This window comes from Kitasatospora sp. NPDC087271, from assembly GCF_044744605.1.
GTDB lineage: Bacteria > Actinomycetota > Actinomycetes > Streptomycetales > Streptomycetaceae > Kitasatospora.
The window spans coordinates 1-57,671 of sequence record NZ_JBIUYQ010000013.1 but is presented as its reverse complement, the minus strand read 5'-3'; the positions used below and the strand labels follow the sequence as shown (position 1 = coordinate 57,671).

The window sequence follows — 57,671 nt, the reverse complement described above, 5'->3', positions numbered from 1 at the left end:
CCCCCACAGGAGATGGAGTCATGCCACCTGCCCGACACCGGCGCCCGCGCGCCGTCCACACCCTGCTCGCCGGGGCCTGCGCCGTCGCCCTCGGCCTGAGCGGACTCGCCCTCGCCACCGGCACCGGCGCCCAGGCCGCCGACCCCGACCTGATCACCAACGGCGGCTTCGAGACCGGCACCCTGTCCGGCTGGTCCTGCGGCAACGGCGCCGTCCAGAGCGCGACCGCGCACTCCGGCCGCTACGCCCTGCAGTCCACCCCGGGCTCGGGCGACACCGGCGAGTGCACCCAGACCGTCGCCGTACAGCCCTCCTCGACGTACACGCTGAGCTCCTGGGTCCAGGGCTCGTACGTCTACCTGGGCGCCCGCGGCACCGGCGGCACCGACCCCGGCACCTGGACGAACTCCACCGGCTGGGCCCAGCTGAGCACCGGCTTCACCACCGGCCCGGGCACCACCAGCGTCACCGTCTACCTGCACGGCTGGTACGGGCAGCCCGCCTTCCTCGCCGACGACGTCTCGCTGATCGGCCCGGGCGGCCCGCAGCCCTCCCAGAGCCCGACCTCCACCACGTCCCCGAGCCCCACCGGCAGCCCCTCCCCCACGGACACCGGCACCGCAAGCCCGACCGCCACCTCGACCGGCAAGCCTCCCGGCCTGCCCAAACACATCCTGACCGGCTACTGGCAGAACTTCGACAACGGCGCCACCGTCCAGCGGATCAGCGACGTCCCGGCCGCCTACGACATCATCGCGGTCTCCTTCGCCGACGCCACCACCACACCGGGCGGGCTGGGCTTCACCCTGGACCCCGCCCTCTCCTCCCGCCTCGGCGGCTACACCGACGCCCAGTTCAAGGCCGACATCGCGGCCAAGCGGGCGGCCGGCAAGAAGGTGGTGCTCTCGGTCGGCGGGCAGAACGGCACGGTGTCGGTGAGCGACCCGACCTCGGCGGCCAACTTCGCGAGCACCGCGTGGGCGCTGATGCAGGGCTACGGCTTCGACGGGATCGACATCGACCTGGAGAACGGCGTCAACGCCGCCTACCTGGGCCAGGCGCTGCACTCGCTGGCGGCGAAGAGCAGCAGCGGGTTCGTCCTCACCATGGCGCCGCAGACCATCGACATGCAGTCGACCGGCATGGAGTACTTCAAGCTGGCGCTGAACGTGAAGGACATCCTCACCATCGTCAACATGCAGTACTACAACTCCGGTGCGATGAACGGCTGCGACGGCAACGTCTACTCGCAGGGCACCGAGGACTTCCTCACCGGGCTGGCCTGCATCCAGCTCAAGGGCGGGCTGCGGCCCGACCAGGTGGGGCTCGGCGTGCCGGCCTCCACCAGCGCGGCGGGCGGCGGGTACGTCAGCCCGAGCGTGGTCGACAACGCGCTGGACTGCCTGGCCACCGGCACCAACTGCGGCAGCTACAAGCCCGACACCACCTGGCCGGGCATCGGCGGGGCGATGACCTGGTCGACCAACTGGGACGCCAAGGCGGGCAACCCGGTCGCGGGCACCATCGGCGCGCACCTGCACGCCATGCCGTGACGCCCCCTGCCCGGACCGGGGTTCAGACCCCGGCCCGGGCCTCCGGGACGTGTGCCGCGGGCCCGCCGTGCCGGCGGCGCAACTCGGCCGTGATCTCGGCCAGTTCGCCCTCGGGCAGCAGCGGCAGCATCATCGCGACGCCCTGGAGCAGACCGCCGAGCAGGAAGGTGGTGTCGGCGGTCGAGGCGACCAGGCCGCGCACCTCGGCCACCTCACCGGCGGCCACCGCCTCGATCAGCCGGGCGGCGTCCGCGCTCTCCTCGTCCACCGCGACCGCGCCGTTGTCGGCCGGGGCGCGCCGGGCCATCGCCCGCAGCACCCGGTCGCCGACCTCGGGCGCGTACGCCTTGCGGACGGCCTCGGCGGCGATCCAGGCGAGCAGGGTGGTCACCTCGCGCTCGGCGCGCTCGGCGAGGAGCAGGTCCAGCTCGTGGTCGAAGGCGAGCTGGTTGCCGTGGCGGAACGCCAGCAGCAGGGTCGCCGCCCTGGCCTTGGCCTCCTCCACCGCCTCGGCAGGAAGTTCGTCGGCCAATTCCTCGGTCACCACCACGCCATGCCCTCCCGTCCGTCGGCTCAGCAGGAACGCTCAGCAGAAACACCCGTCAGAAACTCCGTGCACACCGTACACATCCGACCTGCAAACTTCCGCGAACCCGCGCGGGCAAGACCGGAATGAATTCGGAAGGAATAGGACCTCACCCGGTCCAGGATGAATATTCGCCGGAAGGGAGCAATGTTGCTGGGCTATTAGGCGTAGCAAAAAGAACACCGCCGCCGTGCCCGGCCGAGCCGCCCGGAAACGCCGGAGGGGCCGCACCCCGCGCGTCGCGGAGTGCGGCCCCTCACGGACCGGTACGGGCTCAGCCCTGCGGCAGCGCCGCGAGCTGGGCGGTGATCCGGGCGATGTCGGCCTCGGCGGCCTCCTGGCGGCCCCGGATCTTGGCGACCACCTCGTCCGGCGCCTTGGCGAGGAACGCCTCGTTGCCGAGCTTGGCCGTGGTCTGCGCCTTCTCCTTCTCGGCGGCCGCGAGGTCCTTGGCGAGGCGCTTGCGCTCCGCCGCGACGTCGATGGTGCCGGAGAGGTCGAGCGCGACGGTGGCGCCGGCGACCGGGAGCGAGGCGGTGGCCGCGAAGCCCTCCTCGGGGACGGTCAGCCGCAGCAGCGAGCGGATCGCGTCCTCGTGGACGGCCAGCACGGTGCCGTCCAGCTCCAGCTCCGCCGGGACGCGCTGGCCCGGCTTGAGGCCCTGGTCCGAGCGGAACCGGCGGACCTCGGTGACCACCTGCTGCAGCGTGGCGATCTCGGCCTCGGCCTCGGCGTCGCGGTAACCGCTGTCCGTCGGCCAGTCGGCGATGACCAGCGACTCGGCGCCGGTGAGCGTGGTCCACAGGGTGTCGGTGACGAAGGGCACGATCGGGTGCAGCAGCCGCAGCGTGACGTCCAGGACCTCGCCGAGCACCCGGCGCGCGGCGTCGGCCTGCGGGCCGCCCTTGGCCAGGGTGGTCTTGGACAGCTCGACGTACCAGTCGAAGACCTCGTCCCAGGCGAAGTGGTACAGCGCCTCGGACAGCTTGGAGAACTGGTAGTCCTCGTACAGCGCGTCCACCTCGGCGACGGTGCTGTTCAGGCGCGACAGGATCCAGCGGTCGGTCGCGGTCAGCTCCTCCGGCGCGGGCAGCGGGCCCTCGACGGTGGCGCCGTTCATCAGCGCGAAGCGGGTGGCGTTCCAGATCTTGTTGGCGAAGTTGCGGGCCGCCTGGACCCAGTCCTCGCCGATCGGCACGTCGACGCCCGGGTTGGCACCGCGCGCCAGCGTGAAGCGCAGCGCGTCCGAACCGTACTTGTCCATCCAGTCCAGCGGGTTGACCACGTTGCCGAAGGACTTCGACATCTTCTTGCCGTTCTGGTCACGGACCATGCCGTGCAGCGCGATGGTGTGGAACGGCGGGGTGCCGTCCATCGCGTAGAGGCCGAACATCATCATCCGGGCGACCCAGAAGAACAGGATGTCGTAGCCGGTGACCAGGACGGAGTTCGGGTAGAACTTCGCCAGGCTCTCGGTCTGCTCCGGCCAGCCGAGCGTGGAGAACGGCCACAGTCCGGAGGAGAACCAGGTGTCCAGGACGTCGTTGTCCTGGTGCCAGCCCTCGCCGGTGGGCGGCTGCTCGTCCGGGCCGACGCACACGACCTCGCCGTTCGGGCCGTACCAGACCGGGATGCGGTGGCCCCACCACAGCTGGCGCGAGATGCACCAGTCGTGCAGGTTGTCGACCCAGTCGAAGTAGCGCTTCTCCATCTCCTGCGGGTGGATCTTGACCTTGCCGTCGCGGACCGCGTCGCCGGCGGCCTTCGCGAGCGGGCCGACCTTGACCCACCACTGCATGGACAGCCGCGGCTCGATGGTGGTCTTGCAGCGCGAGCAGTGGCCGACCGAGTGGACGTACGGGCGCTTCTCGGCGACGATCCGGCCGTCGGCGCGCAGCGCGGCGACGATCGCCGAGCGGGCCTCCAGCCGGTCCAGGCCGAGGAACGGACCGTGCACGGTGATGACCGCGTGCTCGTCCATGACGGCGACCGAGGGCAGGCCGTGCCGCTGGCCGATCTCGAAGTCGTTCGGGTCGTGCGCGGGCGTCACCTTGACGGCGCCGGTGCCGAACTCCGGGTCGACGTGGGCGTCGGCGACCACGGGGATCCGACGGCCGGTCAACGGCAGCTCGATCTCGGTGCCGACCAGGTGGCGGTAGCGCTCGTCGTCCGGGTGGACGGCGACCGCGGTATCGCCCAGCATCGTCTCGGCGCGGGTGGTGGCGACGACGATCGAGGCGTCGCCCTCGCCGTAGCGGATCGAGACCAGCTCGCCGTCGTCGTCCTGGTACTCCACCTCGATGTCCGAGATGGCGGTCAGGCAGCGCGGGCACCAGTTGATGATGCGCTCGGCCCGGTAGATCAGCTCGTCGTCGAAGAGCTTCTTGAAGATGGTCTGGACGGCCTGGGACAGGCCCTCGTCCATGGTGAATCGCTCGCGGGACCAGTCCACACCGTCGCCCAGGCGGCGCATCTGGCCGGAGATCTGGCCGCCGGACTCCGCCTTCCACTTCCAGACGCGCTCGACGAAGGCCTCCCGGCCCAGGTCGTGGCGGGACTTGCCCTCCTTGGCGAGCTCGCGCTCGACCACGTTCTGGGTGGCGATGCCGGCGTGGTCCATTCCGGGCTGCCACAGCGCCTCGTAGCCCTGCATCCGCTTGCGGCGGACCAGCGCGTCGATCAGCGTGTGCTCGAAGGCGTGGCCCAGGTGCAGGCTGCCGGTCACGTTCGGCGGGGGGATGACGATGGTGAACGGGGGCTTGTCGCTCTTGGCGTCCGCGGTGAAGTAGCCACGCTCTACCCAGCGCTCGTACAGCTCGCCCTCTACGTCCGCGGGGGTGTAGGTCGTCGGGAGAGTTGCTGCTTCGTCCCCGGCAAAGGTGCTCACGGGGTGCTGGTTCGTCGTGTCGGTCACGACGCACAGTTTACGTAACCGCGGGCACGTGTTACGAACCGCTTTCTCCGCGCGGACGCGACCCGCCCGATCGGCTCGGTGGCGGACACCGTACGGTACCGTTCCCGGGCACTCGTCCGGCGTCCGCACGGACCCCGGGACGACACGACGACAGGCCGCGGGTGCGGCGGGGGAGCACGGACGCAGATGTACGGCCAGGGCCAGCAGTATCCGCAGGGACAACCGCAGGGACAGCCTCAGCCGTACGGGGGCCAGCCCCCGTACGGCCCGCCGCAGCCACCGCCGCCCTACGGCGCCCCGCAGCAGCCGTCCCAGTACGGCTACCCGCCGCAGGACGGCCAGCCCTACGGCGCTCCCCAACCGCCCCACGGTGCCCCGCAGCAGCCGTACGGCGCCCCGCAGCCCCCGTACGGCTACCCGCCGCAGGCCCCGTACGGCCAGCCGGGCTACCCGCCGCCGCCGAAGAAGGGCCGGACCGGCCTGGTGGTCGGCCTGGTCGTGGGCGCGCTGGTGCTGGGCGGCGGCGGCTTCGCCGCGTGGAAGTTCCTCGGCGACGACCAGGGCGGCCAGTACAAGATCTCCGCGCCGCAGTCGCTGCCCGACGGCTACACCCAGAAGTCGGCCAAGGAGGAGGCCGTCGACCCGGCCAAGCCCGAGGCGGCGAAGTTCGGCAAGAACCTCACCGTGCTGGCGGCCAGCTACAGCAAGGGCTCCGACGCGCTCGACACGCTCTCCGTGGTCGGCGTCTACGGGGAGCTCAACGACCCCGGCCAGATCATCGACGACTCGAAGAAGGACACCGGCGGGCTGACCTGGACCACGCCGCTGACGGACTTCCCGGCGCAGGACGGTCACAGCTCCTCGGCGAAGCTCGCCTGCGGCGTGGCCGGCGTCATCGCGGGCAAGGCCGGGCCCACGGTCTGCGTGTGGGCGGACAAGTCCACCACCGGCCGGATCACCTTCAGCAAGATCAGCCTGACCGGCGGCGTCCAGGGCCTCACCCCGGCCCAGGCCGCGGACAGGACCCGGGCGATCCGCGACGCCATGGTCGTCGCCAAGTAACCCGGGCACCGCCCCGCCGCGCCACCACACGTCACCACCACGTCAGCACCACGTCCCCGCCGCCACCGGCCGCGCCGGGCGGCACCCGGGCATCGCCATCAGAGAGGCCTCGCGTGACCGAGCAGAACCCCTACGGCCCCCCGCCGCAGCCGGGACACGACGCACCGCCGCCCCCGCCGGCCCCGCCGGGCTACGGCGGCATCCCGCCGCAGAGCCCGCCGCCCGGCTACCCGCCGGTCGGCGAGCCGGGTGCCTACCCGGGGTACGGCGCCTACCCGCCGGTGCCGCCGCCGCGCAAGTCCCGCAAGACGCTCTGGACCGTGCTCGGCGTCGTCGGCGCCTTCGTCCTGCTGGGCGGCGGCACGCTCGCCTACTTCGTCTACGACGTCGCCAGCAACGCGGGCACCCAGAAGATCGTCCTGCCGGCCACGTTCAAGGACCTGCGCCAGAGCGACGACCCCCAGGTCGCCGACACCCTGGAGAAGGGGCTCACCTCCAGCTTCGGCAAGGGCGACGGCAACTGGAACCCCACCGGGGTGGGCGCCCTCTACCAGAACGCGCAGTCGGAGCCTCAGCTGGTCGTGTTCGGGGGCTACGGCAAGGTCCTGGCGCCGAAGCAGGAACTGGACCAGGCGTTCCAGGGCATGGCCTCCACCGGTCGCAAGCTCAGCGACCGGCACGTGGTGGACGCCGGCCCCAAGGGCGGCGCGATGGAGTGCGCCGCGGTCGTCGGCGGCGAGAGCGAGGCCGGGACCACGATGGGCATCTGCTCCTGGGCCGACAGCAGCGGCCTGGTGATGGTCATGACGGTGGCCGACCCGAGCGCCAAGCCGGACCTGGACAAGCTCGCCGCCGACACCCGCGACCTGCGCGCGGTCGCCGAGGTCCCCAAGTAGTCCACCGGGAACCGCCGGTGACCCTCCGGGCACCGGGAAACGCCGAAGGGCCCCGCACCGGTCGGTGCGGGGCCCTTTCGGACATGGCGGGCGCGGGTCAGGCGCTCTTCTCGCGCCGCTCGCGCTTGATCATGTCGCGCGGGACGAGGGTGGGGATGGCGTGCTTGGAGACCACGTCCCCGGTGACCACCACGCGGGCGACGTCCTGACGCGAGGGCACCTCGTACATCACGGACATCAGCACCTCCTCCATGATGGCCCGCAGGCCGCGCGCGCCGGTGCCGCGCAGGATCGCCTGGTCGGCGATCGCCTCCAGCGCGTCCCGGGAGAACTCCAGCTCCACGCCGTCCAGTTCGAAGAGCTTGCGGTACTGCTTGACCAGCGCGTTCTTCGGCTCGGTGAGGATCTGCAGGAGCGCCTCGCGGTCCAGGTTGTGCACGCTGGTGATCACCGGCAGCCGGCCGATGAACTCGGGGATCATGCCGAACTTCACCAGGTCCTCGGGCATCACCTGGCGGAAGTGGTCGCTGGCGTCCGACTCCCGCTTGGAGCGGATGTTGGCGCCGAAGCCGATGCCCTTGGCGCCGGCCCGGCCCTCGATGATCCGCTCCAGGCCGGCGAACGCGCCGCCGACGATGAACAGCACGTTGGTGGTGTCGATCTGGATGAACTCCTGGTGCGGGTGCTTGCGCCCGCCCTGCGGCGGCACCGAGGCGGTGGTGCCCTCCAGGATCTTCAGCAGCGCCTGCTGCACGCCCTCGCCGGAGACGTCCCGGGTGATCGACGGGTTCTCGCTCTTGCGCGCGACCTTGTCGATCTCGTCGATGTAGATGATCCCGGTCTCGGCCTTCTTGACGTCGTAGTCGGCCGCCTGGATCAGCTTGAGCAGGATGTTCTCGACGTCCTCGCCGACGTACCCGGCCTCGGTCAGCGCGGTGGCGTCCGCGATCGCGAACGGCACGTTGAGCATCCGGGCCAGGGTCTGCGCCAGCAGCGTCTTGCCGGAGCCGGTGGGACCCAGCAGCAGGATGTTGGACTTGGCCAGCTCGATGGCGTCCTCGCGGCCGTTGCCGCCGCTGCGGCCCGCCTCGCCGGCCTGGACGCGCTTGTAGTGGTTGTAGACCGCCACCGACAGCGCCTTCTTGGCGAGGTCCTGGCCGACCACGTACTGGTCCAGGAACTCGTAGATCTCCCGCGGCTTCGGCAGCTCCTCGAAGCGCACCTCGGAGGTCTCGGCGAGTTCCTCCTCGATGATCTCGTTGCACAGGTCGATGCACTCGTCGCAGATGTACACGCCTGGGCCGGCGATCAGCTTCTTCACCTGCTTCTGCGACTTGCCGCAGAACGAGCACTTGAGCAGGTCGCCACCGTCTCCGATGCGTGCCACGAGGTGCTTCCCCTTCGCCAGGGGCCCCGCAGGGGTTCCGGGGCCTGGTGCTGTGGACCGTCAACGCCGACGGCGATCGGTCTCGCTATCCGACGGTACTCTGCCGGGCCCCTGATTCCGTCCTCTTCGCCGGGTCTGCCCTACGCCCTGGGCGAATTGATACCGAACAGATGCCGTTGCGGAGGCCGCCGACGAACCGGAGCGGGGCGCGCACGCAGGATGCGCGCCCCGCCTCGGAGGGTGCCGGCCTCAGGAGGTCAGCGAGGTCTTGCGGGTGGAGATGATCTGGTCGACGAGGCCGTACTCCAGGGCCTCCTCGGCGGTGAGGATCTTGTCGCGCTCGATGTCCTCGCGCACCTGCTCCACCGGCTTGTTGGAGTGCTTGGAGAGCATCTGCTCCAGCTGCTCGCGCATCCGGAAGATCTCCTTGGCCTGGATCTCCAGGTCGGACACCTGGCCGCGGCCCGTCTCGGTGTACGGCTGGTGGATCAGGATGCGGGCGTTCGGCAGCGCCATCCGCTTGCCGGGGGTGCCGGCCGCGAGCAGCACGGCCGCGGCGGAGGCCGCCTGGCCCATGCAGACCGTGGTGATGTCCGGCTTCACGTACTGCATGGTGTCGTAGATGGCCGTCAGGGCCGTGAACGAGCCGCCGGGCGAGTTGATGTACATCTGGATCTCGCGGTCCGGGTCCATCGACTCCAGGCACAGCAGCTGCGCCATGATGTCGTTCGCCGAGACGTCGTCGACCTGCGAGCCGAGGAAGATGATGCGCTCCTCGAACAGCTTGGCGTACGGGTCGTACTCGCGGATGCCCTGCGTGGTGCGCTCGACGAAGCGCGGGACGATGTAGCGACCCTCGGCGCGCATGTCCTCGACGCGGGCCTGGGCGGCCGACAGGCTGGGGATGTTCATGGGGGTTCTTGTCCTCCGGGGCGTTGTGGCTGTGGTCTCGTGGGCCGGGCCGAGGCTCAGGCGCCCGTGCCGCCGCCGCCGGGGACGTCCGCGGCGCTGTGCATGATCGCGTCGATCAGGCCGTACTCCAGGGCCTCCTCCGGCGTGAACCAACGGTCGCGGTCGGAGTCCCTGGTGATCTGCTCGAAGGACTGGCCGCTGTGGAAGGCGATCAGCTCGGACATCCGCTTCTTGGTGCGCAGCAGCTGCTCGGCCTGGATGCGGATGTCGGTGGCGGAGCCGCCGAGGCCGGCGGAGGGCTGGTGCATCAGGATGTTGGCGTTCGGCAGCGAGAAGCGCTTGCCCTTGGCGCCGGCGGTCAGCAGGAACTGGCCCATCGAGGCCGCCATGCCCATCGCGATGGTGACGACGTCGTTCTTGATGTACTGCATGGTGTCGTAGATCGCCATGCCCGCCGAGATCGAACCGCCCGGGGAGTTGATGTAAAGGAAGATGTCCTTTTCCGGGTCCGCGGCCAGCAGCAGCAGCTGGGCGGTGATCTTGTTGGCGATGTCGTCGTCGACCTGCTGGCCGAGGAAGATGATCCGCTCGTTGAGCAGCCGGTTGTACACCTGGTCTCCCAGGCCGCCGAGCACGTCACCAGAGGCGGCGTGCGGCGCCATCGGGCCAGGCATCTGCATCTGCGGGAACGTCACTTAGCCACCTGCTCAGTCGATTTGGACGGTCGCTCCACGGCCGTCACGGTGTCGCACAGCTTCCGGGTATCACGGTGTGATTGGTGCTGTCCAAGGACCCTAACGCGCAGGCCGGGCCGCAGAATCCCTCACGCAGAACTGTTCGCTGTGAGCGCAGGGTCGGGCCCGCCCCGGGGGACGACGACGGGCCCGGACACCGTACGGCGTCCGGGCCCGTCGCAGACCTCAGGGGCTACCGGGGCACTCAGGCCTCGGTCTTCTCCTCGGCGGCGGCCTCCTCGGCGGCCGGGGCCTCGACGGTCTCGGCCGTCTCGTCCTCGTCGTCGAAGTTGACCTCGTTGCCCTCGGTGTCGACGACCTTGGCGGCCTCGACCACGGTGGCCAGCGCCTTGCCGCGGGCGACCTCGCCGACCAGCAGCGGCACCTGGCCACCCTGGACGACCTGCTGCGCGAACTGGTCCGGGGTGAGACCCGAGCCGGCGGCGCGGCGGATGAGGTGCTCGGTCAGCTCCTCCTGGTTAACACCCAGCTCTTCGTCGGCGACGATCTGGTCCAGGACGAACTGGGTCTTGATGCCCTTCTTCGCCTGCTCCTCGATCTCGGCGTCCCACTCCTCGCGGGTCTTGCCCTGGGTCTCCAGGTAGCTGTCGATGTCGAGGCCCATCGGCTGGAGCTGGTGGTGCTCCAGGTTGTGCTTGCGGGTCTCGACCTCGTCCTTGAGGAGCTTCTCCGGGAACTCGATCTCGACCAGGCCGAGCAGGGCGTCCAGCACCTTCTCCTGGGCCTGGGTGGCCTGGTCGTACTCCTTCATGCGCTCCAGGCGCTTGCGGGAGTCGTCGCGCAGGGCCTCCAGGGTGTCGAACTCGCTGGCCAGCTGGGCGAACTCGTCGTCCAGCTCGGGCAGCTCCTTCTCCTGGACGGCGGTGACGGTGACGGTGACCTCGGAGGTCTGGCCCGCCTGGGTGCCACCCTTGAGCTCGGTGGAGAAGGTGGCGGTGCCACCGGCCTCCAGGCCGGTCACGGCGTCGTCGATGCCGTCGATCAGGCGGCCCGAGCCGATCTCGTAGCTGACGCCGTTGGCGGTGCCGTCCTCCGGCACCTCGCCGTCGACCTTGGCGATCAGGTCCACGACCACGATGTCGCCGGCGGCCGCGGCGCGCTCGACGTCCTTGACCGAGGAGAAGCGCTCGCGCAGCTGCTCCAGGGACTTCTCGATGTCCTCGTCGGAGACGACGATCGGGTCGACGGTCACCTCGATGGAGGCGAAGTCCGGAAGGGTGATCTCCGGACGGATGTCCACCTCTGCGGTGAACTTCAGGTCACCGCCATCGGCGATCTTCTCGACACCCTCGATGTTGGTGATGTCGGGCTGGCCGAGGACCTCGATCTTGCCCTCGTCGACGGCCTGCGTGTAGAAGCGCGGCAGGGCGTCGTTGACGGCCTCCTCCAGCACGGCACCGCGGCCGAAACGCTGGTCGATGACGCGAGCCGGGATCTTGCCCTTGCGGAAGCCCGGAACCGTGACCTGCTGGTTGATCTTCTTGTACGCCGCGTCGAGGCTGGGCTTGAGCTCCTCGAAGGGCACCTCGACGGTGAGTCGAACCCGGGTCGGGTTCAGAGTCTCGACGGCGCTCTTCACGGTTAGGTCTCCTATGGGCTTGCGGTCAGGTTGCCTCCGCCGTTCCCGGCCGCCGGCCGAGGCCGTACGAGTGGGTCGGGCGAGACGGGCGATGAAGGGTTGGAGCTGCATCTCCCGTGGGGGGTGGACGGTGAGAGTGACTCCTCGCCCTCGTGCGGTTGACCTGGGTTGAGACCGCAGGGACTACCGCCAGCGCCCCATCCTACCGGTACCACGAAAGGCGGACGCCAGGCGCCACCATCGGGCCCGAACAGAACAGGGCCCCGCCACGGTGGACGAGACCCTGCCGCACTGTCGGGGTGACCGGATTCGAACCGACGGCCTTCCGCTCCCAAAGCGGACGCGCTACCAAACTGCGCCACACCCCGTGGTGCCGAGAGGAAGCGTACACGTCGGGCCCTGGCGGCTCGCCGACATATTCGGGGGCGGTCCGAGGGAGCGCGCGCAGAATCCGGTGTGCGCGGAAGCGCCCGGACCGGGTACGCTGTCCCCCGAACTTCCGGCCGGCAACGACCGGGGGATCACGCGGGCGTAGCTCAATGGTAGAGCCCTAGTCTTCCAAACTAGTCACGCGAGTTCGATTCTCGTCGCCCGCTCATCGGCCCGGCCCCGGTGCGTCTCCACGCACCGGGGCCGTTGGCGTTTCCGGGCGGCCCCGCGAGCCCGGCGTCCGGGGGCGGAGGCCGGGAGGGCCGGTTCAGAGTCCGAGCCGGGCGGCCCGGGCGGCGGCCCGGTCGAGCAGCCGGTGGACGTCGGCCTCCCGGGTGGCGGGGCGGTCGTTGTACTCGTCCGGGGAGCGCGCCGGGCGGCCGGTCGCGTGCAGCACCTCCATCAGCTGGACCCGGGCGGTGCGCACGGTGGCCGGGGTGCCGTAGCCGTGCGCGAGGACGGCGGCCTGGGCGCCGAGCAGGCAGACCCGTCCGCGCGCGTCCCACATCGCGCCCTGCAGCCAGCCGTGGGCGCCGATGTAGCGGGAGGCGAGCCGCAGGTGGTCGGCGGCGCTGACCGGCACCGGGCGGGCCGGGCGGCGCAGCGCCCGGTCGAGCAGGGTGGCCCGGGGCGCCGGGTGGCCGGCGCACCACGGCCGCACGGTGGTGCCGTGGGGGCAGACGTACGGCACCGGGTGGCGCGCGGGGGCGGGCAGCGAGGCGAGGTAGGCCTCGATCTCGGCGGCCAGGCCGGAGCCGTCCGGTCCCGCCAGAAGGGGCGGAAGGGGTGCCGGAGGGGCCGTCGGGAGCGACGACGGCCTCGTCGGGGCGGTGCGGGTCATGCGGGCTCTCCAGGCGGGCGGCAGGGCCCCGGCCGGCGGCCACAGGGCGGTTCCGCTTCCCAAAGTGGTGCATTCCGGACATTTCCGCGACCGGAGAACCGGGGAGGCCGGACGGTTTCCCGCCTGGCTGCCGGGCCGATAGCCTCGGCGGCGTTCGAGCGCAGTTCGAGCGGGAGCTCACCCGCCGCGCTCCGAGGTGGAGGAGTCCCGGTGCGTCCCCAGGAGCGGCTGGCCGTCATACAGCGCTGTGTCGTCCGGGAGATGGCACGCCTCGGGCAGGAGTTCACCGCCGACGGCGAGGTGGTGCGCGGCCCGGGGACGACGGCGGTGGCGGTGCGCGAGCACCCCGGGGACGACGGCGCCGGCCACGTCGACCTCGGCTACGTGCTGCACCTGGGCCGGGCGGACGCCCCGGTGGTGTGGGACTGCGCGGCCGGCCTCGGCAAGACCGAGGAGGAGAAGCTCGCCAACGCGGTGAAGATGTGGGCGACCACCACCGCCTCGGTGCTGGTCGAGCTGACGGACCGGCGCGGCGTGCACGCCGACCACGCGGACCACGCCGAACTCCAGGGCTGGCACGCCGTCCAGGGGCCGGCGGCGGTGTTCGGCTTCGGCAACGAGCACCTGGCGGGCTGGCTCGCCGAGCACCGGGTGCTGCCGGCGCTCGCGCCCGCGCTGCGGCCGCAGCTGGCCGGGCCGGGGCCGGTCGGGGTGAAGCTCTTCCTGGGCGGGAAGGCGGGCGACGACGTCGCCGAGGTCCGGGTCGACGGCGAGGTGTCGGAGGCCGCGTCGGCGGCGCTGCGCGCGATGGACTGGCCGCGGGGCGAACGGCTGTGCTGGGCGCGGCTGTTCGTGCTGTTGACGGCCGATTCGGCGGTGCCGGGGCAGGCCGCCGCGGCGGGTGCCGCGGCACCCGCGCCGATGCGCGCCCCCGCCCAGGCGGCGGCCCGCCCCCGGGGACTGTTCGCCCGCTGGCGGGAGGCCAGACGGGCCGGCCGGTGATCCCCTCGCGGGGGTCGCGGACGGCCCGGCCGGGTCAGCCGCCGGTGATGCCCGAGATGCTGTGGGCGAGGTTCGCCAGCAGGGAGTTGATCGAGCCCGCGACCGTGGTCTCGTGCAGCATGAAGCCGAACAGGGCGGCGATGATGCCGTGCGCGATCTTCAGCTGCTTGTTGCGGATGAAGATGATGCACAGGATTGCGAACAGGACCAGCGCGGAGACGGAGAGTGCCACCCGGACTCACTTCCTCGTTTCATAGCGTGGTGCCGCCGCCCGGCGGCACCTGCGAAGCCGGACCCCGGCCTGTCCGACGGTCCCGAGGCGGAATCGCGGATCGACCGGCACACCACCGGCGAGGGAGCCCGGCGCGGTCGAACGTTGTCTGCCGTGCCGCACGTGACGCCCCCCATCCCCCGAATCCTGAACAGTCCCGCCCGGACTCAGTGTGGTCGACCGTGCCGATTGCGTAAAGGTCTGACAGTCAGCCCAACGCCGATATCCTGCGATGCGAGACGAGTTTCCGCCGACCGGGACGATAGCGGAGCCGTTCTGACGAATCGTCGCCGGGGCGGCGCTGAGCGGCCGGAAGGCGGCCGGGGGCGGGTAACGGAAGCCGCAGGTCCGGTCAGCCGAAGGGGCGGCCGATTTGGCCGAAGATCGGCTGCCCGGCTTGACAGCACGTGCCCGCGGCATGTGCCGGTCCGTCCGGTGACGGACGGCCGGGCCGAGGGGGCGTCAGTCGCGCCAGAGCAGCAGGACCGCGCGGTCGTCGTTGATGTCCCGGGCCACCGTCTCGATCAGCGCGGCCGCCGCGCCGGCCCCCGCGCCCGGACCGCTGCCGGGCACCAGCCGGTCCGCCTCCCCCATCAGCCGGTCCATCCCCTCCGAGAGGTCCCGGCCCGGCTCCTCGACCATGCCGTCGGTGCACAGCATCAGCACGTCGCCGCGGTTCAGCCGACCGCGCACGCCGTCGAACTTCGCGCCGTCGTAGATCCCGAGCAGCGGGCCCTCGGCCTCCTTGACCTCCCAGCGCCCGGCGCCCGCCAGCCGCTGCATCCCCGGCAGGTGCCCGGCCGACAGCAGCTCGTACTCGCCGGTGTCCAGGTCCAGCACCAGGTGCACGGCGGTCGCGAAGCCCTCCTCCCAGGACTGGCGCAGCAGGTAGCCGTTGGCGGCGGGCAGGAAGTCGTGCGCGGGCAGCGAGCCCACCAGGCCGCCGAAGGCGCCGGAGAGCAGCAGCGCGCGGGAGCCGGCGTCCATGCCCTTGCCGGAGACGTCCGCGAGGACCACCTCCAGCAGCCGCTGGCCCGGGCCGGTGCGGGCGGCGACCACGAAGTCCCCGGAGAAGGACTGCCCGCCGGCCGGGCGCAGCGCCATGTCGGCGTGCCAGCCGTCCGGCAGCTCCGGCACCCGGCTCTGCACCCGCAACCGCTCGCGTAGGTCGAACAGCATGGTCGAGCCGCCCCACCAGGGCACGCCGACCCGGGCCCGGAACTGGGCCAGCAGCAGGCCGCCCACCCCGGCGGCGCCGACCACCAGGGCCGCGCCCGGGGTGACGCCGTAGATGTAGGCCTCGGGGTTCTCGCTGGCCACCCGCTGGCCGGTGTGGATCACCGACTCGGCGGACAGGCCGAGCGCCGCCAGCGCGTACAGCACCACCAGGCTGCCGGGGCGCAGCAGCAGCGCGCCGGCCAGGATCGGCAGGACCAGCGCGGTGGGCGGGGCCCAGGCGGGGATCCAGATGTTGAGCAGGATCAGCAGCGGGACGAGCAGGGCGAGCGCGCAGAGCACCGGCCAGTCGGCGGCGCCGCCGCGGAAGTAGTCCACACCGGCCGTGCGCAGCCTTCGGCGGACCCGGCGGAGCCTCCTGCGCAACCGGGCCGTCACGGGTCCGGACGCCGTGGCGGCGCCGGGCCTCGTCGCAGTCGTCTGGGGCGGTGCGCCCGGCGGTCTGCCAGCCATGGGGCCCGACCCTATCCACGGGCACCGCCCGGCGTCGACGGGCCGGACGCGAGCGGGTGTGCCGTGGCGCGGGTCCGTCAGCCGGTTTCGGCCGATCGCCGCGACGGCGGGCGCGGCGTCAGGAGGCGTGCGCCGGTTGGGCGTACGAACCACGCGGGCGGCGCACGCGCCCCGCGCGTACCAGCGCCGGCGCGCCCGGCCCTGTGGCCGATGACACAGCCGTACGGGCCCGGGAACGGCGGCGGCCGGCCGCGTGGAGCGCGCGGCCGGCCGACGGAGGGTGGACGGGGGGAGGGATCAGCCCTGCGGGTGGTGGGCCGGGATCGGCGGGAGCTCGCCGGTGGTCTCGTACTCGCTCAGCATCTCGATCCGGCGGGTGTGCCGCGGCTCGCCGCTGTAGGGGGTGTTGAGGAAGACCTCGACGAACTTGGTGGCCTCCTCCAGCGTGTGCATGCGGCCGCCGACGGAGACCACGTTGGCGTTGTTGTGCTCGCGGCCGAGCCCGGCGGTCTGCTCGCTCCAGGCCAGCGCCGCCCGCACGCCCTTGACCTTGTTGGCGGCGATCGCCTCACCGTTGCCCGAGCCGCCGATGACGACGCCCAGCGCCTCCGGGTCGGCGGCGGTGCGCTCGGCGGCGCGCAGGCAGAACGGCGGGTAGTCGTCCTCGGCGTCGTAGATGTGCGGCCCGCAGTCGACCGGCTCGTGGCCGGCCTCCTTGAGCCACTCCACGAGGTGGTTCTTCAGTTCGTATCCGGCATGGTCTGAGCCCAGGTACACGCGCATGCCATGAGTGTGGCATGCGCGTGCGCCCGGGCCCGGCAGGGGGCTCACCGCTTCGCGGCGAGCTTCCAGACCAGCGGCAGGGCCCCGGCGGCGAGGACGGCCTTCAGCGCGTCGCCGACCAGGTACGGGTAGAGGCCGAGCTCGGCAGCCCGGGCGAGCGGGACGTGCAGCGACAGGGCCAGGTACGGGACGCCGACCGCGTAGATGGCGAGGCTGCCGAGGACCATGGTGACGGCGGTGTTCACCGGGGTCCGGTCGGCGCCGCGGCGGGCCAGCTCGCCGGTCAGGCCGGCCGCCAGGACGAAGCCGAGCACGTAGCCGAGCGAGGGCATCGTCCAGCCGGAGGTGCCCTCGGCGAACCAGGGCATCCCCGCCAGGCCGGCCAGCAGGTAGAGGGCGAGCGAGGCGACGCCGCGGCGGGCGCCGAGCGCGGTGCCGACCAGCAGGGCGGCGAAGGTCTGGCCGGTGACGGGCACCGGCGAGCCGGGGATGTTCACCGACAGCTGGGCGGCCACGCCGGTCAGGGCGGCGCCGCCGGCCACCAGGGCCAGGTCGCGGGCCTGGGCGCCGAGGCGGGTGGTGGCGGCGGGCAGCAGGTCGGCGAGGACGGCGCGGCGCGGTATCGGGGTGGTGGCAGTGGCCATCGGGGGTCTCCTGTGGGGTGCTCAGGTGAGTGAACACCTGTGAACCTACGTGGTGATCCACTACGCCACCGCCACGGTTTCGGACAAAGCCCCGCCCTCGACCGTTGTCGGAACCGGCCCATTCCGGCCCGCGCCGACGCCGTGTCACCGGTCGGACCCGCTCCGTCACCGCGTGGTCCGCATGGTGGGCCCGGGGTCCCCGTTCTTGGCATGAACAGAGGTGTCACCGGATATTGGACAGCTCATGCCGCATTCCGCACAGTCTGGATCCAGCCCTATGGCCCCCACCTCCGCGCCCAAGGCGTCCGGGACCACCGACGCCGACGGCGCCCCGGCCACCGGCCAGCAGCTCGCGCACGGCCTCAAGCAGCGCCACCTGTCGATGATCGCGCTGGGCGGGGTGATCGGCGCGGGCCTGTTCGTCGGCTCCGGCGCCGGCATCGCCGCCGCCGGTCCGGCGATCATCCTGGCGTTCACCCTCTCCGGCCTGCTGGTCATGCTGATCATGCGGATGCTCGGCGAGATGTCGGCCGCCCGCCCCGCCTCCGGGTCGTTCTCGGTGCACGCCGAGAAGGAGATCGGCCCCTGGGCCGGGATCACGGCCGGCTGGATGTACTGGGTGATGCTGTGCTGCGGCGTCGCCGCCGAGGCCACCGCCGCCGGGAAGATCGTCAACGGCTGGGTGCCGGGCGTCTCCTCCTGGGTCTGGGTCGGCCTGTTCATGGTCTTCTTCTGCGCCAGCAACCTGACCGCGGTGAAGAACTTCGGCGAGTTCGAGTTCTGGTTCGCCGCCATCAAGGTCGCCGCGATCGTCGCCTTCCTGGTCCTCGGCGGGCTCGGCATCGCCGGGGTGATCGGCCCCGGCGCCCCCGGCGCGACCAACCTGACCGGCCAGGGCGGCTTCCTGCCCACCGGGGTCAGCGGGCTGATCGTCGGCCTGCTCGCCTCGGTCTTCGCCTACGGCGGGCTGGAGACCGTCACCATCGCCGCCGCCGAGTCCGACGACCCCCGCAAGAACGTCGCCAACGCGGTGCGCACGGCGGTGTGGCGGATCGCGATCTTCTACATCGGCTCGATGGCCCTGGTCGTCACCCTGGTCTCCTGGAAGGACCCGGCGGTGGTCACCGACGGCCCGTACGTCACCGTGCTGCGGCACCTCGGGGTGACCGGCGCCGGGACGATCATGGAGGTGGTGGTGCTGATCGCGCTGCTCTCCGCGATGAACGCCAACATCTACGGCGCCTCCCGGATGGCGTACTCGCTGGTCGGCCGCGGTCAGGGCCCCCGGGCGCTGGCCAAGGTCTCCGGCGGGGTGCCGCGCCGGGCCGTGCTGGCCTCCTGCCTGTTCGGCTTCGGCGCCGTGCTGGCCGCCAAGTTCTGGCCGGAGACCGTCTTCACCTGGCTGATGAACACCACCGGCGTGGCCATCCTGGTCGTCTGGCTGTTCATCTGCCTGGTCCAGCTGCGGATGCGCCGCCGGCTGGAGCGCGAGGCGCCCGAACTGCTCACCGTGAAGATGTGGGGCTACCCGTACCTGACCTGGATCGCGATGGCCGCCGTGACCGGCATCCTCGCCCTGATGACCACCACCGAGGGCAACCGGCAGCAGCTGTACGCGGCCGGGGTACTGGTCGCGCTGCTGAGCGCCGCCGGCCTGGTCAAGCAGCGGCGGGACGCGGCCGCCGCCCGCTGACCCCGGCACGCAGGGCCCGGTACCGCCTGCTGCGGTACCGGGCCCTTCGCGCGCCCCGCGCTACTCGAAGGACGGGCCCGCCGTACGGGTCCGCTTGATCTCGTAGAAGCCCGGGGTGGAGGCCACCAGCAGGGTGCCGTCCCAGAGCCGGGCCGCGGCCTCGCCCTTCGGGGCCGGGGTGACCACCGGGCCGAAGAAGGCGACCCGCTCGCCGTCCACGCCCTCCACCGCGATCACCGGGGTGCCGACGTCCTCGCCGACCAGGGTGATGCCCTCCTTGTGCGAGGCGCGCAGGGCCTCGTCGTACGCGTCCGTGCCGGCCGCGTCCGCCAGCCCCACGGGAAGCCCGGCGGCCACCAGCGCCGCCTCGACCGTCTCCCGGTTCTGCGGCAGGCCCTGGTTGTGGAAGCGCAGGCCCAGCTCGGTGTAGAGCCGGCCCAGCACCTCGTCGCCGTGCTCCCGGGCGGCCGCGATGCACACCCGCACCGCGCCCCAGGCGTTGTCCAGCAGCTCGCGGTAGTTCTCCGGGAGGTCGCGGTCCTCGTTCAGCACCGACAGGCTCATCACGTGCCAGTTCACGTCCACCGGACGCAACTGCTGCACCTCGATCAGCCAGCGGGACGTCATCCACGCCCACGGGCAGGCCGGGTCGAACCAGAAGTCGGCGGTCTTGCGCTCAGCGGCAGTCGTCACGGCTGTCGTCCTTCGTGAGGTGATGACGAGGCAGGCAGGCGTGCCACCCCGACTCGTCAACACCCGCCCGCCGCCGCTGATTCCGGCCCCGCCGGGACGGCCTGTGCAATGGTACCGGCGAGGGAGGGCGTGAAAGGATGCCCCTGCGGGGCGCGGCACACCGCGCGCCGAGACCGCACCACCCACAGACGCACCACCGTGCGAGCCGGACAAAGGAGTACCGCCGTGCCGGGCAAGAACCTGAGCCGCGACGAAGCGCAGCAGCGGGCCAGCATCCTGGCCGTGGAGGGCTACCAGGTCCGGCTGGACGTGACCTCCGCCCCCGATCCGAAGGCCGCCACCTTCCGCTCCACCACCACCGTCACGTTCCGCTGCTCCCGGCCCGGCGCCGACACCTTCCTCGACCTGCTCGCCCCCGCCGTCCACGCCGTCACCCTCAACGGCCGCGCGATCGACCCGGCCACCGCCTACGACGGCGCCCGGGTGCACGTCGACGGCCTCGCCGCCGAGAACGTCCTCACCGTCGAGGCGGACTGCGCCTACAGCCGCACCGGCGAGGGCCTGCACCGCTTCACCGACCCGGTGGACGGCGAGACGTACCTCTACACCCACTACGAGCCGGCCGACGCCCGCCGGGTCTTCGCGACCTTCGAACAGCCCGACCTGAAGGCCCCGTTCGGCTTCACCGTCACCGCCCCCGCCGCCTGGGACGTCTGGTCCAACGCCGTCCACGACAAGGTCACCGAGGAAGGCGCCGCCCGCACCTGGGAGTTCGCGCCGACCCAGCCGATCTCCAGCTACCTCACCGCCGTCGTGGCCGGCCCCTACCACGTCGCCCGCGACCACTACAGCCGCGAACTCGCCGACGGCACCACCCTGGAGATCCCACTCTCCGCGATGTGCCGCAAGTCCCTCGCCCAGTACTTCGACGCGGACGAGATCCTCGGCGTCACCAAGCTCGGACTCGACTTCTTCCACGAGGAGTTCGACTACCCGTACCCCTTCGGCAAGTACGACCAGGCGTTCGTCCCCGAGTACAACATCGGCGCCATGGAGAACCCCGGCTGCGTCACCTTCCGCGAGGAGTTCGTCTTCCGCTCGAAGGTCACCGACGCCGCCTACGAGGGCCGCGCCAACGTCATCCTGCACGAGATGGCGCACATGTGGTTCGGCGACCTGGTCACCATGCGCTGGTGGGACGACCTGTGGCTGAAGGAGTCCTTCGCCGACTTCATGGGCTCCTACGGCCTGATCGGCGCCCGCACCCGGTACTCCTCCGCCTGGGTCACCTTCGCCAACCAGCGCAAGGCCTGGGCCTACCGGCAGGACCAGCTCCCCACCACCCACCCGATCACCGCCGACATCCGCGACCTCGAGGACGCCAAGCTCAACTTCGACGGCATCACCTACGCCAAGGGCGCCGCCGTCCTCAAGCAGCTGGTCGCGTACGTCGGCTCCGAGGCCTTCTTCGAGGGCGCCCGCCGCTACTTCAAGCGCCACGCCTTCGGCAACACCGAACTCGGCGACCTGCTGGGCGTCCTGGAGGAGACCAGCGGCCGCGACCTCAAGGCCTGGGCCGCCGCCTGGCTGCAGACCGCAGGGGTCGACTCGCTCACCCCGCAGGTGACCACCGACGCCGAGGGCCGGATCACCGAACTCGCCGTCCTCCAGGACGGGGCGGTGCTGCGCCCGCACCGGATCGCGATCGGCCTCTACGACCGGGACGCCGACGGCTCCCTGGTGCGCACCGAGCGGATCGAGCTCGACGTCACCGGCAACCGCACCGTCGTCGCCGAGGCCGCCGGCCGCCCCCGCCCCGCGCTGGTGCTGCTCAACGACGACGACCTCACCTACTGCAAGATCCGCTTCGACTCCGAGTCCCTGGAGACCCTGCGCACCGGCCTCGGCGACATCCACGACGAGCTGGCCCGGGCACTCGCCTGGTCCGCCGTCTGGAACCTCACCCGGGACGGCCTGATGCCGGCCCGCGACTACGTCGCCCTGGTGCTGCGCTTCGCCGGCCAGGAGGGCAACATCGGCGTGCTGCAGTCGCTGCACGCCCAGGCCAAGACCGCCGTCGACCTGTACGCCGACCCGGCCTGGCGCGGCGAGGGCGGCCGGCAGCTGGCCGACGGCGCCCTGCGCGAACTGCGCGAGGCCGTCCCCGGCAGCGACCACCAGCTGGCCTGGGCCCGCTTCCTCGCCCAGACCGCGGGCGGCGCCGAGCACCTCGGCCTGGTCCGCGGCCTGCTGGCCGGCAGCGCCCGGATCGACGGCCTGGAGGTCGACCAGGAGCTGCGCTGGTCGCTGTGGCTGGCACTGGCCGCCGCCGGCCAGGCCGGCGACGAGGAACTGGCCGGAGAGTTGGCCGCCGACAACACCGCCAGCGGCAAGCGCCAGTACACCCAGTGCCTGGCCGCCCGGCCCACCGCGGAGGCCAAGGCCGCCGCCTGGTCGGCCGTGGTCGACTCCGACGAACTGCCGAACGCCCTGGTCGAGGCCGAGATCGCGGGCTTCGCGCTGCCCGCCCACCGCGACCTGACCGCGCTCTACGCGGCGCCCTACTTCAAGCTGCTGGAGCGGGTCTGGGCCGAGCGGACCATCGAGATCGCGATGCGGATCGTCAGCGGGTTCTTCCCTCGCGCGCAGACCAGCGAGCAGACCCTGGCCGAGGCCGACGCCTGGCTGGACGGCCACCCGCAGGCCGCGCCGGCGCTGCGCCGCCTGGTCCTGGAGTGCCGCGACGACCTGGCCCGCGCGCTGCGGGCGCAGGCCTGCGACCGGGCCTGACCCAGGCGTGAAGGGGCCCGCCGTGCGGACACGGCGGGCCCCTTCGCGTCGGGGCGTCAGTCGCGGCGCAGGCCGCGGTCCAGGGCGGCGATCGCGCTGCCCTGGGCGTCGTCGCCGTCCAGCGACCAGACCATCACGCCGCCCAGGTCGTTCCAGCGCGCGTACCGCGCCTTCTGGGTGAGCACCTCGGCGGTGTCGTAGCTGTAGAAGGTGGTGCCGTCGTACTTCCAGGACGCGCCGTGGTCGCGGTCCACGTACACCTTGCCGGGCAGCGCGTTGACCTCCCGGTAGGAGAGGTCGGGGGCGGCGGCGGTGGCGCTCTGGTAGAGGCCGCCGCGCTTGCCGGGCGCGACGCCCGTCCAGCCGTGGCCGTACAGCGGGGCGCCGAGCACGATCTGCTCGGCTGGCAGGCCGCGCTCCTGGTAGTGGTCGACGGCCGTGTCGGCGCTGCGCCGGCGGGCGTCGGGGTCGGCCGGGTCGGAGTAGAGGTTGGCCTGGTGGTTGGCCGGGCCCTTGCCCTCCCAGGGGCCGTGCAGGTCGTAGGTCATCAGGTTGAGCCAGTCCACCGACTCGCTCAGCTCGGGCAGTTCGAGCCGGTCGGCGACGGTCTCGTTGGCGGCGACGGCGGCGGTCAGCAGGTAGTGCCTGCCCTTGTCGCCCTTCTTGCCGCCATCCTTGCCGCCCTTCTTGCCGAAGTCGTCGAGCTGGCGGCGGAACTCCTGCATCAGCAGGGTGAAGTTGCGCCCGTCCTCGGGGCGGACCACGTTGCCCGGGTCCCCGCCGCCGCCCGGGTACTCCCAGTCGATGTCGATGCCGTCGAAGACGCCCGCGGCCGCGCCGGCGCCGCCCTCCGGGGAGCCGGGCAGGACCGGCACGTCGCCCTTGAGGTAGAGGTCGATGCAGGAGGAGACGAACTTCTTGCGCGCGGCGTCGGTGGCGGCCGCGTCGGAGAAGTACTTGGACCAGCTCCAGCCGCCGAGCGAGATGACCGTGCGCAGCTGCGGGTTCTTCGCCTTGAGCTTGCGCAGCTGGTTGAAGTGGCCCTTCAGCTTCTGGCCCGGGGCGTCGGCCACGCCGTCGACCGCGTCGGCGGCGGAGAAGGCGCGCTGGTAGTCGTTGTGGGCGTCGCCCTGGCCGGCGTCGTTGCTCTCGAAGCAGGTGCCGTCGGCGGAGACGTTGCCGAAGGCGTAGTTGACGACGGTGAGCTTCCCGGCCTGGCCGGAGTCCTGGACGCGCTTGGCGGAGCTGTCGGCGCCCCACTGGGTGAAGTAGCCGACCCGCTGGCCCTTCAGCTTCGAGCCGTGCCCGCCGTCGGCGGCGTTGGCGGTGGCGGGGGCGGCGAGCAGCGCGGCGACGGTGGCGGCGGCGAGCAGGGCTGAGGCGCGAGTGGGCATACCGGACCTGTTCTCTGAATGAGCGTCAATTGGTCTGGACCAGATGGGATAGAGGTTTAGTCCATCGCGGCACACCGCACAAGGGGCAGGGCTCAGGAGAGGCAGCATGCAAAAGAGGCCGGACCGCGCGATGCGGTCCGGCCTCTCAGCCACCGGGGCGCTCAGCCCCCGGAACTAGAACTCGGTTCAGCCGATGAGCGAGCGCAGCACGTACTGCAGGATGCCGCCGTTGCGGTAGTAGTCCGCCTCACCGGGGGTGTCGATGCGGACGACCGCGTCGAACTCCTTGTCACCGGCCTTGACCTTGACGGTCTTCGGGGTGCGGCCCTCGTTGAGCTCGGTCACGCCGGTGAAGGAGAAGGTCTCCTCGCCGGTCAGGCCGAGGGACTCGGCGGTCTGGCCCTCCGGGAACTGCAGCGGCAGGACGCCCATGCCGATCAGGTTCGAGCGGTGGATGCGCTCGTACGACTCGGCGATGACGGCCTTGACGCCCAGCAGCGCGGTGCCCTTGGCGGCCCAGTCGCGGGACGAGCCGGAGCCGTACTCCTTGCCGGCCAGGACGACCAGCGGGGTGCCGGCGGCCTGGTAGTTCTGCGAGGCGTCGTAGATGAACGACACCGGGCCGTCGGCCTGGGTGAAGTCGCGGGTGTAGCCGCCCTCGGTGCCCGGCGCGATCTGGTTGCGCAGACGGATGTTGGCGAAGGTGCCGCGGATCATCACCTCGTGGTTGCCGCGGCGCGAGCCGTAGGAGTTGAAGTCGCGCTTCTCGACACCGTTGGCGGTCAGGTACTGCGCCGCCGGGGTGCCCGGCTTGATGTTGCCGGCCGGGGAGATGTGGTCGGTGGTGACCGAGTCGCCCAGCTTGGCCAGGACGCGGGCGCCGGCGATGTCGGTCACCGGGCTCGGGGTCTTGGCCATGCCCTCGAAGTACGGGGGCTTGCGCACGTAGGTGGACTCGGCGTCCCACTCGAAGGTGTTGCCGGTCGGGACCGGGAGCGACTGCCAGCGGTGGTCACCGGCGAAGACGTCCTGGTAGCCCTTGTCGAACATCGCCTCGTCGATGGAGCCGGCGACGGTGTCCGCCACCTCCTGCTCCGACGGCCAGATGTCGGCGAGGAAGACGTCGTTGCCGTCGGCGTCCTGGCCCAGGGCGTCGCGGGTGATGTCGATGTTCATGTTGCCGGCCAGGGCGTAGGCGACCACCAGCGGCGGGGAGGCCAGGTAGTTCATCTTCACGTCCGGGTTGATCCGGCCCTCGAAGTTGCGGTTGCCGGAGAGCACCGAGACGACCGCCAGGTCGGCCTCGTTGACGGCGGCCGAGACCTCCTCGGGCAGCGGGCCCGAGTTGCCGATGCAGGTGACGCAGCCGTAGCCGACCAGGTTGAAGCCCAGCTTCTCCATGTACGGGAGCAGGCCGGCCTTCTCGTAGTAGTCCATGACGACCTTGGACCCGGGGGCCAGGGTGGTCTTGACCCACGGCTTGACCGTGAGGCCCTTCTCCACGGCCTTCTTCGCCAGCAGGGCGGCGCCCAGCATGACGGAGGGGTTGGAGGTGTTGGTGCAGGAGGTGATCGAGGCGATCACGACCGCGCCGTTGTCGATCTCGTACTTCGACCCGTCGGGGGCGGTGACGACGGTCGGCTTCGAGGCCTCGGCGGAGTAGGTCGGCAGCGCCTCGGCGAACCGGGTGGCGGCCTCGGCCAGGACGACGCGGTCCTGCGGACGCTTCGGGCCGGAGATCGACGGGACGACGGTGGAGACGTCCAGCTCCAGGTACTCGGAGAAGACCGGCTCGACCGACGGGTCGTGCCAGAGGCCCTGCTCCTTGGCGTACGCCTCGACCAGGGCGAGCTGCTGCTCGTCGCGGCCGGTGAGCTTGAGGTAGTTGATGGTCTCGGCGTCGATCGGGAAGATCGCGCAGGTCGAGCCGAACTCCGGCGACATGTTGCCGATGGTGGCGCGGTTGGCCAGCGGGATCGCGGAGACGCCCTCGCCGTAGAACTCGACGAACTTGCCGACCACACCGTGCTTGCGCAGCATCTCGGTGATGGTGAGCACCAGGTCGGTGGCGGTGGTGCCGGCCGGCAGCTGGCCGTTGAGCTTGAAGCCGACCACGCGCGGGATCAGCATGGAGACCGGCTGGCCCAGCATGGCGGCCTCGGCCTCGATGCCGCCGACGCCCCAACCCAGCACGCCCAGGCCGTTGACCATGGTGGTGTGCGAGTCGGTGCCGACGCAGGTGTCCGGGTAGGCCTGGCCGCCGCGGACCATGATGGTGCGGGCCAGGTGCTCGATGTTCACCTGGTGGACGATGCCGGTGCCGGGCGGGACGACCTTGAACTCGTCGAAGGCGGTCTGGCCCCAGCGCAGGAACTGGTAGCGCTCCTTGTTACGGCCGTACTCGATCTCGACGTTCTGGACGAAGGCGTCCGGGGTGCCGAACTTGTCGGCGATGACGGAGTGGTCGATGACCAGCTCGGCCGGGGCCAGCGGGTTGATCTTGGCCGGGTCGCCGCCCAGCTCCTTGACGGCCTCACGCATGGTGGCGAGGTCGACCACGCACGGCACGCCGGTGAAGTCCTGCATGATCACGCGGGCCGGCGTGAACTGGATCTCCTGGCTCGGCTGGGCGCTGGCGTCCCAGTTGCCGAGCGCGCGGATGTGGTCGGCGGTGATGTTCGCGCCGTCCTCCGTGCGGAGCAGGTTCTCCAGCAGCACCTTGAGGCTGTACGGCAGCCGCTCGGAACCCTCGACGGCGGAGAGCTTGAAGATCTCGTACGACTCGTCGCCCACCTGCAGCGAGCTGCGGGCGTCGAAGCTGTTCGCGGACACGACTGACTCCTTCTGGGTGCTTCGTGCGGTATCCGGCCGCCACGGTGGTAAGGTCAGCCTTACTTAGGCTTACCTTGCCCGCATCGCCGGCGAGCTCCGCTCGGCAAGTATCTTGATGTCGAGATATATCCTATGGGGCAGTTATCTCGATGTCGAGATAAACCATAGTGCATGCCGTCGCCTTCACCACCGCAGGCATGCCTGGGTCGATAAAAGCGCAGGTCAGCGGCCATTCCGGCGACGGAGGCCGACAACCGCACCGCTGCCGGCCCACCACCGGCCCACCACCGGCTCAGTGTCGACTCGGCACCGGCTCACACCAGCTCACCACCGGAACCGCCGGTCGGCGACGGGACGAGCGGGGCGCACCCGCGCGGCCCGCTCGCCTCCGAGCCCGTTCGAGGGTGTCCGCCGGCGCCCGGCGCCGTTGAGCACGGTGTCCGTCACCCCGCCCGTGGAAGGCCCGTTGATGTCCACTCCGCTCGCCGCCGCGCTGCTGCCGCTGGCCCTGCTCGCCCCCGCCGCCGCCTCCCCGGCCCCCGTCACCCCGCGGGCCCCCATCGCCTCGCCCGTCTCCGTCGTCGAGGCCGCCTTCGACCCCGCGACGGCCTTCGTCCCGCCGACCGCCGTCAGCTACGCGGACGACCTCGTGCCGTACGGCGCGCGTACCCGGATCGTCACCGACCGCTCCACCGCGGGGCGGACGGTGCTCACCATGACCGTCACCGGGCTCGCCCCCGACCACGAGTTCCCGGTGCACCTGCACACCGGCTCCTGCGGGGCCGACCCGGCCTCGTCCGGACCGCACTACCAGGACGCCGTGGACCCGGTGCAGCCGTCCACCGACCCCGCGTACGCCAACGGGCGCAACGAACTGCGGCTGGCGCTGCGCACCGACGAGCACGGCGAGGGCACCGCGACGGCCTCGGTGCCCTGGCAGCCCCGGCCGGGCGAGGCCCGCTCGCTGGTGATGCACGCGGGCACCCCGGCCGGCCCGCACGCGGCGGGCGACCGGGCGGCCTGCGTCAAGCTGGAGAAGTGAGCTCCTGCTTCAGGAGCCGAGGGTGGCGACCAGGACCGCCTTGATGGTGTGCAGACGGTTCTCGGCCTGGTCGAACACGACGGAGTGCGCCGACTCGAACAGCTCGTCGGTGCACTCCAGCTCGGTCATGCCGGTCGCCTCGTACATCTGCCGCCCGACCACCGTGCCGAGGTCGTGGAACGCGGGCAGGCAGTGCAGGAACTTCACGGCCGGGTTGCCGGTGGCCCGGACGGTGTCCATCGACACCTGGTAGGGCTTGAGCAACTCGATCCGCTCGGCCCAGACCTCCTTGGGCTCGCCCATCGAGACCCAGACGTCGGTGTAGAGGAAGTCCACGTCGGCCACGCCCTCGGCCACGTCCTCGGTGAGGGTGATCCGGGCGCCGGTCGCCTCGGCCAGCGTCTCGGCCGCCTTCCGGACCTCCTCGGCCGGCCAGAGGGAGCGCGGGGCGACGATCCGGACGTCCATGCCGAGCAGGGCGCCGGTGACCAGCAGCGAGTTGCCCATGTTGGAGCGGGCGTCGCCGAGGTAGGCGAGGGCGGTCCCGGTCAGCGGCTTGGTGCCGTGCTCGGTCATGGTGAGCACGTCGGCCAGCATCTGGGTGGGGTGCCACTCGTCGGTGAGACCGTTCCAGACCGGGACGCCGGCATTCGCGGCCAGTTCCTCGACGATCTCCTGGCCGTGGCCGCGGTACTCGATGCCGTCGAACATCCGGCCGAGCACCCGGGCGGTGTCCCGGATGGACTCCTTGTGGCCGATCTGCGAACCGGACGAGTCCAGGTAGGTGGTGGTGGCGCCCTGGTCGTGGGCAGCGACCTCGAAGGCGCAGCGGGTACGGGTGGAGGTCTTCTCGAAGATCAGCGCGATGTTCTTCCCGCGCAGCCGGGGCTGCTCGGTGCCCGCATACTTGGCCGCCTTGAGCCCGGCGGCGAGGTCCACCAGGAAGCGGAACTCCTGGGGCGTGAAGTCGAGCTCCTTGAGGAAGTGCCTGTTCCGGAGGTTGAAGGCCATACCGGGCTCCTGGGATGACGGGACGTACGGGAAAGTAGCAAGTCTATACGATGCTCGGAATTTCTATACACGCCGGGGGTGGGAGAGGGGGAGCCCCGCCGCGGACTCCCCCTCAACGCCCGGTCGGCCCACAGCCGTGGGCCCCCTCGGCGCCCGATCGGCCTACAGGCGCGGGCCTCCTGGACGCCCGGTCGGCCTACAGGCGCGGATCGACCGGCTCGGACTCCAGCGCGAGCACCGCGAACACCGGCTCGTGCACCCGCCACAGCGGCTCGCCGGCCGCCAGCCGGTCCAGCGCCTCCAGGCCCAACGCGTACTCGCGCAGCGCCAGCGAGCGCTTGTGGCCCAACGACCGCTCGCGCAGCCGGTCCAGGTACTCGGTGTAGTCCGGGCCGTAGACGATCCGCAGGTACTCCCGGCCGCGCACCTTCACCCCCGGCTGCACCAGCCCGCCCGGACGGCCCCCGCCCCGCTTCGTGCGCACCACCGAGGCCAGCGGTTTGACCACCATGCCCTCGCCGCCCGCCGCCGTCAGCTCCTCCCACCAGGCCGTGGCGGCCGCCACCGAGGCCTCGTCCTCGGTGTCCACCAGGAGACGGCCGGTGCGGTGCAGGACCGGTGCCCGGTCACCGTCCGTTTCGGACGCCGCCTCGGACGCCGTCACGGACGCCGTTGCGAGCGCGGCTTCGGCCCGCGCTTCGGCCGCCGCTTCGGCCGCCGCTTCGGCCGCCGCGACCAGGCGGTCGATCCAGGCCAGGTGCTCGTCGTGCGGGCGTACGGCGAGGTTCGCCCCCTCGGCGGCCAGCACCTGGAACGGCGCCAGCCGCACGCCCGACAGCCCCTCGGTCGGCCAGCAGTACCGCCGGTACGCCTCGGTGAACGCCTGCGCGTCGGCCGCGCGCCGCCGCTGCTTGGCGGTCAGCTCCGCCAGGTCCAGCCCGCGACCGGCCGCCCGCTCCAGGGCCGCCAGCGCCTCCGGCAGGGCGGCGCCCGCCGCCGCGCCGACCGCCGCGTACTGGCGGCGCAGCAGTTCCACGGCCTTCAGCGACCAGGGCATCAGCTCGGCGTCCAGCAGCAGCCAGCCGGTGCCCAGCTCGTCGAACAGCCCCGAGCGCTCGGCGGCCGCCCGCACCCGGCCCAGCACGGCCGCGGTCAGGCCGTCGTCGGCGAGGAACGCCCGGCCCGTCCTGGTCCAGATCGCGCCCGGACCGGCCACGCCGAAGCGCCGCTCCAGCGCCGCGTCGTCCCGGGCGACCAGCACCACCGCGCGGGACCCCATGTGCTTCTCCTCGCACACCAGGTGCCGCACGCCGTCCGCGCGGTAGGCGGCGAACGCCTCCTGCGGGTGCTCCAGGAAGCCGTCCCGGCGGGAGGCGGCGCTCGGCGCCATCGTCGGCGGCAGGTACGCCAGCAGCCGCGGGTCCAGCGCGAAGCGGCTCATCACCTCCAGCGCCGCCGCCGCGTTCTCCTCCCGGACGGCGACCCGCCCGTGCAGCCCGGTCTCGACGACCCGGCGGCCCGCCACGTCGGCGAGATCCAGCGGACGGCCCTCGCGGGCGCCCGGCGCGTCCGTGGACAGCGGGCGAACCGGCGCGTACCACTCCCGCTCGGCCGGCACGCTCACCAGCTCCCGCTCCGGGTAGCGCAGCGCCGTCAGGGTGCCGCCGAACACGCAACCGGTGTCCAGGCAGACGGTGTTGTTGACGAAGCTCGCCGACGGCACCGGCGTGTGGCCGTACACCACCAGCGCCTTGCCCCGGTACTCCTCCGCCCACGGGTAGCGCACCGGCAGGCCGTACTCGTCGGTCTCGCCGGTGGTCTCCCCGTACAGCGCGTGCGAGCGCACCCGGCCCGAGTTGCGGCCGTGGTACCGCTCCGGCAGACCGGCGTGGCAGACCACCAGCGCGCCGCCGTCCAGCAGGTAGTGGCTCACCAGGCCGCGCATGAACTCCCGCGCCTCGGCCCGGAACTCCTCGGACTCGCCGGCCAGCTGATCCAGCGACTCCTGCAGACCGTAGGCGACGTTGACCTTCTTGCCGTCCAGCGCCCGGCCCAGCTTGTTCTCGTGGTTGCCCGGCACGCACAGCGCGTGCCCGGCCGCGACCATGCCCATCACCAGGCGCAGCACGCCCGGTGTGTCCGGGCCGCGGTCGACCAGGTCCCCGACGAACACGGCGGTACGGCCCGCCGGCGGCACCGCGTCCACCGGCCGGCCCCCGGCGTCCCGGGTCAGCGTGTAGCCGAGGCGGGTCAGCAGGGTCTCCAGCTCGGAGCGGCAGCCGTGGATGTCGCCGACGATGTCGAACGGGCCGGTCAGGTGACGCAGGTCGTTGTAGCGCTTCTCCAGCTCCACCTCGGCCGCCGCCACCTCGGCCGCGCCGCGCAGCACGTGCACCTTGCGGAAGCCCTCGCGCTCCAGGCCGCGCAGGGAACGGCGCAGCTCGCGGTGCTGGCGCGGGACGACGTGGGCCGGCAGCTGGCGGTCCGGGCGGGAGCGGTTGCGCTCGGCGCACACGCCCGGCGGGACGTCCAGCACGATCGCGATCGGCAGCACGTCGTGCTCGCGGGCGATCCGCACCAGCTGGCGGCGTGCCTCGGGCTGGACGTTGGTGGCGTCCACGACGGTCAGCCGGCCGGCCGCGAGGCGCTTGCCGACGATGTAGTGCAGGACGTCGAAGGCCTCGGCGGAGGCCGACTGGTCGTTCTCGTCGTCGGCGACCAGGCCGCGGCAGAAGTCGGAGGAGACGACCTGGGTGGGCAGGAAGTGGCGGCGGGCGAAGGTCGACTTGCCGGCGCCGCTGGTGCCGATCAGGACGACGAGGGAGACGTCGGTGACGGGGAGACGGCGGGGGGCGGGGTGGTCCTGGGGCTGACCCTGGTCGTGCTCCTGGTGCTGGTGCTGGTGCTGCTCGGACGTCGGGGTCGCTTCGTCGGTCATCGGGATTCGCCTCCTTCGGGCGCCGGGTCGGCCGGGGTGTGCTCGGTCGGGGCCTGCTCGGTCGCGGCCGGGTCGGTCCGGGTGGTGCCGGTCGGGGTCCGCTCGGCAGGGGTCTGCTCGGTCGGGGTCTGCTCGGTCGGGGTCTGCTCGGCAGGGCTGGTGCCGAGGCGGAACAGGGCCAGCTGGGTCGGCGCGCCGACCTCCCCGTCCTCCGGCCCCACCGGGCGCAGCACCACCGTGTAACCGAACACCGCCGCGACCCGCTCGGCCCACGCGCGGAACTCGGCGCGCGACCACTCGAAGCGGTGGTCGGCGTGCCGGACAGCGCCCGCCGGCAGGCTCTCCCAGCGGACGTTGTACTCGGCGTTCGGCGTGGTGGCGACCACCGCCCCCGGCCGGGCCGCGCCGAACACCGCGTACTCCAGGGCGGGCAGCCTGGGCAGGTCCAGGTGCTCGACCACCTCGCACAGCACCGCCGCGTCGAAGCCCTTCAACCGGGCCTCCGTGTACGTCAGCGCGCCCTGCGCCAGCGTCACCCGGGCCGCCTGCCGCTCCGGCATCCGGTCCAGGCGCAGTCCGCGGGCCGCCGCCTGCAAGGCCCGCGCCGACACGTCCACGCCGAGCACCTCGGTGAACCGGGCGTCCTTCAGCAGTTCGCCGATCAACTCGCCCCGGCCGCAGCCGAGATCGGCGACGCGGGCCGCGCCCACCTCCCGCAGGGCGGCGAGGATCGCGGCGCGGCGCTGCCCGGCGAGGGACGGCGGCCTGGGCTCCGATGCCGCCCCGGCGGCCTCCTCCGGCTCGTCCGGCCGCTCGTCGACCGCGTTGTCGACCTCCTCGGGCTCCCGGTCGTCCGCCTCCGCCAGCCGGGCCAGCTCCAGACGCTCCATCGCCACCCGGGTCAGCGCCCGGCTCCGGGACAGGTAGCGGCGGGTGATCAGGGCGCGCTCCGGGTGGGCGGCCAGCCAGCCCTCGCCGGCGGCGAGCAGCTTGTCCACCTCGTCCGGGGCGACCCAGTAGTGCTTGGCACCGTCCAGCACCGGCAGCAGCACGTACAGCTGCTGGAGCGCGTCGGCGAGCCGCACGGCGTCCGAGACCAGCGTGAGCCGCACGTACCGGGACTCGCCCCACTCCGGGAACACCTCGTCCAACGGGAGCGCCACCGCCTCGACCCGCCAGCCCAGCGGCTCGAACAGCCGGACCGCCATCGCCGGGCCACCGCCCTCGCCCGCGCCGTTCGCGGGCACCGCGGGCAGCGTGATCCGCAGCGGGCGCGGCCGGTCCGCCAGCCCGGGCCGGGCCGGGCAGGCGCCCTTCATCGCGGACCGGAACACCGTCCGCAGCGCCACCGCGAGCAGCGAGGACGCCGCGTACGGGCGGTCGTTGACGTACTGGGCGAGCGCGAAGTCCGGCGAACCGCCGCGCCCCTTGCCCCGGCCCTTGCGGACCAGCGCGATCGGGTCGACGTCCAGCAGCAGCGCCGCCGTGCAGACGTCGTCGCCCGCCTCGGGGTAGAAGACGTGCGCCTCGCCGTGCGACGTCGCGAACCGCTGGACCTTGCCCGGGTGCTTGTGCAGCAGGAAGCCGAGATCGGTGGCCGGGCCCTCGACGCTGCCGGTGGTGGAGATCGACATGAACACCCGCCCGAGTATCGCCGAGCAAACCTTCGCTGAACACCGGGTTTTCCGGCTCGGCGGCCGTCCGCCGCAGCCCGCCGGTGACCGTGTACGCACGGCGGGGGCGTGCCGAGCGGCGGCCGCGTCCGTACGACGGGCGTGTTCGGCAGCAGGGCCCCGCATTGGTTACCGTGCACGGTGTGACTGCTGAATCGACCTCCCTCCCGAACGGGGCCGTGGCCGCCGGCCTGGCCACCATCGCCGCCGACGGCACCGTCCTCGACACCTGGTTCCCCGCCCCCGCCCTGGCCGCCGAGCCTGGCCCGGCCGGCACCGTCCGCCTGACCGCCGAGCAGGCCGAGGCCGAACTCGGCGCAGGCGCGGCCGAGGCGCTGCGCGCCGACCCGCGCCGCGGCGTCGAGGTGGTCGCCGTGCGCACCACCATCGCCTCGCTCGACGAGAAGCCGCTCGACACCCACGACGTGTACCTGCGCCTGCACCTGCTCAGCCACCGCCTGGTCAAGCCGCACGGCCAGAACCTGGACGGCGTCTTCGGGCTGCTCGCCAATGTCGCGTGGACCAGCATCGGCCCCGTCCCGGTGGACGCGGTCGAGCAGGCCCGCCTCGCGGTCCGCGCCCAGGGCGGCCAGCTCGCCGTGTACGGCATCGACAAGTTCCCGCGGATGACCGACTACGTCGCCCCGTCCGGTGTGCGCATCGCCCACGCCGACCGCGTCCGCCTCGGCGCCCACCTGGCCGCCGGCACCACCGTGATGCACGAGGGCTTCGTCAACTTCAACGCCGGCACCCTCGGCACCTCCATGGTCGAGGGCCGGATCAGCGCGGGCGTCGTCGTCGGCGACCACAGCGACATCGGCGGCGGCGCCTCGATCATGGGCACCCTCTCCGGCGGCGGCAAGCAGGTCGTCTCGGTCGGCGAGCGCTGCCTGCTCGGTGCCAACGCCGGCATCGGCATCTCGCTCGGCAGCGACTGCGTCATCGAGGCCGGCCTCTACGTCACCGCCGGCACCCGGGTCACCACCCCGGACGGCACCGTGGCCAAGGCCGTCGAGCTGTCCGGCCAGGACAACCTGCTGTTCCGCCGCAACTCGCAGACCGGCGCCGTCGAGGTCATCGCCCGCTCCGGCTCCTGGGGCGGCCTCAACGCCGACCTGCACGCCCACAACTGACCTGCGGGACCACACCATCGGGGTTCGGAGCCGACTCGGGCTCCGAACCCCGAGTGCGTTCTGCGGCTTTCGGCGGGCGTGCGGGCCCCCTCCCCCTCCCCCTCCCCCTCCCCCTCCCTCCCCTCCGCCCTCTCCTCCTTCCCCTCGCCCGAAGCCTTGGCCCGGTCCCGGCTTGGTCGGGCACCCGGCTTGCTCGGGCACCCGGCTTGCTCGGCGCCGAGCAAGCCGGGAGTGTCTCGTCGCGCGCCTAGCCCAGGCCGCTTCGCGGCGGCAAGCCGGGATCACCCGGGAGGCTTACGGCGTAACGGAGTTGGACCACATCGGGTGGCGCGAGGTGACCGGCCGCCGGAGCGGTTCGTTGGTTGCTGCGGCGGGGGCGTGTACCTCGGTGGCCAGGCATCAGGCACCCCCGCTGCGCGGGCCGAGCCACCGCCGGCCGCTTCACGCCGCACTACCGATCCGAAGAGGTCCCGTCATGACCGAACCAACTGCCACGCCGCAGCTCCCGAGCAGCCCGGCGGGCTCGGCCGCCGGTACCTCGTCCGGGCCCGCCGCGCAGAAGAGCCTGCTGGAACAGCTGCACGAACTGCTCGCCTCGGTGTCCGCGGATCTCGCCGAGTTGCAGTCCCCCGGCATCCGGGAGGACGGCCCTGCCACCTATCCCACCGGTACGGACACCGCCTCCTCCGACGCTCCGGCCACGCCAGACACCCGATAGTCCGGCGCCTGCTCCTCCCCCGTCGGCCCGCCCTCGTCCGGCGGGTCGAGCCGGACCACGAGTAAGGGCGAGCCCCGCTCGGCCGGCGCCCCGCCGAGCACCGCGCCTTCCTCTCCCTCCAGCCTGCCCGCCGCCTTCCGCAGCCGCCCGGCCAGGTCCTTGCACTCCGACACCGCGTCCACACCGTCGATGCACGTCCAGTAGAGGCTCTCGGTGTCGGCCCCGCAGGCCAGCACCACCAGCGTCTCCCCGACGTCCCGCAGCAGCCCGTCCAGCGCGCCCAAGGCCGGTGCCAGCTCTCCGAGTTCGGTGAGCCGCCCGGCCCGGCCGCCGCTCAGCACGGCGGCCCTGACGACCGAGCGTTCCAGGCAGACCGCCGCGTGCGCCGCGGCCTCGGCCAGTTGCTGCCCCAGCCCGGCGAGCTCGTCGTCGTCCAGCTCCGCCAGCCTGGCCCCCACCGCCTCGGTGAGCAGCGCGGCCTGCCGAGCCTCGGCCAGCACATCCGGTACGTGTCTGGCCTCGGCCAGAGCGTGCCGGGCCCTCTTGATCAGTCGCAGCGCCTCCATGGCCGCCACTCCTTTCGCTCGCTGTCGCCGTGGGACCACCACCGCCGGTGGGGCGGTCAGGTGGTCACGGCGAAAGCGTGCGGCGAAGTCGGCGAGGCCGCATCCGTCATCGGGAAAGCTGTGGACAAGTCCGGGGCTGTGGATAACTCCCGTCCCTCACAAGGATTATTCGTCCACGTCCGGGTTGACACCCGCCCCGCCCTGGTCGGCGTCCGCCGGTCCGTCCGGCACCGGGAAGCGGAGCTCGTTCCGCTCGATCTTGGCCGCGAGGGCCTCCAGCGGATCCACCCCGACCACCGTGCAGAACTGCACCAGGTACGCGAGGACGTCCGCGACCTCGTCCCGCACCCGGTGGGCCCGCTCCGGATCGGACATCACCGCGGCCGCCTGCTCGGGCGTCGACCACTGGAAGATCTCCAGCAGTTCGCCGGCCTCCACGCTCAGCGCGGCCGCCAGGTTCTTCGGCGTGTGGAAGGGCTCCCAGCGCCGGGCCGCCGCGAAGTCCGCCAGCCGCTGCCGCAGGGCCTCCAAGGTCGGCCCGGTGGGCCCGGCCGGTTCCCCCGGCCTCGTCACTCGTTCGTTCACCCGTCCAGGTCTACCTCACCCGTCCACGTCGTCCGCCCCCGGGTCGGCGCCGTCCCCGCGCCCGCACTGGGCCGGCACCCGGGTCGTCTCGGGCCGCAGCACGGTGTGCCCCGAGTCCGGGTCGCGCCGGCACTCGACCAGCACGGCCGCGCCCGACCGCGGTTCGGCCGCGCCGAGCGCCTCCCGCGCCGCGGCGGGCTCCTGAAGCGCGGCGAGGACGCGCAGCTGGTTGCGCCCGGACATGTCCCGGGCCAGCCGTAGCAGTGAGGCGGTCTGTTCGGTGGCGAGCCCGGCGCCGAGGTCCTCGGCGAGCACGGTGAGCTGCCGGTGCGCCCACGGCACCTCGGCGGCCACGTCGAGGTCGAGCACCCCGGCCCCGGTGAGCAGCACCGCGGCGAACGCGAGGTGGCGCAGCATGCCGTCGGAGGCCTGGTCGGCCCCGGTGCGTCCGAGGACGCCTTCGTCGAAGACCGCGAGGACGCGCTGGTCGGGCCCGCTGCCGCGGTGGGCGAGGGAGAGTCCGAGCAGCGGGTGCGGGGCGGCGGACTGGACGGCACGCAGGAGCTGTCCGTAGCGGCGCGGGCACTCGTTGCCGAGCCGGGCGAGGACGGCGGAGATGTTGGCGGCGTTGCTGCGCAGCCGGGCCTGCGGGTCGGGTCGGGCCCAGCCGCGCATGAGGGCGGGGACGGGGTGGACGGGGAAGACCTCGCGCAGGGCGGTGAGCAGGTCCTCGGTGGCGGCGAGGACCTGCCGTTCGCCCCGGGAGGAGCCGGCCACCCGGAGCGGCAGTTGCGCGGTGATCATGGTGCCGCTGGGGAAGGGCGCCCGGATGTCTCCCTGGCGGGTGTCGTTGTGCCAGCAGACGTTGACGCGCCGCTTGCGGACGTCCTGTTCGCCGGTGTCGACGAGGGTGCGGCCGTCCAGGGTGAGCGATTCGCGGGCGATCCGCACCGGGCCGTCGGTGCGGACGACGACGTCGAGCCGGATGCGGCCGTGCGGGGAGCGGACGGTGCAGCCGAGGATGACGGCGTCGCGCCCGTGCGGGACGCACCCGGTCAGGCCGCCGCGGACGGGTTTGGCCAGGGGGCCGGTGCGGTCGGGCAGCCCGTCGAAGGAGTCGGCGATCTCCTCCCCGAGGGCCAGCCGGGAGAGCACGGCCAGTGCGTCGAGGGCGTTGGACTTGCCGACGCCGGCGGGCCCGTGCAGGACGGTGAGGGGCGCGAGCGGCAGGACCGCGCGCCGGTAGGACTTGAACGAGGTGAGCCGGAGCTCCTCGACGGTGGGACGTGTTACGGATGGCCGATCGGGCCCCGGGGCGCTCGGTCGGGGGTGGGCCGGCGCGGCGGGCCGGGTGGCGTCGCGGTTCACCCATCGGACGTTAGCCGCAGGCCGGTCGGCAGAAACGTGCCTGCTCAGCAGATTCATCCCAACGTGGCGGCCGCACCCCGCGCGCGCCCGACGTTCAGCGCCGGTAGGCGGCCACCGTCACGGAGGCGGTCACCTCGACCGGGTCCGGCAGGTCCGCGAGCGCGGCGGCCAGGCGGTCCGGGTCGGTGTGCCAGGCACTGGGGCCCATGCCGACGACGGTGCGCACGTCGTCCGGGCCGAGCCGCAGGGTGAACTCGACCTGCCGCCGGCCGGCGGAGGTCAGGTAGGGTCCGAGCTTCTCGTCGATCCGCCGCTGCTTCTCCTCGTCGACCGACAACAGGCCCAGTGCGCCGACGAGTTCACGCAGGTGGCGGGCGGTGGGCGAGACCAGCAGCAGGGTGGCGCCGGGGCGCAGCACGCGGCGGATCTCGGGCCCGTTGCGCGGGGCGAAGACGTTGAGCATCAGCCCGGCGGAGGCGTCGCGCAGCGGCAGCGGCCGCCAGGCGTCGCAGACCACGGCGCCGATCCGGGGGTGGGCCTTGGCGGCGCGGCGCAGCGCGAACTTGGAGATGTCGAGGGCGGCCCCGGCGCGGCCGGGCAGGGCATCGAGGACATGGGCCAGGTAGTGGCCGGTGCCGGCGCCGAGGTCGGCGACGAGGCCTTCGGGGTCGGCGTCCGCGGCGGCCTCGGCGAGGGCGTCGGCGATGGGCCGGTAGTGGCCGGCGGCGAGGAAGCCGGCACGGGCGGCGACCATCTCGGCGGTGTCGCCGGTGCCGGTGTGGGCGTCGCCGGCGAGGAGGCTGACGTAGCCCTGCTTGGCGAGGTCGAAGCTGTGGCCGGCGGGGCAGCGCAGGGCGCGCTCGTGCCGGGTGAGGGCCTGCGCGCAGTGGGGGCAGGCCAGGTAGCGCTCGATGTCCTGCAGCAACGTTCCGTCTTCTCTCGCCGTTCGGCCCGGGTGCCCGGTGGCCCTGAGTGACCAGCCTAACGACCCCGCTCGCCCCCGACGGCCCGCCGAATCCGCCCCGGTCCGACGGCCCCGCTGCCCGGCCTACCGGCCCCGCCCCTGCGCGACGTGCCCGCGCCCGCGCTCCGCCGCGACGCGCAGGGCGAGGGCGGCGAGCGCCTCGGGCGCGCCCAGCCGGCCACGGATGCCGGGGAAGGCGTTGACGTCGACGATGACGGGTTCGGCGGGCCCGTCGAGCAGGTCGACGCCGTAGACGTCGAGCCCGAACACCTCGCCGACGCGCAGAGCCAGCGCAGCCCGTTCGGCAGGCGGCTCCCAGTTCTGCCCCTGCCCCGATTCCCCCTGGCCGTCGGCGAGTTCGGACCGCCGCCGGGCGGCGAACACCTGCCGGTCGATCACCCACAGCTTCTGGTCCCAGCCGGTCCCCGGGACGAACGGCTGGGTGACGACGGGCTCGTCGGGCCAGCGCGCGACGAGTTCGCGCAACCGGGCCGGGCCGTCGACCCGGGCGACCAGGTCGTGGCGCCGACTGTGCCGACTCTTGACGACGAACGGGTAGTCGGGATCGGCGAGTTCGGCGATCCGCCCGGCGTCGCGGGTGGCCGCGAAGGGCAGGTCGGCCGCGCGCGCGAGTTCGGCCATCCGCACCCGGTCCTGACAGAGTTCGGTGGCCGCGGCCGAGTTGATGACAGGCGCCCCGCCCCGCTCCAACTCTCGTGCGAGTGAAAGGGATCGACGGGTGTGGGCCTTGAGCAGATAGACGTCGGCGAGCGCCGGCCCCGCCGGGCCGGCAGGGTCGACGATCGTCACCTCGTGCCGGTCCGCCAGCAGGGCGGCGGTCGCCGCGAGCACCGGGTGTCCGGGGTCGGCGGTGATCAGGCCGATCCTCATATCGCCCCACCCAAGCCGGCTCCGCCAAAGCCGGCCCCACCCAAGCCGCCCCCGTCAAGGCCGGATCCGTCGAACTCTCCACGACCGAAGCCCAGTTGCCCGTACCCCGCGCCACCACCCGCCGGCACCAGTGCGGGCGCGGGCGCCGACACGGCCGTCCCGCTGCGCGCGAGCCGCAGCACCGCCCGGGCGACCCTGGCGACCGCGTCCGGCACCTGGCGGAAGCTCGGGAAGTCGTTGATGTCGACGACCACCGGCCCGTCCGGCCCGAACAGCACGTCGACGCCGTACAGGTCGAGCCCGAACACCTCACCGACCTGCGCCGCGATCCGCGCGACCTCCCCGGGCAACGGGACCTGCCGTTCGCGCACGCCCTGCCCGGGGTGGAGCGGGGAGGAACGTTCCGTCGCGAAGAGCTCGCCGTCGACGCAGTACACCTTGAGGTCGGTGCCGGAGTTGGGCACGTAGGGCTGGGCGATCAACAGCCCCTCGTCGGCGAGTTCGGCGCCGAGGTCGAGGAGGTGGTCGGGGCTGGGCACGAGCCGGACGGCGCGTCCGGAGCTGCCGTCGGCGGGCTTGACGACGAGCGGGTACTCGGCGGCCGGGATCTCGGCGAGCCGTTCCCAGCGGGCGGTGGCGTAGGTGACGGGGACGGGCAGGCCGCGGGTGCTGGCGATGACGGAGGCGAGCGCCTTGTCGCGGACGCCGCGGATGGAGCGGACGTCGTTGACGGTGGTGAGGCCGACGGCGGCGGCAGCGTCCAGCAGGGTGAGTCCGGGCCCGCCGGAGACGGTCTTGAGCACCCAGGCGTCGTGGCTGCCGGCCCGGATCGCCTCGGAGATCGCCATCAGCGAGTCCCCGGGGCGCAGCACGTCCACCCGGTGCCCCCACGCGGTGAGCCGGCGTGCCACGTCGAGCGGCATGCCGTCGTGCCGGTAGTGCTCCTCCACCAGAAAGCAGAGCCTCATGGGCCTGTCTTCCCCCCTTGCCGAGCCGAGTGCGGACGTCCGCCGTCCCCCTTCGGCAGAGCTGTCAAGGCATCAGCATGCCACGCGGTATACGCACAAGATCACTGCGAGCCGGTAAGCGTTCAGCAACAATCAGGCGCCCGCGCCCGCGCCGCGCCGCCCGTCACCGCCCCTGGCACCCCCGGCGCGAAGCCCGGGAACAAAGCGGTGGCGGGCCGCCGACGCCCCTGCTTGGATGCACGCCGTGACTTCTGTTGATCATGCTCCCGACCCTTCCCTCCTCGACGCGATCGAGCGCTACTACGACGCGGTGCCGCGCAACGCCGCACGGGCCGAGGACTTCGGCCCGCTGACCCTGTTCGTCCGCGAGAGCGCGGGCTGGCCCTACTACGCCCGCCCCACGCTCGACCACGACGGCCCCGCCACCACCGCCGAGGACGTCCTGCGGGTGCTGGCCCGCCAGCGGGAGCTGGGCGAGCCGGAGGCCTTCGAGTGGGTGGCCGAGCGGAGTCCGGAGCTGCGGGCCGCGGTGGAGGCGGCCGGGCTCGCGGTGCACGAGCACCCGCTGCTGGTGCTGGGCCCGCAGGACGAGCCGGCGCCCGAGCTGCCGGAGGAGGTGCGGGTGGAGGTGCTGGGCGCGGACGCGCCGGAGCTGGCGTCGGCGGTCGCCGTTCCGCACCTGGCGTTCGCCGAGCCCGGCACCGGCGTGGGCGCCGTGGGTGCGGCCGAACTGGCCGAGGCCGCAGGGCGGTTGGTGGCGGAGGGCGCGGTGGAGCGGATCGCCCGGCGGATCACCGACGGCGCCACCGTGCTGGCCGCCGCGCTGGAGGACGGTTCCGCGCTGTGCGCGGGCCAGCACAATCCGGTGGGCGCGGTCACCGAGGTGGCCGGGGTCGGGACGCTGCCGGCCGCGCGGCGGCGCGGGCTGGGCCTGGCGGTCACCGCGGCCCTGGTCGCGCACGCGCGGGCGAACGGCGTGCGGACGGTGTTCCTGTCCGCCGCCGACGAGGAGGTCGCCCGGATCTACCGCCGGGCGGGCTTCCGCCCGTTCGCGACGGCCCTGATCGCCGAGCCGGCCCCGGACCGGCCCGGCGACTGACCCGCCGGGCGCACCGACCAGAGCTCTGCGGAACGGACGACGAGGACGACGCGACCGGGCAGGGGCCCACCCGGTCAGTCGTCGTCCTCGTCCTCCGCCCCGCTGACGCCCTCCCCCTCGGCCTCGTCGACGACCCACCCCGCCAGCCGTTCGGCGACCCCGGACACGCCGAGCCGCCCCTCCCGGATGGCCCGGGCGAGGCTGCGCACCTCGCGGGCGGTGGTGGCGACGGTGCAGCCGCTGGCGACGAGGTAGGCGTAGGCGACGGCGGTGGCGTAGAGCTCGTTGGTCTTCTCCAGGGCCGGCACCCGGATCAGCTGGTGCATCAGGGCGGCGGCGCGGTCCTGCGGTTCGGGGTAGACGTCGATGTCGAAGATCTCGGCCTGGTGCCGGGAGACGGCCGCGAGCAACGACCCGTAGTCGGTGACCTGCGGGTCACCGGGCGTGTACTGCTCGGCGGTCATGAGCAGCCACGAGAGGTCGACCTCCAGCTTCAACGGCGCACGTCCTTCAGGTCGCCCGGCTCCGCGAACTCGGCCAGGAAGGCCGTCTCGTACTCCTTCATGAACTGGGCGGCGGCGTCGACGAAGGCCCGCCCCGCCTCGCCCATGTCCTGCTGGACCAGGCGCTCGATGTACTGGTTCATGCTGATCCCCTGCTGCTCCGCCCGTTCCCGGGCCATCTCCGCGGTCGTGGCGTCCACCCGGACGTTCAGCTGTTTCTTACCCATGAATCTCAAGCTAGCGCTGAAGTGCTAGCACAACAAGGGCGCACGCACGCCGGGCGCGCGCACACCGGGCGGACGCCCCCACGGACGCCGGGCGGCCAGGCCCGCGGCAGGGTGCCGCGGGCCTGGCCGCCCGGGAGCGAACGTGGGACCGGATCAGAACTGGGTGCTGACCGTCACCCCGCTGAAGTCGGTGTTGGCGTAGAGGCTGATGTAGCGGTAGCCGGCCGTCGGGTTGGTGACGGTGATGCTCTGCGTGCTGCCGGCGTTGGTGGAGGAGGCGGTGAAGGCGTTCGGCGAGGCCCAGGTGTCCGCGTTGTAGTACAGGTACGCGGTGCCGGTGCCGCCGGAGGTGCTGATCTTCAGGGTGCTGACGCCGGCCGGCAGGTAGACGTACAGGTAGTCGAGGTTGCCGGCGGTGGCGGTGAGGTTGGACCGGGAGCAGTTCTGGCCGAGCGCGTCGGTGCGCGGGTCGGTGCAGGTCGGCAGGGTGGTGCCGCCGCCGGTGCCGGTGGTGACGGTGACCGAGGCCGGGGTGCTGGCGGTCCTGCCGGTGGCGTCGGTGACGGTCAGGGCGACGGTGTACGTGCCCGCGGCGGCGTAGCCGTGGCTCGGGTTCCGCTGGTCGGAGGAGGTCCCGTCGCCGAAGGTCCAGTGCCAGGCGGTGATCTGGCCGGGGCCGGTCTGGACGGACTTGTCGGTCAGCGTGACGGTGGCGCCGTTGACGGCCTGGGCGAACAGCGCGGTCGGGCCGTCCGCGTAGCAGGCGCCGCCGGCGCAGCCGTCGAGCCAGGCGTCGAAGTCGGCGTCGTAGCCGGTGCCGATGCCGTTGTAGACCGCGTAGCCGCCCTGGTAGTCACCGGTGCGGAAGTGGCCGAGCATGGCGTAGACGTCGGCCGGGTGCTTCTCGAACATGTACCGGACGGCGAGATAGCCCCACGGGTAGGTGCGCACCGAGTCCGAGTTGCCGTACGTGTTCTGGAAGACGGTGCTGAGCTTGTAGGTGTGCTTGGCGGCCTCGGCCATCGCCTGGGTGTCGGTGGTCCCGCGGTAGGCGTAGGACTCGTACTCGGCGACGCCCTCGATCCACCAGATGTCGGGCACGGAGATCTCGGTGGAGAAGTTGCCCTTCATGTCGTAGATGCCGTCGAGGTAGTGCGTGTACTCGTGGTTGAGGTTCCACACGTTGGCGGTGAAGCCGTCGTTCCACGACTTCTGGTACATCACGCACACGGCACGGTTGTTCGGGTCGGTCGGGTCCATGACGGTCTGGCCGCCGTTGTCGGTGGAGTTCCCGAAGATCGCCCAGGAGTAGTTCAGGTAGTCGGCCTGGTTGGCGAAGACCGCGAGGGTCATGTTCTTGTCGTACGGGTTGACCGGGCCGTTGTCCTTCACCAGGTTGTGGAAGAAGGTGTCCTCGCCGCGCAGGCTGGTGCAGACGGCCGCCAGGTCGGCGGGCGACAGCGACTCGGTCTGGATGGTGCGGTTGTCGCAGACCAGCTGGTTCGGCAGCACCGCCGCGGTCAGCTTCGCCGGCAGGTCGCAGGTGCCGTAGTACGAGCACTGGCCGGGGTCGAAGGCGTTGGCCTGGTAGGCGGTGTGGACGTACAACGGGCCGGTGACGCCGGTGATCTGGGCGCCGTCGAGCACCGCCTTGACCTTCCCCTTGACCGCGGCCTCGACGACGGGGCCGTCGCCGGCCATCCGGCCGAGGTCATTGCCCGCGTTGACGTCGAGGTAGGCGTTGGCGGTGCCGAGCAGGTCCTTGTGGTTGAGCGCGAAGTCGCCCAGGACGGTGCCGATGCTCGGGTCGGCGCCGACCGCGCTGACGAAGTCGCTGTTCCAGTTGCCCCGCCACAGCGGCGCGGACAGCACGGCGTTGACCGCCTTGAGCATCTTCGGGAAGGCGTTGTACGAGTTGTTGTAGCTGGTCAGCACCTGCTTGTAGACGCCCAGGTAGCTGCCCTGCACGTTGGCGCTGTCGGTCAGGACCAGCACCTCGTTGAGCACGGTGCCGTTGTTGTCGGTGACGTCGGTCCAGTGCCGGCCGGCGAAGAAGGCGTCGAGGCCGGCCTTGGAGGCAGTGGTGAGCGCCGCGTCGTAGGGGCCGACCGCGTCCGCGTTGTTGGACTGGACGTAGTACCCGGCCCGCAGGAAGAGCACGAGCTGCAGGATGCCGGTGGAGTTGTCCCCGGTGTAGTTCGCCGCCAGGCCCTGGTAGGCGTTGGCGACGGTGAGCATCTGGGATTCCTTGAAGATCCTGCCCGCGTCGGTGCCGGTGACGTTGAACAGCGTGGTCACGCAGTCCGTGGTCGAGCCTTCGAGGAAGGAGACCAGGTCGGCGCCGCTGCGCCCGCCGAAGTCGGCGGGGGTGCAGCTCGGCGCGGCGGCACCGGCCGTACCAGCGGCGGCACCGGCCGCACCGGCGACGGCACGGGCCGAACTGCCCGGCTTGGCCGCGGAGTTGCCCGGCTTGGCCGCGGGCGCGTGCGGCTGGGCCGGACGGGGCGCGGTCTGCACGGCGGTGCCGGCCGGCTGGCCCATCACGACCTGGCCCAGCAGCGCCGGCGGCAGCGGCTTGGCGGCGGGGGCGGCGGCCTCGGAGGGATCGGCCGCGAGGAAGGCCCCCAGCGGCTTCGGGACGGCCGACGCGGCGTCGGCCGTCGCCGGGGCGGCGGCGGACGACCGGGCGCCGGCCGGCGGCTGGGCGGCCGGCCCGGACGCGGCGAGCGCGGGGACGGGCAGCAGGGTGGCGGCGGTGGCACAGCCGGCGACGACGCCGGCCATGAGCGTGGGGAGGGGTATGCGAAGGCGCACTACGGGGTCCTTCTCCTGTGGGGGAGGTGACTGGACGACTGCCGAGGCTTGGGGGAAGTCGACGTGATCCTGCCATCGGGCGACCCATCAGAACAATGTCACAGGTCATATGACATCGACTGCGGCGGGCATAACACCGCCCCACCGGGACCGGCCGCCCGCTCCGGCCCCGCGGCCGGACCCGGCCTCCCCACCTCCGGACCCGGCCTCCCTACGGCCGGACCGGCCGGTACGTCCGCGCCGCCCACGCCTGGAAGGTCGGCGAACTGGCGATCAGGTCCCGGTAGGCCGCGGCCGCCGCGCCGAACAGCGTCTCCACCACCTCGCCGCTCACCCCGGCGGCCTGCCAGGCCAGCAGGTGGCGGACCCAGATCGGCGTCCCGGCGAGCGGCTTGACCACCACTTCGGCCAGCGGCCTGGTGGTCGCCTGGACGACGGAGATCCCGAGCCCGGCGGAGATCATCTCCTGCAACTCCAGCCGCCCGCCGAGGAACTCGTGGACGGTCGCCGGGGTGAAGCCCGCCGCGGCGCAGGCCCCGTAGAACACGCCGTGCCAGCCGGCCCCGTCGTCGGGGGTGAGGAACCAGTCCTCCTCGGCCAGGTCCACCAGGGCGATCTCGGTGCGGTGCCGGAGCCGGTGGCCCGCCGGGAGTGCGACGAAGGCGGGCTCGGTGACGATGCCGCGGTGCGCGACGGCCGGCGAGTGGCGCAGTTCCCGGCCCGGGTAGTCGACGGCCACGGCGGCCTCCGCGTCACCCTGCTCCAGCAGGTCGACGATGTCCGACGAGCGGTAGACGGAGGTCACCGTGAAGCGCTGGTCGGGCCGCTGGTGCCGGGCCCTGGTGACCAGTCCGGGCAGGATCGGCGAGATGGTCGCGGCCAGGCGCAGCTCCTGGCGGACCGGCTCGCCGGGGGCCGCCGGGCGGCGGCCGAGGCAGTCGGCGCGGGTGAGGAGGTCGCGCGCGGCGGCCACCACCTCGACGCCGAAGCAGGTCGGCGCGACGCCCACGGCCGTGCGCTCGAACAGCGGCGCGCCCAGGTGGCGTTCGATCCGGCGCAGTTGCGTACTGGTCGCGGGCTGCGAGGCGCCGAGCAGGACGGCGGCCCTGCCGACGCTCCCGGTGTCGGCGATGGCGCACAGCACGCGAAGGTGCCGCAGTTCCAGCTCCATGACCCTCCCCCTCACGCAAGGGCCGCACCCTCCCGGCCGACCGCTCCGGGCGGGAGGGTGCGGCCCCGGCGGTGGCTGTGCAACAGCACACATGACATGTCGGCCGCTCACCTTCGCCCCGCGCGAATCACCTCGTCAAGCCCCCTCCGGGAGCCGAACGGCGGCGCCGGCAGCGGCCTTTACCGGCGCATTGCGTCCCCCTGACCGCTCCCTGACCCGCACCCCGGCGACCGTCCGGCCCGGCACCCGCCACCCCGCCCGACGCCGGCCCCCGCGAAGCCCCTCCGAAGATCCTCCGAGGATCCTCCGTGGCCCCTCCGCGGCCACCCCGCCCGACGCCGCCCCGCCGGGGCGAGCGAGACTTGAAGAGTTCTTCACCTTCCGGGACTCTGAACTCTCCTGAGCGTTCCGCGGAGCGGCACCGACCGGTCTGGAGGCCGGCAATGACAGCCATGTTCGACCAGGAGCTGCGCGAGCAGCTCACCCAGGCCCGCCGGGACCTCGCAGCGGCCCGGGCCGAAGGGGACGCCGACGGCGTCCAGGCGTACGAGGGCCGGATCGCCGGACTGCTCCGGCTCGCCGCCCAGCACGGGATCGACCTTCCGCACAGCGCCGACGAAGAGGAGCACAACCGGCCCTGACCGTCCCGCACCGGAACGGCGAGGAGGCGGCACCCGCGTGAACGGGTGCCGCCTCCTCTGCCGTCTCCTCCGCCGAACTACCCGGAGCCCCCGGAGTCCCCGGAGTCCCCGGAGTCCCCGGAGCCCCCGGACCGCCTCGAACGCGATCAGCGCCCGTCGAAGCCGGCCGGCACCCCGGAGGGCCGCCGGGTCACTTCCCGATCGGCTCCAGGACCGCCACGCACTCGAAGTGGTGCGTCATCGGGAACAGGTCGAAGGCCCGCAGCGAGACCGGCCGGTAGCCGCCCTCCCGGAAGAACGCCAGGTCCCGGGCGAGCGCCGCCGGGTCGCAGGCGACGTACGCGATCCGGCGCGCCTCCAGGCCGACCAGGTGCGCGACGGTCTCGCGCCCGGCGCCCGAGCGCGGCGGGTCCAGGACGATCAGGTCGGTGGCGGTGATGCCGGTGCGCGGCAGCAGCGTCTCGACGCGGTCGCACTCGATCCGCACGTTGTCCAGCGCGGCCAGGTTGTGCCGGGCGTCGGCCACGGCCTGCTTGGAGGACTCGATGCCGAGCACCGCGCCCTCCTCGCCGACCCGGTCGGCCAGCGCGCCCGCGAACAGGCCGACGCCGCAGTACAGGTCGAGCGCGTTCTCACCCCACTGCGGGTCCAGGCCGTCCAGGACGGCGTCCACCAGGGTGTCCGGCGCCTCGGGGTGGATCTGCCAGAAGCCGCCGTTGCTGACCCGCCAGGTCCGCCCGGTCGCCCGCTCGCGCACGAAGCTGCGGCCGTGCACGCGGTGGATGTCGCCCTGGTCGTCCACCCTGGCGATCGACACCGGCTTGTCCAGCTCGACCAGCGGCAGCTGGGCGCCGGGGCGCGGGGTGAGCACCACCTGGCGGTCCGAGGATCCGCTCGCGGCGATCACCTCGACCGAGGCGATGCCCGGCCAGTCGCGGGCCTCGATGCCGAGTTCGGTGACGCCCTCGGCGGCGATCAGGCAACGGTCCACCGGCTGCACCTCGTGCGAGCGGTGCTTGCGCAGACCGACCTTCCCGGTCTCCTGGTCCACGGCGTACTGCACGCGGGTGCGCCAGGTCGGCACCTGCCCGGCCGGCAGCTTGCCGCCGACCGGCTCGACGCTGCCGTCCCAGCCCGCCTCGGCCGGGGTGAGACCGGCCAGCTTGGCCAGTTGCTCGGTCAGCACCTGCCCCTTGAGCTTGCGCTGCCCGCCCGGGGTGACGTGCTGCCAGTCGCAGCCGCCGCACTTGCCGGGCCCGGAGAACGGGCACGGCGGCGCGATCCGCTCCTTGGCGGGCTCCAGGATCTCGACCGCGTCGGCCCGCAGGAACCGGGAGGTGGAGGTGCCCTCGGTGACCAGTGCGACCACCTTCTCGCCGGGCAGCGCGTGCCGGACGAACAGCACCCGGCCCTCGTGCCGGGCCACGCAGTGCCCGCCGCCGTGCGCGACCGGGCCGACCTCGACCTCGTAGCGCTGGCCGGCCAGCGGATCGCCGGACGGCGTCTCGGGCCGCGCGGCCCGCGGCGCGGTGCGCAGCGCCTTCGGCGGCCGCACCGCCTGCTTGCGCGGCCGCTCCCCCGGCGTGCGGGACGCCTGCGCGCGGGATCCCTGCGCACGGTCGCCCTTCGGCGCACCGTCCTTGGAGCGCTCGGCCTTCTGCGTGCGCTCGGCCTTCTGCGCACCGTCGGTCTTCTGCGTACGGGCGGCCTTCGGCTTCCCCGTGTCGGCTTCCGCCGGACGCGCGGGAGCAGGCTCGCCCGGCGCGAGCGGCGCGGTCTGCGCGGTGAAGCCGTCGCGGTCGGTGGCGGCCGGGCGCACGGGCTTGCCCCAGCGCGGCCGGGCGACCTTGCCGGGCTTGGCGGCGCCCTTGCGGGCGCCCTTGCCCGAGGATCCGGAGGAGCGGGACGGGGTGTTGCGGGTCACTGGGCGGAGTCCTTGCTGCTGTCAGCGGTGGCGTCTGGCATAACGGGGACCTTCGACTTTACGGCCTTCGGCGCCCGAGGCTCGCCACGCCGGACGGCACCCGGCGCCGACCAGGCCTTCTGCGGCTTGCGCCGCTCGGAGGACTCCAGCTGCCACGGCACCGAGGTGACCATCACCCCGGGCTTGAACAGCAGCCGCCCCTTGAGCCGCAGCGCGCTCTGGTTGTGCAGCAGGTGCTCGTACCAGTGGCCGACCACGTACTCGGGGATGTAGACCGACACCACCTCGCGCGGGCTGCTGCGGCGCAGGTTCTTCACGTAGTCGAGGACGGGCCCGGTGATCTCGCGGAACGGCGAGTCCAGCACCTTGAGCGGCACCTCGATGCCGCGCTCGTCCCATTCCCGGCGCAGCGCCGCCGTGTCGGCCGGGTCGACGTTGACGGTCACGGCCTCCAGGGTGTGGGCGCGGGCGAGCCTGGCGTAGGCGAGGGCGCGCAGCGCGGGCTTGTGCAGCTTGGAGACCAGCACGATGGCGTGCACCCGGGTGGGCAGCACCACGTCGTCCGGCTCCTCGGCGGCGGTGAGCTCCTCGGAGACCCGGTCGTAGTGGCGGCGGATGCCCTTCATCATCACGAAGAGCACGACCATCGCGGCGATCGCGATCCAGGCGTGGCTGATCTTGGTGACCAGGACGACGATCAGCACGGCCATGGTCATCACCAGGCCGAAGGTGTTGATCGCCCGGCTGCGCTGCATGTGGCGGCGCTTGGCCGGGTCGGTCTCGGTGCGCAGCAGCCGGGTCCAGTGCCGGATCATGCCGGACTGGCTCATGTTGAAGGAGACGAAGACGCCGACGATGTAGAGCTGGATCAGCCGGTTGGGGTCCGCGTCGAAGGCGATGACGAACAGGATCGCGGCGATCGCCAGCAGGATGATGCCGTTGGAGAAGGCCAGCCGGTCGCCGCGGGTGTGCAGCTGGCGCGGCAGGTAGCGGTCCTGGGCGAGGATCGAGCCGAGCACCGGGAAGCCGTTGAAGGCGGTGTTCGCGGCGAGCACCAGGATCAGGCCGGTGACGGCGGCGACGAAGTAGAAGCCGGGCGTGAAGTTGTTGAAGACGGCTTCGCTGATCTGGGCGAGCGCGGTCTTCTGGTGGTAGCCGGGCGAGGAGCCGACGAGCTGCTCGGCCGGGTTCTCGGCCATCTGCACGCCGGTGAGGCGGGCCAGCCAGATGATGCCCATGAACATCACCACGGCGATGCTGGCCATCATCAGCAGGGTGGTGGCGGCGTTCTTGCTCTTGGGCTTGCGGAAGGCCGGCACGCCGTTGGAGATGGCCTCCACGCCGGTGAGCGCGGCGCAGCCGGAGGAGAACGACTTGAGCAGCAGGAACACCATGGCGAACCCGGCCAGCGATTCGTTGCCGGGGGTGGCGGCGAGGTGGAATCCGGAGCTCTCGGCGGGCATGTCCTGGCCGAGCAGGAAGTGCCGGACGAAGCCGTAGCCGACCATGCCGATGACGCCGATCATGAAGGCGTACGTCGGGACGGCGAAAGCGGTGCCGGATTCGCGGACGCCGCGCAGGTTCATGCCCATCAGCACCACCACGACGATGACCGACAGGGTCAGTTCGTGGCCGCGCAGCGCGGGGACGGCGGAGACGACGTTGGCGACGCCCGAGGTCGTCGAGACGGCCACGGTGAGCACGTAGTCGACCATCAGGGCGCTGGCGACGACGAGCCCCGACTTGGGCCCGTGGTTGACGGTCGCGACCTCGTAGTCGCCGCCGCCGCTCGGGTAGGCGTGCACGTTCTGCCGGTAGGAGGCGACCACCGCGAGCATCACGATCGCGACGACGACGCCGATCTGCCAGGAGAAGTGGATCGCCGAGGCACCCGCCACGGAGAGCGTCAGCAGGATTTCCTCGGGGGCGTACGCGACCGAGGAGAGCGCGTCCGAGGCGAAGACGGGCAGCGCGATCCGCTTGGGCAGAAGTGTTTCGCCCAATTTGTCGCTGCGCAGGGCGCGCCCGATCAGGATGCGTTTCGGTAGGTCAGTCGGCATAGGCACGTTAAGGAATCGTAGGGGCTTCCCGGGCCGGGCTCCGCCGTTTGTCCCCCCCTTCGTCGCGACTGCGTTCTATGGACCGGCTAGCGTGTCGGATACGAGTCGGCGGGCAACACTCACGTTGTGAGTCGGCGCCCCACGAGAACGCTCGCCCAGGGAAGCCGGGTGGGAAAGGGAGATGAACGGTGTTTGCGCAGGTCAAGAACCCTACGGGACGGGTGAGGTAGCGCCGGTGCACATCGTCATCATGGGCTGCGGCCGCGTGGGCTCGGCCCTCGCCAGAGCCCTGGAGAAACAGGGCCACTCGGTGGCCGTGGTCGACCAGGACCCGACCGCGTTCCGTCGGCTGGGCGCCGGGTTCAACGGGCGCCGGGTGACCGGCGTCGGCTTCGACCAGGACACCCTGCGCGAGGCGGGCATCGAGGAGGCCGGCGCGTTCGCCGCGGTCTCCAGCGGCGACAACTCCAACATCATCGCCGCGCGGGTGGCCCGGGAGAACTTCGGCGTGGAGAACGTCGCGGCCCGGATCTACGACCCCCGCCGCGCCGAGGTCTACCAGCGCCTGGGCATCCCGACCGTGGCGACGGTCCGGTGGACCGCCGACCAGATGCTGCGCCGGCTGCTGCCGAGCGGCGCCGAGCCGCTGTGGCAGGACCCGAGCGGCGGCGTCCAGCTGGCCGAGGTCGCCTACGCCCCGGGCTGGGTCGGCCACCGCATCAGCGTGCTGGAGGAGTCCTCCGGCGCCCGGGTGGCGTTCGTCACCCGGCTCGGCGAGGGCGTGCTGCCCTCGCCCCAGATGGTGGTGCAGGAGGGCGACCTGGTGCACGTGATGCTGCGCCGGGGCGACCTGACGGCGGTCGAGGCCGCGTTCGCGCAGGGGCCGAAGGAGGAGGGTCACTGATGCGGGTCGCCATTGCCGGGGCCGGTGCCGTGGGTCGCTCGATCGCGGGCGAGCTGCTGGAGAACGGGCACGAGGTCCTGCTGATAGACAAGAACCCCAACTCCATCTCGGTGGAGCGGGTGCCCATGGCGGAGTGGCTGCTGGCCGACGCCTGCGAGATCACCTCGCTGGACGAGGCGGCCCTGCAGCGCTGCCACGTGGTGATCGCCGCGACCGGCGACGACAAGGTGAACCTGGTCGTCTCGCTGCTCGCCAAGACCGAGTACGCGGTGCCGCGGGTGGTCGCCCGGGTGAACAACCCGAAGAACGAGTGGCTCTTCAACGAGTCCTGGGGCGTGGACGTGGCCGTGTCCACCCCGCGTCTGATGTCCGCCCTGGTCGAGGAGGCGGTCAGCGTCGGCGACCTGGTCCGGCTGATGCGCTTCAGCCAGGGCAACGCCAACCTGGTCGAGCTGACCCTGGCCGCCGACACCGAGCTGGTCGGCACCCGGGTGGGCGACGTGGCCTGGCCGCAGGACACCGCGCTGGTGACGATCATCCGCGAGGGCCGGGTGCTGGTGCCGGGCAAGGACGACACCCTGGAGGGCGGCGACGAGCTGCTCTTCGTGGCCGCGCAGGAGCGCGAGGAGGAGCTGGAGGACCTGCTGTCGGCGTCCTCCGGCGCCCAGTAGGGCCGAAGGCGCGGACCGGACACGGGCGAGGGCCCGCACCCCTGGTGGGTGCGGGCCCTCGCCCGTCGCGTTCGGACCGGCCTGCCGGGGCTCCGGCTAGCGGGCCGGCTCCTCGTCGTCGTCGAACTGCGCCTTGATCGGTGGCGGCGCCTTGAGCAGGATCTGCCAGGTGACGTACATCGCCAGCAGCATCGGCGGGATGCCGAGGGCGACCTTGAGCCAGCCGAGCAGGTTGACGTTGTGGGTGAAGTAGAGCGGGAAGAGGATCACCGGCTTGAGGCCCATGATCACCACCCAGGCCCAGGTCGCCTTGGTGTAGGCGGCGAACCGGCCCGGGTTCTCCTTGCGCCAGGTGAACATCTCGCCGGTGACCGGGCCGAGCATCACGCCGATCATCGGCCAGCGCACCAGGGCGGAGACCGCCAGGGCGATGCAGTAGCCGACGTTCCACAGCAGGCCGGGCAGGTAGAAGTCCTCGGCGCGGCCGCTCTTCATCGAGATCCAGGCGCCGAGGGCGACGCCGAACACCCCGCTGAAGGCGTGCTGGACGGTCTCCCGCCGGGCCAGCCTGGTCACCACGAACACCGCGCACAGGCCCAGCGCGGCCCAGGCGGCGGAGCTGACCTGGTGGGTGATGTTGAAGGTGACGATGAAGACCAGGCCGGGCAGCGTCATGTCGATCATGCCGCGCACGCCGCCGAAGGCCTGCAGAATGGTGTCGGCCGCTTCCTTGGAGGCGGCGGCCTTGCGGGCTGCCTCCTCGGCCGCGCTGTCGGCGGCCTCCTTGGCGACGACGGCCTCGCGGACGGCCGCGTCGGCCGCGGCCCCGGGTCCGTGCGGGCCGGGCGGCGCGTGGTGGTTCGCGGCCAGGTCAAGCTGGGCGGCGGACTCGCCGCCGGGCTGGTTGCTCACGCTCATTCGCTCCCGTGTCCGACCGGACGCAGCTCATAGCGGGGGTTGAACAACACGCGGCGCCCGCGTGCGTGGCTGATCCGGCCGCTGGCGACGAGCCGGCGGCCCGGCTCTATGCCCGCGATCGAGCGGCGGCCGAGCCAGACCACGTCCAGCGCCTCGGTGCCGTCGAAGAGTTCGGCCTCCAGGGCCGGCACCCCGGCCCGCGGGCGGAGCGTCACCGTGCGCAGCGTGCCCGCGACGGTGACCAGCTCGCGGTCCGCGCAGCCGGCGATCGGCGTGCAGCCCGACTCCGCCGCGCTCTCCTGGCGCAGCTCCTCGGCCTGCAGCTCCTCGGCCGAGGAGGTCAGCCGGCTGAGCATGCGGCGGAATCGCCCCTGCGGCTGGTCGCTGCTGTTGTCACCACTCATGCCGGAAGGGTACCGGTTTCCGCACCCCCGGCGGCAGGCCGTACGGCCACCGGGGGCGCCCCGGGGGTCAGCTCTCGAAGCGGTAGCCCATGCCCGGTTCGGTGATGAAGTGGCGCGGGTGCGAGGGGTCACGCTCCAGCTTGCGGCGCAGTTGGGCGAGGTAGACCCGCAGGTAGTTGGTCTCGGTGCGGTAGGCGGGGCCCCACACCTCCTGGAGCAACTGGGTCTGGCTGACCAGTCGGCCGGCGTTGCGGACCAGCACTTCCAGCAGGTGCCACTCGGTCGGGGTGAGGCGGACGTCGGTGCCGTCCCGGTTGACCTTCTTGGCGGCGAGGTCGACGGTGAAGCTCTCGGTGACGACCAGCGAGTCGTCCTCGCCCGCGACCGGCTCGGCGCGGCGTACGGCGGCGCGCATCCGGGCGAGCAGCTCGTCCATGCCGAACGGCTTGGTGACGTAGTCGTCGGCACCGGCGTCCAGGGCCTCGACCTTCTCGTCGGAGGCGTGCCGGGCCGACAGCACGATGATCGGCACCCTGGTCCAGCCGCGCAGGCCGCGGATCACCTCGACGCCGTCCATGTCGGGCAGGCCCAGGTCGAGGACGACGACGTCGGGATGGCGGGCGGCGGCCAGTTCCAGGGCGCTCGCGCCGTCATGGGCCGCGTCGACCTCGTACTTGCGGGCCTTGAGGTTGATCACCAGCGCGCGGACGATCTGCGGTTCGTCGTCCACGACGAGGACCCGGGTCATTTACGGGCTCCGCCTTTCAGGGCTGTCGGACTTACGGACTGTGGGACTTGCTGAACATACGACGTGCGGAAGCGGGGAACGACAGGCCGGAGCGGCAGGCCACCGGCCGTCACGTGATCAGCCTCGACAGCGGATCGTGCCCGTCGCCGGCCGCCTCCCCCGGTTCCGGCGGCCGCTCGGCGGCGGGCAGGCTGACGACCATGGTGAGGCCGCCACCGGGGGTGTCCTCGGCCGTGACGGTACCGTCCATCGCCTCGACGAAGCCGCGCGCCACCGCGAGCCCGAGCCCCACCCCGGCGCCGCGCGGCGCGTCCCCGTAGCGCTGGAACGGCGCGAAGATCCGCTCCTTGGCGTCCTCGGGCACGCCCGGGCCGCGGTCCACGATCCGCAGCTCGACCCGCCCGGAACCGCCCGGCTGACGCAGCGCGTCGGCCTTGACCAGCACCTTGACGCCGTCCGGGCTGTACTTGACGGCGTTCTCGACCAGGTTGGCCAGCGAACGCTCCAGCAGACCGCCGTCGGCCCGGATCATCGGCAGCGTCTCCGGGACGTCGAGGCGCACCGACTCCGGCGGCACCCCGCCGAGGGCGAACGGCACCACCTCGTCCAGGTCGGTCTCCTGGATCAGCGGGGTGACGGTACCGGTCTGCAACCGGCTCATGTCCAGCAGGTTGTTGATCAGGTGGTCGAGCCGGTCGGCCCCGGCCTCGATGCCGGCCAGCAGCTCCGCCTCGTCCTCCGGCGCCCACTCGACGTCGGCCGCCCGCAACGAGGTGACGGACGCCTTGATCCCCGCCAGCGGGGTGCGCAGGTCGTGCGAGACCGCCGCCAGCAGCGCGGTGCGGATCCGGTTGCCCTCCGCCTCCCGGCGGGCCGCCGCGGCCTCCCGGGCCAGCCGGCGGCGCTCCAGCACCACGGCCGCCTGCGCGGCGAACGCCCCGAGCAGGCGCCGGTCCGCCCCCGGCAGCACCCGGCCGCGCAGCACCAGCGCCAGGCTGTCGCCGACCGGGACGTCCACGTCGGCCTCCTCCGGCCGCTCCGGCGGGCGCGGCCCGGCGGTGGCGACCGGCACCCAGGCACCGAGCGGCTCCGGACGCTCCAGCAGCGCGGCGCTCTCCTGCCCGAAGGTCTCCCGGACCTGCTCCATCAGCGCGGTCAGCACCCCGTCTCCGTTCGGCGCGCCGCGCAGCACGGTGCCGGCCAGCGCGCTGAGCGTCTGCGCCTCCGTCTGGCTGCGGGCCGCCTGGTGGGTGCGCCGGGCCGCCAGGTCGACCACGGAGGCGACCGAGATGCCGACCACGGTGAATATCGCCACCGCCATGATGTTCTGCGGCTCGTTGATCGTGAAGGTGTGGATCGGCGGCGTGAAGTAGTAGTTCAGCACCGACGAGGCGACCAGCGCCGACCCGATCGCCGGCAGCAGCCCGCCGACCAGCGCCGCGCACACCGTCAGCGACAGGAACAGCAGCATGTCGGTGGACAGGCCCAGCCCGCCGATCGCGGTCAGCACCAGCGCCAGCACCGGCGGACCCGCCATCCCGATCAGCCAGCCCGCGATGGTGCGGGGGCGGCCCAGGTCGGTGATCCGGCGCACCGGCACCCGCCCGCGCCCGTGCCCGGCGTGCTCGTGGGTGACCATGTGGATGTCGATGTCGCCGGCCTCCCGGGTCACCGTGGTACCGACGCCCGGCCCGTAGAGGTACTGCCAGGCCGGCCGGCGGCTGGTGCCCAGCACGATCTGGGTCGCGTTCACGCCCCGGGCGAAGTCCAGCAGCCCGGCGGCCGGGTCGTCGCCGAGGACGGCGTGGAAGGAGCCGCCGAGGCTCTCCACCAGGGCCCGCTGCTCGATCAGCGTCTGCGGGGAGCCGGTGCCCGAGAGCCCGTCCGAACGGGAGATGTGGACGGCGAGGAGCTCGCCGCCCGAGACACGGGCCGCGATCCGGGCCGCCCGCCGGATCAGCGTCGCCCCCTCGGGGCCGCCGGTCAGGCCCACCACGATCCGCTCCCGGGCCTGCCAGGTGCCCTCGATGCCCTGCTCGGCCCGGTACTTCTGCAGGTACTCGTCGACCCGGTCGGCGGTCCACAACAGCGCCAGCTCGCGCAGCGCGGTCAGGTTGCCCGGGCGGAAGTAGTTGGCCAGGGCCGCGTCTATCTTCTCCGGCGCGTACACGTTGCCGTGCGCCAGCCGCCGCCGCAGCGCCTGCGGCGACATGTCGACCAGCTCGATCTGGTCGGCCCGGCGCACCACCGCGTCCGGCACGGTCTCGCGCTGGCGCACCCCCGTGATGCCCTCGACGGCGTCGCCGAGCGACTCCAGGTGCTGGATGTTGACGGTGGAGATCACGTCGATCCCGGCCGCCAGCAGCTCCTCGACGTCCTGCCAGCGCTTGGCGTTGCGGCAGCCGGGGATGTTGGTGTGCGGCAGCTCGTCCACCAGCGCCACCTGCGGGCGGCGGGCGAGGACGGCGTCCACGTCCATCTCGGTGAACGCGGCCTCCCGGTGCACCAGCTGCCGGCGCGGCACGACCTCCAGCCCGTCGACGAGCTCCGCGGTGAGCCGCCGGCCGTGATCCTCCACGAACGCCACCACGACGTCCGTACCACGCTGCTGTCGCCGGTGCGCCTCGGCGAGCATGGCGTACGTCTTGCCGACCCCGGGGGCCGCCCCAAGGTAGATGCGCAGCCTGCCTCGTCCCATGAGCACCATTCTTGATCCGGCTCTGCCCCGGGGCCACCCCCGGACACCTGTTCCCCTTCCCTTCGAGACTACGGCGTGAGCGGCGATTTTCCGCTGATCAGTGGACTGATCATGCGGTTTTAGCGACATATTGATGGCGCCCGCCCCCTCGGCCGGGCCGGCGTGAAAGCCTTCTGCCCTGTCTCCGGGAAATGCAAAAAGACCCCCTCCCGGACGGGAGGGGGTCTTTTCGGAATAATTGTTCGGCGGCGTCCTACTCTCCCACAGGGTCCCCCCTGCAGTACCATCGGCGCTGTAAGGCTTAGCTTCCGGGTTCGGAATGTAACC

General features: G+C 72.5%; 46 protein-coding genes, 2 tRNA genes and 1 rRNA gene. 14 read left to right on the top strand and 35 right to left on the bottom strand.

The window, feature by feature from the left end; translation table 11 throughout:
- The first annotated feature begins 20 nt into the window (after positions 1–20).
- Complete coding sequence (locus ACIO9K_RS22160; protein WP_400332270.1) at positions 21–1,553, top strand: chitinase; 1,533 nt, start codon at positions 21–23, stop codon at positions 1,551–1,553.
- A 22-nt stretch (positions 1,554–1,575) separates the two neighbouring features.
- On the opposite strand, the gene ACIO9K_RS22155 is transcribed toward ACIO9K_RS22160, so the two are convergent.
- Complete coding sequence (locus ACIO9K_RS22155; RefSeq protein ID WP_350878266.1) at positions 1,576–2,097, bottom strand: hypothetical protein; 522 nt, start codon at positions 2,095–2,097, stop codon at positions 1,576–1,578.
- Positions 2,098–2,413: 316 nt separating this feature from the next.
- Complete coding sequence (locus ACIO9K_RS22150; protein ID WP_363620416.1) at positions 2,414–5,026, bottom strand: valine--tRNA ligase; 2,613 nt, start codon at positions 5,024–5,026, stop codon at positions 2,414–2,416.
- A 213-nt stretch (positions 5,027–5,239) separates the two neighbouring features.
- On the opposite strand from ACIO9K_RS22150, the gene ACIO9K_RS22145 reads away from it, so the two are divergent.
- Entirely contained in the window at positions 5,240–6,115 is an 876-nt protein-coding gene (locus tag ACIO9K_RS22145) for a hypothetical protein (protein ID WP_400332267.1), read from the top strand.
- A 113-nt stretch (positions 6,116–6,228) separates the two neighbouring features.
- Entirely contained in the window at positions 6,229–7,011 is a 783-nt protein-coding gene (locus ACIO9K_RS22140) for a hypothetical protein (protein WP_363586431.1), read from the top strand.
- 97 nt (positions 7,012–7,108) lie between these two features.
- Here ACIO9K_RS22140 and clpX read toward each other — a convergent pair whose 3' ends face one another.
- The 5 genes from clpX to ACIO9K_RS22115 all read right to left on the bottom strand — a co-directional run bounded on the left by clpX (position 7,109) and on the right by ACIO9K_RS22115 (position 12,012).
- Positions 7,109–8,398 carry an ATP-dependent Clp protease ATP-binding subunit ClpX gene (clpX, locus tag ACIO9K_RS22135; protein ID WP_063347569.1) on the bottom strand — a complete coding sequence of 430 codons (1,290 nt, stop codon included), beginning with the start codon at positions 8,396–8,398 and terminating at the stop codon, positions 7,109–7,111.
- 249 nt (positions 8,399–8,647) lie between these two features.
- Positions 8,648–9,310, bottom strand: a complete 663-nt coding sequence (locus tag ACIO9K_RS22130; protein WP_350886164.1) for an ATP-dependent Clp protease proteolytic subunit — start codon at positions 9,308–9,310, stop codon at positions 8,648–8,650.
- Between the two features lie 56 nt (positions 9,311–9,366).
- Positions 9,367–9,984: an ATP-dependent Clp protease proteolytic subunit gene (locus ACIO9K_RS22125; RefSeq protein WP_360211667.1), complete on the bottom strand. Its 618-nt coding sequence runs from the start codon at positions 9,982–9,984 to the stop codon at positions 9,367–9,369.
- Positions 9,985–10,249: 265 nt separating this feature from the next.
- Positions 10,250–11,644 (bottom strand): trigger factor, encoded by a 1,395-nt coding sequence (gene tig / locus ACIO9K_RS22120; RefSeq protein WP_400332262.1) that lies wholly within the window; start codon positions 11,642–11,644, stop codon positions 10,250–10,252.
- Between the two features lie 294 nt (positions 11,645–11,938).
- Positions 11,939–12,012, bottom strand: a tRNA-Pro gene (locus ACIO9K_RS22115).
- 157 nt (positions 12,013–12,169) lie between these two features.
- Here ACIO9K_RS22115 and ACIO9K_RS22110 point away from each other — a divergent pair.
- Positions 12,170–12,240: transfer RNA gene (locus ACIO9K_RS22110), tRNA-Gly, on the top strand.
- A 101-nt stretch (positions 12,241–12,341) separates the two neighbouring features.
- On the opposite strand, the gene ACIO9K_RS22105 is transcribed toward ACIO9K_RS22110, so the two are convergent.
- Positions 12,342–12,914: a hypothetical protein gene (locus tag ACIO9K_RS22105; protein WP_363620225.1), complete on the bottom strand. Its 573-nt coding sequence runs from the start codon at positions 12,912–12,914 to the stop codon at positions 12,342–12,344.
- A gap of 210 nt (positions 12,915–13,124) precedes the next feature.
- Here ACIO9K_RS22105 and ACIO9K_RS22100 point away from each other — a divergent pair, with 210 nt between their 5' ends.
- Positions 13,125–13,916 (top strand): DUF6348 family protein, encoded by a 792-nt coding sequence (locus ACIO9K_RS22100; protein ID WP_363586433.1) that lies wholly within the window; start codon positions 13,125–13,127, stop codon positions 13,914–13,916.
- Positions 13,917–13,950: 34 nt separating this feature from the next.
- Here ACIO9K_RS22100 and ACIO9K_RS22095 read toward each other — a convergent pair whose 3' ends face one another.
- The 4 genes from ACIO9K_RS22095 to ACIO9K_RS22080 form a co-directional block, all read right to left on the bottom strand.
- Positions 13,951–14,148, bottom strand: coding sequence for a hypothetical protein (locus ACIO9K_RS22095; RefSeq protein ID WP_063347574.1), 198 nt, complete (start codon positions 14,146–14,148; stop codon positions 13,951–13,953).
- 501 nt (positions 14,149–14,649) lie between these two features.
- The gene (locus ACIO9K_RS22090; protein ID WP_400332257.1) at positions 14,650–15,741 is read right to left on the bottom strand and encodes a PP2C family protein-serine/threonine phosphatase; all 1,092 of its coding nucleotides are present in this window, start codon (positions 15,739–15,741) and stop codon (positions 14,650–14,652) included.
- A gap of 432 nt (positions 15,742–16,173) precedes the next feature.
- Positions 16,174–16,659: a ribose-5-phosphate isomerase gene (locus ACIO9K_RS22085; protein ID WP_063347575.1), complete on the bottom strand. Its 486-nt coding sequence runs from the start codon at positions 16,657–16,659 to the stop codon at positions 16,174–16,176.
- A 44-nt stretch (positions 16,660–16,703) separates the two neighbouring features.
- Positions 16,704–17,303: a biotin transporter BioY gene (locus ACIO9K_RS22080; RefSeq protein ID WP_363586434.1), complete on the bottom strand. Its 600-nt coding sequence runs from the start codon at positions 17,301–17,303 to the stop codon at positions 16,704–16,706.
- A 277-nt stretch (positions 17,304–17,580) separates the two neighbouring features.
- On the opposite strand from ACIO9K_RS22080, the gene ACIO9K_RS22075 reads away from it, so the two are divergent.
- Positions 17,581–18,996 (top strand): amino acid permease, encoded by a 1,416-nt coding sequence (locus tag ACIO9K_RS22075; protein ID WP_400332252.1) that lies wholly within the window; start codon positions 17,581–17,583, stop codon positions 18,994–18,996.
- Between the two features lie 60 nt (positions 18,997–19,056).
- Here ACIO9K_RS22075 and ACIO9K_RS22070 read toward each other — a convergent pair whose 3' ends face one another.
- Positions 19,057–19,689, bottom strand: coding sequence for a disulfide bond formation protein DsbA (locus ACIO9K_RS22070; RefSeq protein ID WP_400332249.1), 633 nt, complete (start codon positions 19,687–19,689; stop codon positions 19,057–19,059).
- A 225-nt stretch (positions 19,690–19,914) separates the two neighbouring features.
- Here ACIO9K_RS22070 and pepN point away from each other — a divergent pair, with 225 nt between their 5' ends.
- Positions 19,915–22,479, top strand: coding sequence for an aminopeptidase N (gene pepN, locus ACIO9K_RS22065; protein ID WP_400332246.1), 2,565 nt, complete (start codon positions 19,915–19,917; stop codon positions 22,477–22,479).
- 56 nt (positions 22,480–22,535) lie between these two features.
- Here the strand turns inward: pepN and ACIO9K_RS22060 are convergent, their stop codons facing one another.
- Both ACIO9K_RS22060 and acnA read right to left on the bottom strand, forming a co-directional pair.
- On the bottom strand, positions 22,536–23,873 hold the full coding sequence (locus tag ACIO9K_RS22060; protein ID WP_400332243.1) for a glycoside hydrolase family 18 protein: 1,338 nt from the start codon (positions 23,871–23,873) through the stop codon (positions 22,536–22,538).
- Positions 23,874–24,059: 186 nt separating this feature from the next.
- On the bottom strand, positions 24,060–26,705 hold the full coding sequence (acnA, locus tag ACIO9K_RS22055) for an aconitate hydratase AcnA (RefSeq protein WP_363620217.1): 2,646 nt from the start codon (positions 26,703–26,705) through the stop codon (positions 24,060–24,062).
- 469 nt (positions 26,706–27,174) lie between these two features.
- Between acnA and ACIO9K_RS22050 the strand changes: the two genes are divergently transcribed.
- Positions 27,175–27,747, top strand: coding sequence for a superoxide dismutase family protein (locus ACIO9K_RS22050; RefSeq protein WP_363620215.1), 573 nt, complete (start codon positions 27,175–27,177; stop codon positions 27,745–27,747).
- 9 nt (positions 27,748–27,756) lie between these two features.
- Here ACIO9K_RS22050 and argF read toward each other — a convergent pair whose 3' ends face one another.
- From argF to ACIO9K_RS22035, 3 genes are all read right to left on the bottom strand, one after another.
- Positions 27,757–28,758, bottom strand: coding sequence for an ornithine carbamoyltransferase (gene argF / locus ACIO9K_RS22045; protein ID WP_363620213.1), 1,002 nt, complete (start codon positions 28,756–28,758; stop codon positions 27,757–27,759).
- A 196-nt stretch (positions 28,759–28,954) separates the two neighbouring features.
- Positions 28,955–31,696, bottom strand: a complete 2,742-nt coding sequence (locus ACIO9K_RS22040) for a polynucleotide kinase-phosphatase (protein WP_400332239.1) — start codon at positions 31,694–31,696, stop codon at positions 28,955–28,957.
- Positions 31,693–33,336, bottom strand: a complete 1,644-nt coding sequence (locus ACIO9K_RS22035; protein ID WP_400332236.1) for a 3' terminal RNA ribose 2'-O-methyltransferase Hen1 — start codon at positions 33,334–33,336, stop codon at positions 31,693–31,695. The genes ACIO9K_RS22040 and ACIO9K_RS22035 overlap by 4 nt, the downstream gene beginning before the upstream one ends.
- 176 nt (positions 33,337–33,512) lie before the next feature.
- Here ACIO9K_RS22035 and dapD point away from each other — a divergent pair, with 176 nt between their 5' ends.
- Positions 33,513–34,502: a 2,3,4,5-tetrahydropyridine-2,6-dicarboxylate N-succinyltransferase gene (gene dapD / locus ACIO9K_RS22030; protein ID WP_363588339.1), complete on the top strand. Its 990-nt coding sequence runs from the start codon at positions 33,513–33,515 to the stop codon at positions 34,500–34,502.
- Between the two features lie 475 nt (positions 34,503–34,977).
- Entirely contained in the window at positions 34,978–35,220 is a 243-nt protein-coding gene (locus tag ACIO9K_RS22025; RefSeq protein ID WP_400332233.1) for a hypothetical protein, read from the top strand.
- On the opposite strand, the gene ACIO9K_RS22020 is transcribed toward ACIO9K_RS22025, so the two are convergent.
- The 6 genes from ACIO9K_RS22020 to ACIO9K_RS21995 all read right to left on the bottom strand — a co-directional run bounded on the left by ACIO9K_RS22020 (position 35,160) and on the right by ACIO9K_RS21995 (position 40,562).
- On the bottom strand, positions 35,160–35,786 hold the full coding sequence (locus tag ACIO9K_RS22020) for a DUF6099 family protein (protein WP_400332230.1): 627 nt from the start codon (positions 35,784–35,786) through the stop codon (positions 35,160–35,162). The two genes, ACIO9K_RS22025 and ACIO9K_RS22020, sit on opposite strands and share 61 nt — an antisense overlap.
- A 165-nt stretch (positions 35,787–35,951) precedes the next feature.
- Positions 35,952–36,371 (bottom strand): nucleotide pyrophosphohydrolase, encoded by a 420-nt coding sequence (locus ACIO9K_RS22015; protein WP_400332227.1) that lies wholly within the window; start codon positions 36,369–36,371, stop codon positions 35,952–35,954.
- A 15-nt stretch (positions 36,372–36,386) separates the two neighbouring features.
- Positions 36,387–37,739 carry an ATP-binding protein gene (locus ACIO9K_RS22010; protein ID WP_363588345.1) on the bottom strand — a complete coding sequence of 451 codons (1,353 nt, stop codon included), beginning with the start codon at positions 37,737–37,739 and terminating at the stop codon, positions 36,387–36,389.
- A gap of 94 nt (positions 37,740–37,833) precedes the next feature.
- Complete coding sequence (locus tag ACIO9K_RS22005) at positions 37,834–38,664, bottom strand: putative RNA methyltransferase (RefSeq protein ID WP_400332223.1); 831 nt, start codon at positions 38,662–38,664, stop codon at positions 37,834–37,836.
- Between the two features lie 123 nt (positions 38,665–38,787).
- Positions 38,788–39,594: a RimK family alpha-L-glutamate ligase gene (locus ACIO9K_RS22000; RefSeq protein ID WP_400332220.1), complete on the bottom strand. Its 807-nt coding sequence runs from the start codon at positions 39,592–39,594 to the stop codon at positions 38,788–38,790.
- Entirely contained in the window at positions 39,591–40,562 is a 972-nt protein-coding gene (locus tag ACIO9K_RS21995) for an ATP-grasp domain-containing protein (RefSeq protein WP_363620197.1), read from the bottom strand. The genes ACIO9K_RS22000 and ACIO9K_RS21995 overlap by 4 nt, the downstream gene beginning before the upstream one ends.
- A 244-nt stretch (positions 40,563–40,806) precedes the next feature.
- Here ACIO9K_RS21995 and ACIO9K_RS21990 point away from each other — a divergent pair, with 244 nt between their 5' ends.
- Positions 40,807–41,661 carry a GNAT family N-acetyltransferase gene (locus ACIO9K_RS21990; RefSeq protein WP_400332216.1) on the top strand — a complete coding sequence of 285 codons (855 nt, stop codon included), beginning with the start codon at positions 40,807–40,809 and terminating at the stop codon, positions 41,659–41,661.
- A 74-nt stretch (positions 41,662–41,735) separates the two neighbouring features.
- Here ACIO9K_RS21990 and ACIO9K_RS21985 read toward each other — a convergent pair whose 3' ends face one another.
- From ACIO9K_RS21985 to ACIO9K_RS21970, 4 genes are all read right to left on the bottom strand, one after another.
- A complete protein-coding gene (locus ACIO9K_RS21985; protein WP_363620193.1) occupies positions 41,736–42,158 on the bottom strand; it encodes a fic family toxin-antitoxin system, toxin component in 423 nt (140 codons plus the stop codon).
- Entirely contained in the window at positions 42,155–42,391 is a 237-nt protein-coding gene (locus ACIO9K_RS21980; RefSeq protein ID WP_063347592.1) for a toxin-antitoxin system HicB family antitoxin, read from the bottom strand. Before ACIO9K_RS21980 ends, ACIO9K_RS21985 begins: the two co-directional genes overlap by 4 nt.
- Positions 42,392–42,544: 153 nt before the next feature.
- Complete coding sequence (locus ACIO9K_RS21975) at positions 42,545–45,205, bottom strand: collagenase (RefSeq protein WP_400332212.1); 2,661 nt, start codon at positions 45,203–45,205, stop codon at positions 42,545–42,547.
- A gap of 211 nt (positions 45,206–45,416) precedes the next feature.
- Complete coding sequence (locus ACIO9K_RS21970) at positions 45,417–46,376, bottom strand: LysR family transcriptional regulator (RefSeq protein ID WP_363620190.1); 960 nt, start codon at positions 46,374–46,376, stop codon at positions 45,417–45,419.
- 443 nt (positions 46,377–46,819) lie between these two features.
- Here ACIO9K_RS21970 and ACIO9K_RS21965 point away from each other — a divergent pair, with 443 nt between their 5' ends.
- Entirely contained in the window at positions 46,820–47,017 is a 198-nt protein-coding gene (locus ACIO9K_RS21965) for a hypothetical protein (protein ID WP_363588357.1), read from the top strand.
- Between the two features lie 190 nt (positions 47,018–47,207).
- Here ACIO9K_RS21965 and ACIO9K_RS21960 read toward each other — a convergent pair whose 3' ends face one another.
- Both ACIO9K_RS21960 and ACIO9K_RS21955 read right to left on the bottom strand, forming a co-directional pair.
- Positions 47,208–48,554 (bottom strand): class I SAM-dependent RNA methyltransferase, encoded by a 1,347-nt coding sequence (locus ACIO9K_RS21960; RefSeq protein WP_363588367.1) that lies wholly within the window; start codon positions 48,552–48,554, stop codon positions 47,208–47,210.
- 383 nt (positions 48,555–48,937) lie between these two features.
- Entirely contained in the window at positions 48,938–51,007 is a 2,070-nt protein-coding gene (locus ACIO9K_RS21955) for an APC family permease (RefSeq protein WP_363620188.1), read from the bottom strand.
- Positions 51,008–51,236: 229 nt separating this feature from the next.
- Between ACIO9K_RS21955 and ACIO9K_RS21950 the strand changes: the two genes are divergently transcribed.
- On the top strand, positions 51,237–51,905 hold the full coding sequence (locus tag ACIO9K_RS21950) for a TrkA family potassium uptake protein (protein ID WP_363369779.1): 669 nt from the start codon (positions 51,237–51,239) through the stop codon (positions 51,903–51,905).
- Entirely contained in the window at positions 51,905–52,576 is a 672-nt protein-coding gene (locus tag ACIO9K_RS21945; protein ID WP_063347598.1) for a TrkA family potassium uptake protein, read from the top strand. The genes ACIO9K_RS21950 and ACIO9K_RS21945 overlap by 1 nt, the downstream gene beginning before the upstream one ends.
- Positions 52,577–52,672: 96 nt before the next feature.
- Here ACIO9K_RS21945 and ACIO9K_RS21940 read toward each other — a convergent pair whose 3' ends face one another.
- From ACIO9K_RS21940 to rrf, 5 genes are all read right to left on the bottom strand, one after another.
- Entirely contained in the window at positions 52,673–53,488 is an 816-nt protein-coding gene (locus ACIO9K_RS21940; protein WP_363588361.1) for a DUF3159 domain-containing protein, read from the bottom strand.
- 2 nt (positions 53,489–53,490) lie between these two features.
- Positions 53,491–53,898, bottom strand: coding sequence for an OB-fold nucleic acid binding domain-containing protein (locus ACIO9K_RS21935; protein ID WP_063347599.1), 408 nt, complete (start codon positions 53,896–53,898; stop codon positions 53,491–53,493).
- 67 nt (positions 53,899–53,965) lie between these two features.
- Positions 53,966–54,646, bottom strand: a complete 681-nt coding sequence (locus ACIO9K_RS21930) for a response regulator (RefSeq protein WP_033351413.1) — start codon at positions 54,644–54,646, stop codon at positions 53,966–53,968.
- 109 nt (positions 54,647–54,755) lie between these two features.
- Positions 54,756–57,344, bottom strand: coding sequence for a sensor histidine kinase KdpD (locus ACIO9K_RS21925; protein ID WP_363620186.1), 2,589 nt, complete (start codon positions 57,342–57,344; stop codon positions 54,756–54,758).
- Positions 57,345–57,584: 240 nt separating this feature from the next.
- Positions 57,585–57,671 (bottom strand): 5S ribosomal RNA (rrf, locus tag ACIO9K_RS21920); the annotation flags it as partial.

Bases quoted from the DNA above. Each gene is read 5' to 3' on its own strand.
- ACIO9K_RS21965 (WP_363588357.1), top strand. From the start codon at position 46,820: ATGACAGCCATGTTCGACCAGGAGCTGCGCGAGCAGCTCACCCAGGCC.
- ACIO9K_RS22105 (WP_363620225.1), bottom strand. From the start codon at position 12,914: ATGACCCGCACCGCCCCGACGAGGCCGTCGTCGCTCCCGACGGCCCCT.
- ACIO9K_RS22160 (WP_400332270.1), top strand. From the start codon at position 21: ATGCCACCTGCCCGACACCGGCGCCCGCGCGCCGTCCACACCCTGCTC.
- ACIO9K_RS22145 (WP_400332267.1), top strand. From the start codon at position 5,240: ATGTACGGCCAGGGCCAGCAGTATCCGCAGGGACAACCGCAGGGACAG.
- argF (WP_363620213.1), bottom strand. From the start codon at position 28,758: ATGGCCTTCAACCTCCGGAACAGGCACTTCCTCAAGGAGCTCGACTTC.
- ACIO9K_RS21980 (WP_063347592.1), bottom strand. From the start codon at position 42,391: ATGGGTAAGAAACAGCTGAACGTCCGGGTGGACGCCACGACCGCGGAG.
- ACIO9K_RS21925 (WP_363620186.1), bottom strand. From the start codon at position 57,344: ATGGGACGAGGCAGGCTGCGCATCTACCTTGGGGCGGCCCCCGGGGTC.
- ACIO9K_RS22080 (WP_363586434.1), bottom strand. From the start codon at position 17,303: ATGGCCACTGCCACCACCCCGATACCGCGCCGCGCCGTCCTCGCCGAC.
- ACIO9K_RS22040 (WP_400332239.1), bottom strand. From the start codon at position 31,696: ATGACCGACGAAGCGACCCCGACGTCCGAGCAGCACCAGCACCAGCAC.
- ACIO9K_RS22130 (WP_350886164.1), bottom strand. From the start codon at position 9,310: ATGAACATCCCCAGCCTGTCGGCCGCCCAGGCCCGCGTCGAGGACATG.
- ACIO9K_RS21970 (WP_363620190.1), bottom strand. From the start codon at position 46,376: ATGGAGCTGGAACTGCGGCACCTTCGCGTGCTGTGCGCCATCGCCGAC.
- ACIO9K_RS22000 (WP_400332220.1), bottom strand. From the start codon at position 39,594: ATGAGGATCGGCCTGATCACCGCCGACCCCGGACACCCGGTGCTCGCG.
- ACIO9K_RS21935 (WP_063347599.1), bottom strand. From the start codon at position 53,898: ATGAGTGGTGACAACAGCAGCGACCAGCCGCAGGGGCGATTCCGCCGC.
- ACIO9K_RS22085 (WP_063347575.1), bottom strand. From the start codon at position 16,659: ATGCGCGTGTACCTGGGCTCAGACCATGCCGGATACGAACTGAAGAAC.
- ACIO9K_RS21930 (WP_033351413.1), bottom strand. From the start codon at position 54,646: ATGACCCGGGTCCTCGTCGTGGACGACGAACCGCAGATCGTCCGCGCG.
- ACIO9K_RS21945 (WP_063347598.1), top strand. From the start codon at position 51,905: ATGCGGGTCGCCATTGCCGGGGCCGGTGCCGTGGGTCGCTCGATCGCG.
- ACIO9K_RS22075 (WP_400332252.1), top strand. From the start codon at position 17,581: ATGGCCCCCACCTCCGCGCCCAAGGCGTCCGGGACCACCGACGCCGAC.
- ACIO9K_RS22050 (WP_363620215.1), top strand. From the start codon at position 27,175: ATGTCCACTCCGCTCGCCGCCGCGCTGCTGCCGCTGGCCCTGCTCGCC.
- ACIO9K_RS22125 (WP_360211667.1), bottom strand. From the start codon at position 9,984: ATGCCTGGCCCGATGGCGCCGCACGCCGCCTCTGGTGACGTGCTCGGC.
- ACIO9K_RS21995 (WP_363620197.1), bottom strand. From the start codon at position 40,562: ATGAGGCTCTGCTTTCTGGTGGAGGAGCACTACCGGCACGACGGCATG.
- ACIO9K_RS22020 (WP_400332230.1), bottom strand. From the start codon at position 35,786: ATGGAGGCGCTGCGACTGATCAAGAGGGCCCGGCACGCTCTGGCCGAG.
- ACIO9K_RS22025 (WP_400332233.1), top strand. From the start codon at position 34,978: ATGACCGAACCAACTGCCACGCCGCAGCTCCCGAGCAGCCCGGCGGGC.
- ACIO9K_RS22060 (WP_400332243.1), bottom strand. From the start codon at position 23,873: ATGCCCACTCGCGCCTCAGCCCTGCTCGCCGCCGCCACCGTCGCCGCG.